Below are 57,671 nucleotides of genomic sequence, written 5' to 3'. Positions count from 1 at the left end.
GCCGAACGGGACTTGGACCATCCAGTGCTGTTGGCGGTAGTCCTCGATCTCGTCTCGGGTCATGCCCCGGTTGCGTCTGGCGATGGGTTCGTAGGTCGGAAGGGTGAGTTCGGCAACAGGCGTCGACATGACGCTCGACGTTAATCGACCACGCGCCGCGGTACCGCTCGACCAGATTGGCGACTAGATTGGCGTCTCCCCAGGAGGTCCATGGATGAAGGACGCCCGCCCTTCCATTCCCGGCATCGATCTCGGAGAGCTTTGCCGTACGGCGGGTCGCCTCGAGACCTATGACGCCAAGGTTCGTTCGACCGGCCAGCCGGTCGTCGTGTCGTTCATCGCGCCCGGCGACGACGACTATCTCGAACTCGTCATCGCCCACCAGCGGGCGATCCAGGACCTCGCACCCGCCGGGATCCAGCGTGTGCTCGACGCCGGGATCGAAGCCGGCGGCCAAGGCTATGTGGTCGCTGAAGTCGTCGAAGGGCAGCTGCTGTCCGAACTCGAGCACGGCGGTTCGATGGACCGCCTGAGCGGGATCGCCGACGCCGTCTCGGTGCTCCACGAGCATCAGCTGGCGCACGGCGCCCTGTCGCCCGACAACATCGTCGTGCAGCCTGATGGCACGCTGAAGCTGCTCAACGCCGGGCTTGCCGGTTATGTCGACGATTCGGCGTCGATCTTCCAGCCTGATGAGCAGGCTCAACGGCCTCGGCCGGTGGTGGCCGACGACGTCTTCTCACTCGGCGCCCTCGGCTGGTGGTTGCAGACCGGCCTCACCCCCGACAAGCCGGGTGCTCTCGGCGCGCCCGAGCACGTCGAGGCGGCGTTGCGCCGTGCCCTCGATCTGGATCCCGGTGAGCGGCAGTGGACGGTGCGGGAGTTCCTCTACGAGCTCGAACACACCGTTGATGCCGAGCGTTCGTTCATTCCGAGCGACGTCGGTTCCGAGCTCCCACCTGCCGGTCTCGGGCCCCGCAAGCTACCGATCCTCGTTGGCGCCGGCCTCGTGGCGCTGCTGTTCGCCGCGTTCACCGTCTTCCGACCCTCCGATCCCGACATCTCGACCGAGGTGCTCGGCATCAATACCGTGCCCACCACCGAGGAAACCACGACCACCACCGCCCCGACCGCTCCGACCACCACAATGGCGTCGTCGGAGGGCGACAACACCGATTCGAGTGCCGAAGCGGAGACTACCGGCAGCACCGCACCGGCGCCAGCGGTGACCAGCCCGCAGACCAACACGACCCGCCGACCGGCGACCACAGCGACCCGGCCGCCGGCCACCACTGCGACCACGGCAGCACCCACAACCACCACGACGCAGCCTCAGACCATCCCATCGCTCTCGCTGCCCAAGCCGGGGTCGCCGCTGAATCCCACGACGACCACCACCAGGCCAACCACCACGACCACGCGGGAGATCCCGACCACCACCGAGGAGCCGACCACCACCGCGGCCCCCACCACGACCGAAGCGCCGACGACCACGGCCAAGCCCACCACCACGACCACCAAGCCGACCACGACGACGCCGCCGACCACGAAGCCCACCGTCACGACGATCATCATCACCGTGCCCAATCCTGGCAGCCTCGTCACCCGCAATCCGGTCCTGCCCGACACGCCGGTCACCGGCACCAACGGCTCGGCCACCTCGGGCGGTTGATCCACCACTGAGCGCCCTTGGCCTGCCATCATCGCCGGTCATGGCGACGACGATCCGATGGCGGCGCACGGCCCGGCAGCCGAGTGAGAACCTTGGCGATGGGCCTTCTATCGCCGAACTCGCGGTCGACACTGCCGACGTGGACCAGAGCAACGCCGAAACGAACCGCCTTCGATCTGCGCTCTTCAGCGCCGCCGACGCAGCCTCTAACGGCGATCCTACCCCCACCGATCGGGTGCTCGTGCGTAGCGGTCGACCGATGCGCAAGCGCACCCCGAGCGACCTCGGCCATCCCAACGGGAAGCGTTCGCTCGGTTTCGGTCGCTGACCTCGCCACCCACGATCGACCTCGTTCGTTCGACATAGGCCATTCGACTCATCTCCATCGGTGCCGTGCCGATGGGACATCATGACGTCTGTGGACACCAACGAACGCGCCCCCGTTGCGTTCCGTACCCCCCAGGGCATCGAACAGATCGACGCCTATCTCGCCCTGATCGCCGAGCGCCCTGAGCTGGTCGAAGGTCGGGCCGCACTGCCGATCATCACCGATCGGGACCGTCTGATCGCCTATGCCGAGGACACCGGCGCCGCCGTCGGCATGGTGATGACCTCACCGTTCATGCACACCGTCGTCGACCTGCTCGATCTCGGGCATCGGGTGCACCCCTACAGTCGCATGATCCCGGCCGAGCGGGGCAACGACGACGCCGTCGTTGCCTTCGCTGTGACCGGCGATCGCGACGACCTGTCGGTGTTGCTCATCGAGCAGTTCCGGCATGCCACCGGGCGCTACCACCTCGAAGTGCCGCGTGGGGCAGCCCAGCCCGGCATGTCGCTGGCGCAAACCGCGGCCGCCGAGCTCAGCGAGGAGACCGGCTATCGAGCCAACCGTGTCCGCTTGCTCGGTACGACCTACACCGATACCGGCATCTTGACCCAGCGAATGGCGATCCACCTGCTCACCGACCTGACCTATGTCGGCGTCGTCCACGAGGAGCTCGAATTGATCCGCTCGGTTCGGGCCGTGCCGCTCGACGAAGTCATCCGCCTCGCCGCCCGAGGCGAGATCACCGACGGCTATCTCCTGCAGGCGCTCGCCATGTTCCGGGCCGGCAGCTACTGATCATCTGCACCGCTACCGTGCCCGCATGCGCTCGACTCTGTTCCGTTCTCGAGTTCGGCCCATCTGCGGCGTGCTGGCGATGGCCAGTGCTGCCGTCGCCTGCTCCTCGGGCAACGTTGACGAACTGTCGGCCGACCAGCTCAACCCACCGGCGTCATGGACCAGCGAGGAGCAGGTGATCCTCGACGTCTACTCGACGTTCCGAACCGAGCTCACCGACGCCACCGCCACCAAGGACGGCGATCTCGACCCGGTCTTCGACCTGGCGTCACCCCGCCTCGCCGAGGCGCTGGAAGAGGTCATCGTCGGTGACCGTTCGGTCGGCAACGTGGTCCGTGGCACCTACGATTTCACGCCGCTGTCGGTCACCATGGTCGCCGACGACGAGGCCGAGATCCTGATGTGTGCCTGGGACCAAACGTATGTCTACAACGAGGGCGAGCAGCTCAGCGAGGTCCCCGAAGCACCGGAAACGGCGAAGGTCGACATGAAGTTGATGGAGGGTGTGTGGCTCGTCAACGGCATCTTCGACGGTGCCGGACAAACCTGCGAACTTCAGTAGGCGCCGCGTCGACCCGGCGTGACCAGATGCCACGCCGTGCGCAGACAGATCACGACATCGCGTCGCAGCGTGCGGGTGGTGGCGTACTCGACGTCGAGCATGATCCGGTCGTTCAGGGTGAGGTCACTTCGTCCGCTGACCTGCCACAATCCGGTGAGTCCGGGCTTGACCCGCAACACGGTGCGAGTGGTGTGGCCGAACTTCTCGGCCTCCATCAGTAGCAGCGGGCGGGGACCCACCAGGCTCATGTCGCCCCGGACGATATTGAACAGCTGGGGGAGTTCGTCGAGGCTGGTCGCCCGCAGGACACGACCGACGCGGGTGACCCGGGGATCGTTCCGCAGCTTGTGGAAGCGGGTGTATTCGGCCTTGGCTTCGGGGTCGTCGGCCAGGTGCTTCTCGAGAAGTTCCTCGGCGTTCACCACCATCGATCGGAACTTGTAGGCGTTGAACGGCTCGCCGTCCTGGCCGACCCGTTTCGCCACGAAGATCGCCGGTCCGGGGGAGGTGAGGCGTACCAGCAACCACAGCACGGCGAGGACGGGAAGAAGGAGCACGATCAGCAGCAACCCGGCGAGCAGGTCGAACGAGCGCACCAGCGCCCGCTGGGCCCGACTGGGGGGTTCCTCGATCAGCGGCAGCTTCCGCTGCCGGTAGCTGACGATCGCAGGTTCGACCGTGAGGTCGATCACGATGTCGTCCGAGCTCAGGTCGATGTCGACGAGTTCTTCGAACGACGTCATGTCGGCCATGTTCAATTCCATCGAGTCGGTCATACGCACCCGCCGATGCGTAGACCCTCGTCTGTCGCCACTCTGCCCATCGCCAGGCAGGTCCTGGTTTCCATTCGAAGTCCTCTTCGTCCGTGGAGGACCACCGCCCGCCACAGCGATGGTGATCCGTCAGCTGAAGGTAGGCAGCGATTCGCCCGGATGACAGGGTAGAAGCCCCCGGTCATCGTGAGAACCTTTGCCCAATCTGACGGCCGAGTGTGGTGGCCATCTCGATGATTCGCCCGGCGTGCTCCAGGTGCCAGATCGGCCGCCCGGCAACGACGTTGCCTGCCAGCAGCGGTCCCATCACGTAGAGCCCAGCCGAGGCCTCGAGTCGGTCGTCGACAACGAGGCCGTTCCGGGCTGGGGTGAGCGAAGCGAGACCATGTCGCAGAAGGGAGGCAAGCGGTTCGGGGGGCGAGTCAGCATCGAGCGCCGTGGGTCCGGATGCATCGATGACGACGTCCCAGCGATCGACGACTGCGGTCGACGACGCAACTGACTCGAACGACGCCGCGACACCGACGAACCGACCAGCCTCCTTCAGCGCATCGACGATCCCGAGGTACTCGGCACCAGCGCGACGCTGCATGCGCCCAATCTCCGCCCCCGTTCGGTTGGCGAAGATCCGCCGCTCGTTCGGCGGCAACTGGGCGGCAAGGTCAGCGATCGTTCGGCTGATCGCCGGAATCATCCACCCACCGTCGTCGTGATCGCCATTGCGCTCTTTGACGGATGTCGGAGTGGCGCGGACGCGGTAGTGGGCTCGGTCGGCGTCGATCGCAGCGACGACGTCGCACGCTCGCACGTCGTGGCGGTGCTTCAGCGCCTCCAGGTGAGGAAGCTCGCGGACAGGGTCCGATGGTGACGCGTAGCGCGCCGGAAGCGTGCCGCTCTGCGACACTACGCAATACGTGGGCTCGAGCTTCGCAATGCGTTGGTCGTCCTCACACTGATAGACGAAGTCCAGCATCGTGGCGTTCGAGCCGACGATCACGAGCTTGGGAGGTATGGGCCTCGGTCCGGGTCGCTCCAGATGTGCAGCGATTCGGTCGATCGTTGCTTGCATGCCGAGTGCGTAGGGATCGGTTACCACGAGGACACCCGGCGCGGGCGTCAGCGTCTCGCTGACTCGCCGTCCCGATGGTGTGCCGATTCCGAGCACGACTCGTTCCGATTCGACCTGACCGTCGGGTCCGTCCGTGGCGACACGGAATCCGTCGGCCGTTCGATCGATGTCGGTCACGGACGCATGGATGAATCGAATCGTTGCGGCACCCGCAGCGGTTGCGTCGGCAATGATCCGTTCCATGGCTTCTCGCAGGTACCGGCCAAAGAGACTGCGAGGAATGAAGAGGTCGTCGCACAACCCGGTCTCGATCGCCCGTCGGTTCTCTGCAATCCACGTCGAGGTGTAGGCGCCGGTGAGATCGTCGAGGATCTCCGGGTGCTGCACCGATGTCTCGCTCAGCCATGCCACGAAGCGGGAGCGTTCGGCGTCGTTGAGGAACTCGCTGAGCGGGGAGATCACTCGACTCGTCGCCCCCGAGCGTGCGCCGTAGGCCACACCGCCGAACAGGTCTGGTCCCTGTTCGATCACACACACGTCGATGACAACACCGCGAGGCCGCTCGAGGAGATCCTCGAGGAACGACCGCAGGACGATGCTGGTGGAGAGACCACTACCGACGAACGCGAGGTCGAACATGTCAGCCGCTCGACTCATGCCGTGTCGCAATTCGATCGCCGAGCGGGCTGTACTTGATCACCCGTGCGGGTACGCCAACGACCGTCGCAAAGTCGGGTACGTCCTCTGTCACCACTGCGCCGGCGCCGACGGTCGCCCACTTGCCGACACGGATGCTGGGTAGCAGTGTTGCCCCGGCACCGACGTGGCTGCCCTCGCCCACCACGACATGTCCGCACAGCGTGGCGTTGGGGGAGATGTGAGCGAAGTCGCCGATGACATTGTCGTGGTCGACACTCGCTGAAGTGTTGATCAGGACGTGCTCGCCGAGCTTGGTGTTGTGCTGGATCACCGAACCCTGCAGAACGACGGTTCCGGTTCCGATGGTGACGCGCTTCGCAATGAGCGCACTGGGGTGAACGGCGGTGAGGAAGCGGCTGCCGATGAGTCCGGCAACGGTCTGTCGGACGGTGTTGTCGCCGACACCGAGCACCACCGGATGATCGAGCAGTACTCGCTCGCCCAGTTCGACGATGCCGGGCAGCATCTTGTCGCTGAGCGGGTGGCTGCGTTCGGGGTGATCCTCGAACATGCCGACGACCTCGATGCCGAGGTCTTCCAGAACGGTCGCCACCACGTGAGCATGGCCACCGGCTCCATAGATGTAGGCGTGCGGCCCGCCGGAGCGGTCGACGAGCGTGAGTTCAGCCATGGTGCACCACCTGGGGTCGCCGCCCGTGTGCGAATGTCGATCGCCGGTCCGCACCGATTGAAATGTGGCGCTGGCTGCGTTGTAGCGCTGCGACCAATGTCAATCGGTGGTGATAGCCGACGAGGAAGAAGAAGAGGAGCCCGGTCGGCCGACCGACCGTCAGCTGGCTGAAAGAGAGTACCGCCACCGCAATGGCAGGCGCAGCCATCGCCGGTCCCACGTTGCGCAAGTAAGTGCCAAGCACGACGAGACCTGCGGCCCAGAGCAGCAGCAGCAGTGGCCCGCCCTGAACCAGCACTCGCGTCCAGTCGTTGTCGATCGCCGTGCCGCTCAGCAACTGTGGCGGACTCCAGTAGCCGAGTGGGTAGGTGAGCATCCAGTCCCACAGATCGGCCAGTTGGTCGAAGCGGCCTGACACGCTGGAGTCGGCAGCGACGCCACCACGGAACTGGAGTCGTTCGATAAGTACGTCGGGGCCGAACGCCAAGAGGAGCGCAATGGCGACGCCGACCATGGCCGCGATCCGTCCGAGTCGGAGCAGTTGTCCCGTCGTTGAGAAGTAGCGCCTCCCGACCAGCCACGCCATGATCACTCCGACCGCGAGGAGTGCACCACGGCTGCCACTGGCGAGCACCAGGATCGAGGACAACGCGATCGTGGTCATTCGCTGACGCAGGTGCACCACCATCGAGTAGCAGAGGATGACGGCGGCGAACGAGCCGAGGTCGTTGGGGTTGAGGAAGAGCCCGGAAGGCCGAGCCACGATGAAATAGCCGGCCCCGAACTTCGAGTCGAGGTCGAAGGCGTTGAGCTGGTTCAGCACCGGGAAGCCATTGAAGGCTGCGATCTGGGAGAGGACGAACAGCAGATTGGCGCCGAGGATGACCAGCAATGAGGTCGAGATGTCGAACCGATCGGCAGCGAGGTACTGGCCCATCGCATAGGCGGCGACGAGCGACAGGCCGACGCCGAAGGCGGCGGCGCTACTCAGGCTGCCCCGTCCGGCGAGCACGCCGATGAGTGGGAGCACGGTGAAGGCGCCGACACCCAGACCGAGCGCCGGGTGACGGAAGACATCGAGGTCGACCGGGCGAGGGCGAAGAATCAGCAAGGTGATGATCAGCAGACACCAGGCGAACGCCAGCAGCGACAGGCTTGTGGTGAGTCCACCCCAGCGCCCGGCGGTCATCGTGATCGTGAGCACGATGGCAACAGCGGTCAGGCCAGATTGAGGCAGTGGACGAAGTCTCACACCAGCCTCCGGCACCGCTCGACGAATGCCACGATCGCCTGGTCATCGCCGAACAGGCGGTTGAGAGCGTCCCTGCCCAGCTCGTTTGGAGCCAGCCCACCATGGTCGTTCACGGCCGCCAGTTCGTCGAGCCACTCGATGGTCGACTCCGGGTGACTCCGATCGATGGCGAACACCCCGTCGAAGGGTTGGGAGAATCCGACGTAGCGGCTGAGCGCGAGCGCCTCACGGACCGTGCCGGCCAGCGCATCGTGTTTGGTCGGACGCAGGTGAACGTGGCTCTGTTCGATCACCGCTGCCCCGTTCGCGACCTCGCCCAGTAGCGCAACATTCCTGCCGGCCTGGAGCTTTTCGGATCCCTCACCGAAGATCTTGAACTGGATCGTCGGCAGCGCATCGGCCACTTTCTGGAGGAACCCCCATCCATAAAGATCGGCGTTGAACGCGGGGACATACGCCGAGACCGTGAACGGACCGGGCGGCATGAGTGACGACGACCGCTCGAGCACCGGTTGCTCGGTGGGGAACCAGATGTTCTCGGCGGCAACACCCAGCGGCTCGAGTTCGTCGGCGAACCACGGCGCACCAACCCAGTGGGGGCTGTCGAGCGCCCACTTCGGCACCCGGTCACCGTTGGTGACCGAATCGAACACGTCGGTCCCGATCCAGTAGTACGCGGCCGAGCGGCGACGCAGTGTCACCGCCGCCCGCCAGACCGCATCGAACAGTCGACCGTTGCGGTTCGACGCACCCGGGCGCAAGCCGACCCGCAGCACCGGACCCGACCCGAGCAGCAACTGTCTGGCCCAACCACGCTCACGGATGTTGATGGGCCGGGCGTCGATCCCGCCCCGGTTCCGCAGCAGGTTGGCCAAATGCTCGGGCCAGCGACCGGTGCCGATGATGGTGAGCGCGGTCATTCGTGCGCCGCCTTCTCGGCCGTCATGTCGGTGGCCAGCAGGTAGCGGGCGGTGAACAACGCCACGAGCACACTCGAGATCGACAGCCACGCGGCGGCGGTGGCCGCCGTCGGCTTCCACAGCAGGGGCAGGACGACCGCGGCCTTCGAGGCGAGGTCGATCGCCGACACGACGAACAGCACGTGGTGACGCTCGTAGCTCAGCACCAGCGAGGCCGGCACCTGCGAGGCGGCCCACGCCACTGCCCACGGCACCGCAAGCGTGAGCGGCAAGATCAGGCCCTGCCAGGTGGCGCTACCGACCAGGTCGAGCACCAGCCCACCGAACAGCACCAGTGTGAGCACACCGACAAGGGTGAGCGCCACAGCAACGAGCCCGGTGTTGCGCACCCACTCCCGCTTGCGCGAGATCGTGACGTCGCGAGCCATGCGAGGAAGCGTGCGCTGCACGGCACCGCCGACGAACGCCGCCGGCAGCGCAACGAAGCGGAACACCAGGGCGAACAGCCCCGACTCGGTGTCGTCGATCATCGCCGGAACCAGCAGGATCGGCAGATACAGCGCCAGCACGCTCATCAGCGCCGCCGCCGAGTTCGCCGTCAGCGCCTGGCGCATCTCGTTGGCGATCTGCTTGGCGAAACCCACCGAGGCCAGGCCACGCTGGGCGATCGGCACAGCGAGCGGCAGCACCGCAGCAGATCGACCGACCAGGTCGACGGCAAGCAGCGTCGTCAGCGATGAAGAGTTCTCGCCGTCCGCCAACAGCAGCGCGGCCAGCGCCACCGGCATCGACACGCCTTGGGCGATCCGGCTGGCCGAGATCCGACCGAACGCCAGATCGGCCGAGGCGATCCCGGTGCCGATCTGGGTCAACCCCAGCACCATAAGCGCCGCCGCGAGCAAGGCGATACCGGCCGGGTTCGCCAGCGAGCCGTCGACGACGAGCGAGCCATAGGCGAGCAACGCCGGCAGGGCGATCACCATCGAGCCGAGCTGGGCGGTACTCGCGGCCTTCGCCACCTCGTCGGGATTGGGACGCAGCGGGATCATGGCATCGAGGCGCAACGACAGGAACGTCGACACCGTCGACGCGGCCGCCAACACGCTGACGTATTGGCCGACGATGGCGGGCACCGCCACCCGAGCCATCACGATGATCGACACGATCGAGCCGACCGACAGCACGATGCTCGAAGCCATGAGCTTCGAGTTCTCCTTCACCACCCCCGGCGCCGACGGCGGTGTCGGAGCGGCGGCGTTCTCCCCGTTGATCCTGGCCTCGGTCATCGTCATCGGACCGCAAACGTCCGCTCGAGGAAGGCCGAGGTCGACTCGAAGGCCGATTGCCACGAGAAGTCGGGGCGGCTCTCGATCGCCGGGGCAGCCTCTCGAACCCGAAGTACGGCCTTCGCCAGACCGTGGACGTCGCCAGGTTGGCCGATCGCCTCGACACCGAACACATCGCGACAGCCCTTCACGTCATAGGAGACGGCGGGTAGACCGATGTAGGACGCCTCCATCAGCGTGCGGCAGTACCCCTCCCACTCGGCGGTGTGGACGAGGACGTCGGCGTCAGCCAGATAGGAGCGGGGATCAACCTGTCCAGGCATCGTGACCGCATCAGCGAGTCCAAGCTCATGGATCAGCTCGCGCACTTCATCGGCGAGCGGACCGGTTCCGAGCATGGTGAGCGTGGTCTCTGGCTCTGCTTCGTGACGGAGGGCAGCCAGGACGCGGACGGCGTCGGCAGGTCGCTTGCGGGCGGTGAACATCCCCATCCACACCAGCTTGGTGCCAGTGTCTCCACCCGAGCCGTTCTCGCTGCGGCGCGTGGACCGCGGAGTCCAAGCATCGGTGTCGAGACCGACACCCGCGTCCAACATGTGCACGAGTGACTTGTCGAGCGCGCCGGTGAAGAACTCTACGTCGGCAGAGTTCATGACGATGGCGCCATCGGTTCGGCCAAGCAGTGCTCGCTCGGCCAGCCAGAATGCCCGATCCACCGGGGTCTCGGGACGGTCACCGAAGTGGAGGCCGTGACAGAAGTACACGGTACGAGTGTTGCGCCGTGGCAGCAGCCGGTACAGCGCGGAGGCGGTGGCCGTATTCACCACCACCAGGTCGAGCTCGTGAGTGGCCCGCCAATCGGCGAGCGAGCGCAATGCCTTGATCGATCTGAGCGACGGATCCTGGGTCAGCCCGTCGATGTCGCTGTAGCTGGTCGCACACAATCCGTCGGGCTCGGGTCCTCCTGCGGCGGCGTGGACTTCCCAGCCGCGCTCGGTCCATTCCTTGATCCAGTCAAGGAAGAAGGACTCGATGGTGAGAGGTATCGACGTCAGGAACCCGATCTTCATGCGCGCCCTACCGACTACTCACAGAGCGGAGATAGCCGACCATGAAGTCGGCTCGCACGTCGAGGCTGTGCTTCTCGTCGACATGCCGCTGACCTGTCTGCCCCATTGCGATCGCGGCATCAGGATCAGCAGCCAGTGCCGCAACCGCCTCGGCAAGGGCGGCGCCACTCGACTCGATGAGCACCCCGCCTCCGGAGTCCTGAACGAACGAGAGCTGGTCCTCGATCTTCGTCGCGATCACGGGCGTGCCGACAGCGAGCGACTCGATCACCTTCACCGGCCACAGCCCGGTCTTCACCTCGGCATCGAGCTGATACGTCTTCGGGCTGAGCGAGGCCAACGACGAAGCAACGAGAGCAAGCGTGTCGCGGTGGGGGAGTCGCCCAACGGCGCGAACCCGCTCATGCTTGGCCAGTGTCTGCCCGGGTTCCGACTTCGACGCGTCGCCAATGACGACCAGCTCGACGTCGACCGGCCAGGCCGGATCGTTGACCGCATCGAGCAGGAGTTCGGCGCCCTGCCATGGTGCGAAGGTTCCGAAGTACACGACCTGTCGCAGGTTCTTCTCGATCGTGTGGACGTCGTCTGCGGGGACCTCGGGCGCGGCAGCCGGAGCGATGACCACCTGCGTCCGGGGCGCCACCGTCCGGGCATAGTCGGCCAGGCCAGTGGTCGCGGTCACGATGAGCGGTGCCTGACGTAGGAACAGGTCGTACGCCCGTCGGTACAGGCCGCCGAGCCACGCCAGCTGAGGATAGGCAGTGGTCGCGTCGGTGGGCGGGCCATTCAGCTCGATCACCATGTGCTTCGTCCCGCTCAGCAAACCGGCGATCGGCGAGAAGGGGAAGTTTCGGTGATACGCAATCCCTCCGTTGCGACGGCACTGCCATGCCAGTCGGAATGCCGAGAGGTACCGAGACAGACGACCGTCCGACAGGGGCGCCATCACCAGCTTGGCGCCATGCCGATCGGCGAGACGTTGCAGCTTCGCACAGGTGTTGCCGTAGGCAGCAGTTCCCGGGCGAAGGTCCTCGAAGGCGACCAGGTAGATGGGACGAAGCGCCGTGACGTCATCTGCAGTCGCGAACAGGTCGGGCAGCACTTGCAGGTCTGGCTTGGTCGGTGCCTCTGAGGTCGGCAACGCCGCCGCGGTGGTGATGGGTTCGATCGGAGCGTTGGTCATGCTGAGACCTCCGAGCGCCCGGGCGGTGTCTCGACGAGGTCGGTCGGGCGGGGAGCAGCGGGGTCGAGCAGGCGAGCCTTCATGATCTCGGCGATCCGCTCGCCGGCCTTGCCGTCCCACAGGGCAGGGCAACGCTTGGCAACGTCGCCGGCCAGCGCTCGATCGGCGGCCCCGATGATCGCCGTTGGATCGGTGCCGACGAGTGTGTTGGTGCCCTCGGTGATCGTGATCGGTCGTTCGGTGTTCTCTCGCAGCGTGAGGCACGGCACGCCGAGCGCCGTGGTCTCCTCCTGGATGCCACCCGAATCGGTGAGCACGAGCCGAGCACCGGCCTGCAGGGCAAGGAAGTCGAGGTAGCCCAGCGGTTCGATCACTCGGAACGTCTCGGGAAGTTCGAGCGCCGCCAGCTTGCCGGCGGTGCGAGGGTGCGCAGGGAAGACGACCGGGATCTTCGAGGAGACCTCACTGATCGCTCCCACCAGCCGAGCCAGCGACGCCTCGTCGTCGACGTTCGACGGTCGGTGGAGCGTCACCGCTGCGTAGCCACCCTCTTCGAGTCCGAGATCGGCGAGCGTCGAACGCTGCTTGGCCCGCTCCACATTCTTCAGCAGGGTGTCGATCATCACGTTGCCGACCAGGTGAATCTGGTCCTCTCGATAGCCCTCGGCCCGCAGGTTGTCGACACCGTCGGCCGACGGGGCGAACAGGAGATCGGCCAACCGATCGGCGACCACGCGATTGACTTCCTCGGGCATGGCCCAGTCGCGGCTCCGTAGACCGGCCTCGACATGGGCGACCACGGCCCCCGCCTTGGCGGCCACGATCGAACACGCCAGCGTTGAGTTCACGTCGCCGACCACGACCACGCCGTCAGGCTGTCGACCGTTCATGTATTCCTCGAACAGCACCATCACCCGAGCCGTCTGCTCGCCATGGCTGCCCGAACCAGCGCCGAGGTGCACGTCAGGAGCACGCAAGCCCAGATCCTCGAAGAACACGTCGGACATCGCAGCGTCGTAGTGCTGCCCGGTGTGGACGAGGTCGACCTCGATGCCGAGCTGCTCGAGCGCGTCGACGACGGGCTTGATCTTCATGAAGTTCGGTCGGGCGCCGGCGACGCAGGTGACGAGCATGCGAGATTCCTCGGGTCGGCTACAGGGCGCGTGCAGTGCTTGTGGCCCTCACCGAGTCTGCCACTCTCGGGCTGGGCTCCAGAAGGGCAATTGTGCATCTCAGGGGTGGTCGTCGAGCTCACAACCAACGAACAGTCGATGGGCACCGGCCGCTCGATGTTGCGAAGTACGAGGGCGGTGGAGCAGGTCGCGGACCATTCATCGCTCTGCTCCGAGCCAGGGGAGAGCACGATGAGTAACTGCGGCCGCTTGCGAGCCCCGCCGACCCCGTTCTGCGTGCCGGTGAATCACTGGTGTCGTTGCGAAGCTTGGACGTTGGACACGCGGAGCTACCCGAGGTGGCGGTTCCTCGGGTAGCTCGACCGGGTGCCGGGCCGGGCCGTTCAGTTGGTGGCGGGTTCTCGCTCGGGTGTTCGTCGCCGCCGGTGCACGTTGCTGGCTGGTCGTTGCCGGCGCTGCTTCTTGGCAGCGGTCCAGGCCTCGAGTCGTGTGGGCCGGCAGGTGGCCCGGACGGTGCCGCCGGGGTCGGTGAGGAACAGTTGCCCGGGTTGGGTGACCGAGTGCATGAGGTGCCAGCCGCCTTCGTGGACGAGGTGGTGGTGCCGCCAGCACAGGGGCACGAGGTTGGCGAGGTCGGTGGGCCCGCCGTGTTCCCATTCCAGGATGTGATGGACATGACATTGCTCGAACGGTGTGTCGCAGTCGCCGACAGCACAGGTGGAGTGCAGTGCCCGTAGGACGGCTCGTTGGGCGTCGGTGGCGACCCGGTGACGGCGTCCGACGTTGATCTGCCCGGTGAGCGGATCGATCGAGATGGCCTGCAGGACCGAGTCGCAGCACAGCCGGGCGAGGGTGGCGGGCGGGATCGGTGCCCCGTTGGCGGTTTCGGCCACGGTGTGGTCGTGGAACCCGTTGGCCAGGGTGTCGGCGTCGGCAACAGCGGTGATGTCAGCCCTGCCGGCGGCAGCGAGGGTGGCGGAGGCGAGCAGGGTGAGGGCTTGGGCTGCGTATTGCTCTCGGCGGATGGTTTCGCCGTCGAGTGGGGCGAACCCGAGCCCTGCCCCGTTCGGGTCGTCCTTGGCGGTGTTGATGAGCGAGTCGGTGAGGGTGTTGAGGCCGTTGAGGATGGTTTCACCGCGGATGGGGTCGATGGCGAAGCTTCCTCGGATCATCCCGGTGGATGGTTCGGTCCACGCTTTGACGTAGGACTCGCGTCGTTGTTGTTCGAGCCGTGATTCGCCCCGGTCGGCTTTGATGTCGTTGGCGACCTGTCGGCAGTGCTTGGCGAACGCTTCGGGTGACAGTTTTCCGGCGGCGTTGGCGAGTTCTGCGTCTCGGGCAGCGAACGCGGCGCGTTCTTGTTGGGTGAGGCCGTGTTGGGCGTTGTTGGCGGCGTCGAGGTGTTCACCGCTGGCGGTGCCGTCGGCGACCTTCTCGCCGAGGCCGGGGAGTTCGCCGAGGGTTTTGCCGCGTCGGGTGTTGCGGCGGGCAGTGCGCTTGCTGGTGCGGCCCTTGTTGCCCATGACATCGGCGGGATCGGGTGCGGACTTGTCGGCGTTCTTCAGGGTGTTGGCTCGTTGGGCGATGGAAGCGGTGACGTAGGAGACGTAGGCGTCGAGTTGGCGGCACGATTCCGACAGTGCGGCCAGCTGCGCTGCGGTGCAGGTGGCGAGGTCGGTGTTCTCCAAATGGTGGAGGTGGCGCTGTGCCGGAGTCATGGAGATCACTCTACGCAGGGGGTGTGACACGCCCCTGACCTGCGAAAACGCTGAAACTGAACGCAGGTGGTGCGACCTCCCCATGTTGCCGGCGGGCACCAGTGTCTACCGTCGACTCCGTGAAGCGAACCGTTGCGGCCCGAGCCACCCTGCACCGCCTCCTGCCGACCGTGGCCGCCGCCCTCGTTTGGGCATCGTGCACCTCCGGCTCGAGCGACGCCGCCCCGACCACACGGGCGCCATCAACCACGACGACTGCGGCCACCGTGCCCGAGCCGACAACAACGACCGCCCCGCCGGCCACGACCTCGACCACCGCTGCGCCCGTGTGGACCGAAGAGGAGCAGGCGATTATCGATGCGTACGAGCAGTTCCAGGTCGAGTTGGTGGCCGTCCTCGTCGATAGCGAGCGTGACCTGACCCGCTTGAGGTCCTTGGCATCCGAACCGGTTGGTGAGGCGATAGAGGCATCGATCGCGAGGCGCCGACTTGAGGGGATCGGCACGGACGGCACGCTCCACATTGAAGTCCTCGGGATCAGATTCTTTGGCCTGGACCTTGCCGAAATCGATGTGTGCAGCTGGGACACGACAGTTCGAGTCGAGGAGGGCATGGTGGTTTCAGAACCGGACCCCACGCCGTTGACCCGAACGGCGGAGATGGAGAAATCGAACGGGCGTTGGGTTGTCGGTGACGCCAAGGACAATGCAGCAAGCGGACTCGAGTGCGTGCTCGACTGATAGCAGCTGCGGGCTTGATGGCCGGAGCGAGCGTGGTTGGGTTATCGGCACCTGCCAGCGCAGGCGAGGCGAGCGACATCCACACGACCTCCTCAGCCACCAACGACAGTCGAGGAATCACGACCACCGTCTCCCAGTCCGGGTCGGTGTCGTCGGAGCATCTGGCGTCGTCGTCGCTCGACGAGTGCACGATCTACCTCGATCTGTCACCGACGGAGGTCCTCGTCCACCTCCAGTCCGAGGCCTTCGGTCCCGACAACGCCCACTCTGACGCCCAGCGCTGGACGATGATCGTCTGCCCGACCCCGGTGTTCGCCGGCAGTCGGTACGGCTTCTGGCCGGTCGGCGACCCGATCCCTCGCCCGGTCGTCGTCTTTCTCGGCCGCGAGGCCATGGCTCGAGCGGCGGTCACCCCGCCCACGCCACACGGGGCGCCCGACGGTGTGACCATTCCCTACGTCACCCAGATGCCGACCTGGTGGTGGCTCGACGACACCGACTGGCGCACGGCGACCGGTACAGCATCACTCGGCCAACCGACCCCGGCGTCGGTCACCGCTGTCCTCACGCCGATCGAGTCGACCTGGCAGGTCGGCGACCACTCCGTCACCTGCGCCCAAGGCCTGCCGTGGCAGGAGAGCCTGAGCGACGACGACCCGCAGCGCTGTGGCCTCACGCTCGAGACCATCTCCGGTCCCGAAGGTGTCGAGCAGATCGTGTCGATCAGCTACGAGGTCTCCTTCATCTGCTCACCAGCAGTGCTCTGCGATCAGCTCCCGACGTTCGAACCGATCGTGGTGTCGGCCACGTCGACGGTCGAGGTCATCCAGATCCGAGGAGTCCTGACTTCTTGATACACGCGTGAAGCCCACGTGGGCTTTCTCAGGTCGCCGCCTCAGCCCAGCAGCTTGAGGAGGTAGTCGCCGTAGCCGCTCTTGCGGAGTGGTTGGGCGAGTTCGGTGAGCCGTTGGTCGTTGATCCAGCCGCGGGACCAGGCGATTTCTTCGAGGCAGGCGATCTTCATGCCTTGGCGGTGTTCGAGGACTCGGACGAACTCAGCGGCTTCGACCATGGCGTCGAAGGTGCCGGTGTCGAGCCACGCGAATCCCCGGTTGAACTGGACGACATCGAGGGTGCCGTCTTCGAGGTAGGCGTTGTTGACCGAGGTGATCTCGAGCTCGCCCCGAGCCGAAGGCTTGACGGCTTTGGCGATGTCGACGATCCGGTGGTCGTAGAAGTAGAGGCCGGTGACGGCCCACGACGATCGTGGGTGTTCGGGTTTCTCCTCGATGGACAGGGCCCGGCCGGTGTCGTCGAACTCGACCACCCCGTAGTGCTGGGGTTCGGCGACCTGGTAGGCGAACACGGTGGCGCCGTTGTTGTTGGCGACGGCGTTGGTGAGCAACGTGGACATACCTTGGCCGTAGAACAGGTTGTCGCCGAGGATGAGGGCGCAGGCGTCGCCGGCGATGAAGTCCTCGCCGATGATGAACGCTTGGGCGAGGCCGTCGGGGGAGGGTTGGACGGCTTGGGTGATGTTGATGCCCCATTGGGAGCCGTCGCCGAGGAGTCGGCGGAAGGCGGCTTCGTCTTCGGGGGTGGTGATGACGAGGATGTCGTCGATGCCGGCGAGCATGAGGATCGACAGCGGGTAGTAGATCATCGGCTTGTCGTAGACGGGCAGGAGCTGTTTCGACGTGCCGATGGTGAGCGGATGGAGCCTCGAGCCGGTGCCGCCGGCCAGCACGATCCCCTTCATCGCTTGTCGTCTTTCATGCGGTGCCCTCCAGTTGGTCGAGTTGGGCCGACACCTCGGCGAGGGCCTCACGCCAGGGGCGCAGGGTGATGCGGTAGGTGTCGGTGAGCGTGGTGGTGTCGAGCCGGCTGTTCGCCGGTCGTGGCGCCGGGGTGGGATAGTCGGCGGTCGTGATACGGCGCACGGTGGTGCGGGTGTTGCCGGTCGCGTCGATGGTGGCGATGGCGAGGTCTGCCCAGGTGCCGGCATCGGGGGCGGCGCAGTGGTACACACCAGGAACCGACCAACCGTTGGCGACGATCGCCACGATCGCTCGGGCGATGTCGACTGCCGAGGTGGGGCAGCCGTGCTGGTCGTCGACCACGCCGAGGTCGTCGCGTTCGGCGGCGAGGCGGCGCATGGTCTTGACGAAGTTGTTCCCGACCGAGCTGTAGACCCACGACGTGCGGAGCACCACGGCGGCCGAGTTCGACAGGGCGGCGTACTCGCCGGCGAGTTTCGACCGGCCGTACACGCCGAGGGGACGGGGCGAATCGGTCGGCAGGTAGGGGTCAGCGCTGGTGCCGTCGAACACGTAGTCGGTCGACACATGGATCAAGCCGGCGTCGATGGCCCGGGTGGCAGCAGCCATCGCTTCCACCGCGACGGCGTTCACGGCGTAGGCGAGCACCGGTTCGGTCTCGGCCCGATCGACCGCGGTGTAGGCGGCAGCGTTGACGACCACGTCGGGTCGGTGCGCCTCGATCGCAGCTCCAACCGCAGCAGGGTCGGTGAGGTCGGCGTCGTCCCGTGAGAGCCTGACGAGTTCGGTGCCGTCGGGCCAGTCGGCCCGGCCGAGTTCGGTGGCGACCTGTCCGGTCGTTCCGAACACCAGAACCCCCGTCATGAAGCCGTGCCGAGGCGTTGGCCTTGGTAGTTGCCGTCGAGGATGGCTTGCCACCAGTCGCGGTTGGCGAGGAACCAGTCGATGGTGGTGGCGATCCCGGTCTCGAAGGTGACCGATGGGGTCCAGCCGAGGTCGGTTTCGATGTGGCTGGCGTCGATGGCGTAGCGGTGGTCGTGGCCGGGCCGGTCGGTGACGAAGGTGATCAGCTCACGGTGCGAGCGGCTGGTGTCGCCACCGATACCGCCGACCCGGTCGTCGAGCAGGTCACAGATGGTGTGGACGACGTCGAGGTTGGTGCGTTCGGACCGGCCACCGATGGTGTAGGTATCGCCCGGGGCGCCGGACTCGAGCACGGTGATCAGGGCTCGGGCGTGGTCGTCGACGAACAACCAGTCGCGGATGTTGTCACCCTTGCCGTAGACGGGAAGGGGTTCGCCGGCGAGGGCCTTGATGGTGACCAGCGGGATCAGCTTCTCGGGAAAGTGGAACGGCCCGTAGTTGTTCGAACAGTTCGTGACGATGGTGGGCAGGCCGTAGGTGTCGAACCAGGCCCGGGCCAGATGGTCCGACGCCGCTTTCGATGCCGAGTACGGCGAGCGAGGCGAGTACGGGGTGGTCTCGCAGAACGCCGGGTCGTCGAGGGTGAGCGAGCCGAACACCTCGTCGGTAGAGATGTGGACGAACCGGAATGCGTCGCGGGCCGGGCCGTCCAGCTGTTCGTAGTGGGTGCGGGCTGCCTCGAGCATGGTGAACGTGCCGACGACGTTGGTGTTGATGAAGGCTGCCGGGCCGTCGATCGACCGGTCGACATGGGACTCCGCCGCCAGGTGCAGCACGGCGTCGGGCTGGTACTCGGCGAACGCGGCGGCCACCGCGGCCGGGTCGCAGATGTCGACCTGAGCAAAGGCGTAGCGGGGGTCGTCCGCGACGGAGGCGACCGTGCGAGGATCGCCGGCGTAGGCGAGCTTGTCGAGGTTGAGCACCGAGTGGCCGGTCTGGGTGATGAGGCGGCGGACCACGGCGGAGCCGATGAACCCGCAGCCACCGGTGAGGAGTAGACGCATCAGAACAGGTCTCCTGCTTCGAGGACTTCGGCGAACGTGGGGGCGGCGGCGTCCTTGTCGGACAGGACCGGGGTGACCTCGTCGCCCCAATCGACACCGAGATTGGCGTCGTTCCAGATGATGGAGCGTTCCGACGCCGGGTCGTAGAGGGCGGTCACCTTGTAGGCGACCTTGGTGTCGGGTTCCAGGGTGACGAACCCGTGCCCGAACCCGACCGGGATCCACAACTGGTTCCCGGTCTCGGCGTCGAGGCGGACCCCGACCCACTGGCGGAAGGTGGGGGAGTCGACCCGCAGATCGACGGCCACATCGAGGATGGCGCCGGTCTCGACCCGCACCAGCTTGCCCTGAGCGAACGGGTGCTTCTGGAAGTGGATGCCACGCAGGGTGCCGGTCGGGACCGACATCGATTCGTTGTCCTGGCAGAACGGTTCGTCGAGCTGGCGGGTCGACCACGTCTCACGGAACCAGCCCCGGGCATCGGCGAACGTCCGAGGCCGGAACTCCACGACATCAGGCAGATCAGTCGGCTGTGCGGTCACTGCACCACCATACGCGGCGGTGTGCAACGATCGTGCGATCAGTGGTCGACGATGTCGTAGCTGTAGCCCTGCTCGGCCAGGAACCGTTGGCGGTTCAGCGCGTACGCCTGCTCGACGGTCTCGGCGGTGACGATCGTGTAGAAGTCGGCTTGGCCGCCGTCGAGCTTGGGCCGCATGATCCGGCCCAGCCGTTGGGCTTCCTCCTGGCGTGACCCGAACTGGCCCGACAGCTGGATGGCGACGTTGGCCTCGGGCAGATCGATCGAGAAGTTGGCGATCTTGGAGACGACCAGCACCGGGATCTCACCGGTGCGGAACGCCTCGAAGCGCTCGTCTCGCATCTTCTGCGAGCTCTTGCCGGTGATCAGCGGTGCCCCGAGTCGCTCGGCCACCGTCTCCAACTGCTCGAGGAACTGACCGATCACCAGGATCCGGTCGCCCCGATGGCGTTCGACCAGCTGGGCCAGGGCGTCGAGCTTGACCGCAGCGGTGGCGGCGATGCGGTGCCGGTCGGCCGGGTCGGCGAGGGCGTAGGTCATGCGCTGCTCGTCGTTGAGGTGGACCCGGATCTCGGTGCAGCGCGCCGGCGCGATCCAGCCCAGCCCCTCGAGTTCACGCCACGGAATGTCGAATCGCTTGGGGCCGATGAGGGAGAACACGTCGCCCTCGTTGCCGTCTTCACGAATGAGTGTGGCGGTGAGCCCCATGCGGCGCACGGCCTGGATGCGGGCCGCAGCTCGGAAGACCGGCGCCGGTAGCAGGTGGACCTCGTCGTAGATGATCAGGCCCCACTGCTGGGAGTCGAACAGCGACAGATGCGGGTGGCGGTCGAAGGGATCGGCGGTCTTCGGCGAGCCCTTCTTGGCCCAGGTGAGCACCTGGTAGGTGGCGATCGTGACCGGGCGGATCTCCTTGGCACTGCCGGAGTATTCGCCGATCTGGCCCTCGGTGAGCGTGGTCTTGTCGAGCAGTTCCCGCCGCCACTGACGGGCCGACGACACTGACGTGGCGACGATGAGACAGTGCTCGCCCGCGGTGACCAGCGCGGCCAGACCGACGATGGTCTTGCCAGCGCCGCAGGGCAGGACCAGCACGCCGGAACCACCGGAGGGGTCGCCGTCGCGCCACCACGCCGACACCGCATCGCCCTGATACGAGCGCAGCTCGGCGGTCAGTTCGACGTCGGCGAGGGGCGCACCTTCGTCGAATCCGGCCTCGTCGGCCGCGGGCCAGCCCAGCGTGATCAGCGCCTGCTTGAGCACGCCTCGGTCGCCTCGACGGACGGCGATCCGGTTCCCGTCGAGTCGATCACCGACCAAGGGCTCCACCGAGCGATGGCGGATCACCTCTTCGAGCAGGGCGATCTCGTCGGTCACCAGCGCCAGTCCGGCGGTGTCGTGATCGGCCACGATGCGGAGCCGACCGAACCGGCTCATCTGGTCATGCACTTCGGTCAGCACCGACGGTGCGACCGGATACTTCGCCAGCCGGGTCAGCGTGGCAGCCACGTCGCCCGCCGACTCGCCGGACGCTGCGGCGTTCCACAGCGACAGTGGCGAGATGCGGTAGGTGTGGATGTGCTCGGGTGAGGTCTCGAGTTCGGCGAACCGGGCAAGCGCTTCGCGTGCCTCTTCGTAGCGGGGTGAGGCGACCTCGACGAGCACCGACAGGTCGGCCTGGACGATGAGGGGATTGGTCGGGTCGGTCATGGGAACAGGAGAGGCGTCAGGGGCTGGGCAGGCTGGTCGGCGCCGACGTGGGGAATCTGCCACGCTGCTGCCGGCTTCGGAGCGGTCGCCCCGTCGAGGCGGGTGCCGGACAGCACCACACCCTTGCTTCGCAACACCTCGGCCACCTTCGATTCGGGAAGCGGCGAGATGGCGACACCCGGCGCCACCACGTCGAGCTTTGCTGCCTTGTGGCGGGCGGCGTCGCTGAGGGCGATGTGGTCGGCGCACGTGATGACGCAACCAACGGTGCGAATGGTGATGGTGGTGCCGCTCTCGCTCGCGTCGACCAGGAAGCGCTCGACCCCCGGAGGCAGCTCGGTCTTGGTGAGCGAACGCACGAACGCCAGCGGGGAGAAGTCGGGGTCGGTCGCCGAGCGGGTGACCCGATCGGCCGACAATCGCCACACCTGCACCACTCCCGAGCTGACCGGATCGGCGATGCGACGCAGCCCGATGATCGTGTCGAGTGACGCGCCCGCGGGCGTGATGATCGTGTGGTCGGCCTGCACGACCGATGGCTGACCACCCGACCCGAACAACGAGCCGAGGTCGCCGGTGCGGCGGCACACGGCCCGACCGGCCGCGGTCAGACCGACGGCCGTGCCCGACGAGACGACGCCGAGGCGCACCAGATCGGCCAGGTCGTCGTCGATCGGGTCGCCGAATGCAAAGCGGCTGTGACGGAGCCCGAGGTAGCGCTGCAGGCTCGACGCGGGCAGCCCGAGACCGTCGGGGAGATGGTCGAGCGCAGCGAGGAGCAGGACACGACGCTGGGTGGCCTCGGGATCCGGCGAGAGCACCGGCGTCATCCACCGTTCGACCACACGAGCCCACCGCTCGATCGCGGGTTGTACGCCGTACGCCTTGGCCCGGCTGGGCTCGGGCACCCAGAAGCAGTCCCGAGTGGCGCCGCGACCCCGGCCGGCGATGGGGCCGAGTTCGGGAACGAGGAGACCCAGCTCGATGGCGAGGTTGCCGCAGCGGACCGTGAGCTCGGCGTCGGTGCCTGCGGCCTTGGCCACACTTCGCCAGTACTTGACCGGCGGTCGTCGGCCGCCGGACTTGTTGCCCAGCGCCGGTGTGGCTGCGGCAGCGGCGAGGATTTCGTCGAGTGCGTGCAGGGTTTCGACGATGGCGTCGGGTCCATCAGGATCGAGCGTGACCACATCGGGCAGCGACGGCGGATCCCAATCGGCGGTGAGCCGCATGTCGAAGACGCTCGCCATCTCGGCCCAGATCCAGACATCGCGGTAGTTCCAGTCGGCACCGATCAGGAGCGAATCGGCCAGCTCGCGGATCGGGCTGTACGCATGCATCAGCCCCAGCCGGCGGAGTTCGTCGGGCAGGATCTCGTAGGCCGAGTGGGCGCCCGGGATGTCGGAGTGGCTCGGGAACCCTTCGAACGTTCGCTGCATGAGGAGAGCGAAAACCTGCCGAGCCTCGAGCGAGAGGCGCTCGAGCACCCGGGCGATGGCCTCGCCATCGGTGATGACGCTGGCCACGGCGGCTGCTCGCTCCTCCTTTCGTGTGCCCACGTCGTCCAGGCCCGCGAGTGCGGCAGCACGCCGGAGCTTCTCGGAGGTGATCGTCGGAAGGAAGTCCCGGAACGACGGGATCGGCAGGTCGATCCGCCCGGCGATGTCGTCGAAAAGCGTGAGTTCACCGGTGTCGAGGATGGTGCCGAGCCCGGTGACCACCAGATCCGCCACCGCTCGATCGAGCCAGTGCGGTTCGAGATCGCCGGCAGCGGCAATCGCCTGATCTCGGGTGAGGAGATTGTTGTTCAGCTTGATGACGAACAGCAGGTTGTAGGCGATCCGGTCGAGCGAGCTGGCCACCGAACCGAGCCCGACCCCCGAGCCGTCGAGGAACGGCACCCGCCGACGTTCCGGTCGCTCGGCGAACGCGGTCCGCACGATCGGCTGACGGGCCAACACGTCGTCGACCAGCGCTGCGTCGTCCAGATCGACATGGCTCCACGGTTGCCCCACGGCAACGAGCCTATTGCCCACCCTCTGACAGCGAGCAGCCAGCATCGATCCTCACACATGGTGGTGATGTCGGCGGCGATCGGGAGGGTTCGTCGATGTCATTGAGGCGACATCTATCAACAATCACGCAGCTGGATCAAGCTTGTGTCAAACCGTCGCCATGGGTTCGTTCTCCTACAACGTTTGAAGTCGACCACTGCTAGTGTTCGCCAACTGGTCCGTCTGACCTCGATGGTCGACCGCCAGGTCCGGTGTGCAGGGAGGCGGCAGATCGGTAGCGGGGTGAGGGGACAACGCAAGACTGCAGCGGTTGCCGAGTCGGTGCCGTTGGCGGATCGCGACCTGGTTGCGGTGCGACAGGTGGGTGCCGAGATCGATCTGTGCGGCGATCACGCCATCGTGCGCGTCGCTCGGCTGCCGATCTCGCATGTCCGTCGCAGACCGGTGCGCTACAAGCGACTGTTCGACGTCGTTGTCGCAAGCCTGGCCTTGGTCGCGCTGCTTCCGCTGATGACCCTGGTTGCGTTCCTCGTACTCACCACCTCCCGTGGCCCGGTTCTGTATCGGAGTGAACGGTGGGGCCATCGTGGCTCGACCTTCGGTGCGATCAAGTTTCGATCGATGTGCGCCGACGCCGACGCTGCGCTTGCCGCAGCGATGGCGAGTGATCCGGAGACGGCAGCGGAGTATCAGGAGTCGTTCAAGTTGCAGCGGGACCCCCGCGTCACGAGGGTCGGCAGGGTGCTTCGCCGGTACAGCCTCGACGAGATGCCGCAGCTGGTGAACGTGTTGCGAGGTGAGATGAGCATCGTTGGCCCGCGACCGAAGCTCATCGAGGAGGCGGCGCGATATGGGCCCGACCTGGAGGCCGTGCTCAGCGTTCGACCCGGACTCACCGGGCTGTGGCAGGTGAGCGGCCGCAACGAGGTCGACTATGCAGAACGGATCCAACTCGATCTGACCTACGTCGAGAAGGCATCACTGCGGCTCGATCTCGCCATCTGCGGTCGCACGATCGAGCAGGTGCTGGCCGGCACCGGGAGCTACTGAGACCGTGCGGATTGCTCTGACCGGGGGCACGGGATTCATCGGGAGTCACCAAGCCGTCACGCTGATCTCAGCCGGGCACGACGTTGTCATCGTCGACGATGGATCGAACAGCGACGCGTGCAAGGTCGGCGATCGGATCGGGCGGATCGCAGGGATCTGCCCGCCGATCGAGGTGTTCGACGTTCGTGACACGACGCGGCTCACCGATGTGCTCCGAGCATTCGGGGCAGAAGCCGTGATCCATCTGGCCGGATCGAAGCACGTCCGGGAGTCGGTCGAGCGTCCGTCGCACTACTTCCGCAACAACATCGACGGTTTGGCGAGCGTGGTGGAGGCGGCGGGAGCGGTCGGTGCCTTTCGCCTCGTCTTCAGTTCGTCAGGCTCGGTCTACGGACACGCCGATCGATGTCCGATTCCCGAATCTGCAGCCCACCGACCCACCAACCCTTATGCGCTGACGAAATCCGTCGGGGAACAGATGCTGCGAGACGTCACCCACAGCGATCCTCGATGGTCGATCACGGCGCTGCGCTACTTCAACCCTGCAGGTGGGCACCCGTCGGGCCTGCTCGGCGACGATCCTGTTGGTGCGGCCGCCAATCTCCTCCCGAGGGTGCTCCAGGTCGCCCTCGGGATGCAGAGCGAGGTCGAGATCCTCGGCGACGATTGGGCAACGAATGATGGCACGGCAGAACGAGACTACGTGCACGTGCTCGACGTCGCCGACGCACATGTGCGAGCGCTCACGCAGCGCGCCGCCTGCGGGTTCGAGGCCTTCAACATCGGGCGTGGCGTGGGCGTCTCCGTCCTCGAACTGGTCGAGATGTGCCGACGCATCACCGGCCATCCGATCCCCACGAGGGTCGTCCAACGTCGCCCCGGCGACGTCGCCACCCTCGTTGCGGACACCACTTCGGCTCGCAGCACGCTCGGGATCGACTGTGCCCGAGACCTCGAGCACATCTGCACCGACGCGTGGCGATCGGCGTTGTGCGCACGATCGGGAGTGGCAGTCTGATGGGCGTCGTCGTTGCGGAGCACCCGACGAGCGCCGACTACTGGGGAGGAGCGGAGGCGCCGGAACACTTCGGTATGTCGGTGGCACGTCGTCTCGGGGCAGACTACCCCGCACCGCTGGCCGACAACAAGGTCCTGCAACTCGTCGAACAGCGGGCCGGGTTCAAGTTCCGCGCTGCGTACCGTGCAGTCCGCACTCCTGGGGCGCAAGCGTTCGTATCGATGTCGGAGCAGGTCGGCGTTCCGCTCGCCGTACTCGACCGTCACCGCACGCCCCACGTCGTCGTTGCTCACAACGTGATCACCCCGTTCAAGCGACGGCTGCAGTCGACGACCCACTGGCTCGAGTGGTTCGACCGAATCGTCGTCTTCTCCCACGTGATGGGCCAGTTCCTCGTGAGCGAGGTCGGTCTGCCAGGCGAGCGAGTACACGTCGTTCCACATCCGACCGACCAACGCTTCTTCTCGCCCCAAGCCGACGCGGTCGTCGATCCGTCGCTGGTGGTGGCGGTCGGCCGGGAGCACCGTGACTACACGACGCTGGTCGAGTCCATGCGACGCCTCCCCGAGGCCAGGGCCGTCATCGTCGCCAACAGCCCGTGGGCAAAGCGCAGGGCACCAGGCGAGGCGCTACCGGCGCCCTCGAACGTGGAGTTCCGACCCTTCTTGCCCGCAGGGGAGTTGCGCTCGCTCATGGCTCGGGCCGCCGTCATTGCGGTACCGCTGCAGGCCGGGTTGACGTTCGGTGCCGGGTTGAACGGTCTCTGCGAGGCGCACGCCATGGGACGACCGGTGGTGGCAACGTCGACGCCGGGACTGCTGGAACACCTCGACAACGCCGCGACCTTGTCGGTTCCGCCATCGGATGCGGTGGCGATGGCCAGTGCGCTCAGACAGGTGATGCAGGACGGGGCGGGGGCTGACCGGATGGGAGCCCTCGGACGCCAGCTGATCGAGGCCGGTCACTCGAATGACAACTTTGCCGAACGGATTGCCACCCTGGTCGAGCAGGTGTGCTGATGTTCGAGCTCGCGACCGCTCGAAGTGCCGACTACGTCCGACTGATCCTCCGCTACTGGTTCGTCCCGGTGTCCTTGCTCGCCGTTGCCGTTGGGTTCGTGGCGACGGCTGATCCCAGTCCAGCGTTCCGCGCCACGGGCCGCATCGGCTTCGTTTCCGAGGTCTCCTACTTCGAACTGGAACCGGTGCGGAACGCGCTGGTGTCGCGGCTGCAAGCCGACGACTTCGTCGCCGAACTCCGACAACGCCAGCCCGGCTCCGATGCCGTCGAGCTGCTCGGCGATGAGGCCTACCGGCCACTCGGCTTCTTCGACCTGGAGGGTCGAGGCGACGATGCCGACCTCGTGGTCCGCACGACGCAGACCGCACTCGATCTGTTGCGTGAATGGATCAACGAGCAACGCCGAGCGACGTCGATGAGCGAGCCAGTCGAGGTGATCGAGCTGCGACCCGTCGGCGACGCAACACAACCCTGGCGTGGCAGTCGGCTGATGGGAGCTGCCGTCGCCGGTCTCCTGCTCGGCGTTGCGTTGGTACTGGTGGTGAAGGGCGACGACCTGCCGGTGAGGACCGGGCTCGGTCGGCCTGGAGCCGGCCTCTTCCTCGTGTGTGTCGCTGCCCCCTTCTCCAGCGACTCGCTCGACACCGTGCTACGCCCGAGCGTCGACGTTGCGCAGCTGTTGATCCTGGTCACAGGAAGCGGCATGGCGCTCGGCGCACTGGCCTTGTCGACGGCCGATGTCCTGGCGCCGGTCCGGCGAATGCCGAGCGCCGCCTACCTGGCGCTCCCCGCTGTCGGCCTCCTCATCGCACCGAGGGCGATCGATGCAGCCGCCGCACAGCAGAGCGCCCTCGGCTTCCTGGTGGTCGGCACGGTCGTCGTTGCCGTGATCGGTCGAGTTGGGCTGGAGCGAGCGACGTCTCCGCTGATCGCAGCACTCGTCGTGTCGCTGACACTCGGTGTCCTGATCGAGGCGTTCGGACCGCGCACGGAGCTGACGCAGTTCTTCGCCGCCGATGATGGCGCCTTCGGCTACGGACGGTTGCGCGGAGGCTTCGCCGATCCGAATGCTGCCGGACGCGCCGCCGCCGCGCTGGTGGTCCTGTGCGCTGGCGTCGCTCACCGATCGACGGTGTGGATCACTGGTTTGGGTGTGGCCGCTGCCGGTCTGTTGGTGGCCACGCAGTCCCGCACGGCCGCGATCGGTGGTGTGGTCGCGATCGTCGTGTTGATCGGCGCTCGACGAGACAGCCGTCGATTCGCCCGTCGGACCTCGAGTGCCGCTGCGGTCGTCCTGTTCGCCCTGTTCGTGGTGGTGGCCGCACTCGCTGCGTCACCGACCGCGCGCGACCTGTTCGAGCGTGACGACAACCCCGGCGAACTCGTGACGCTGACCGGACGAACACAGATCTGGGCAGCGTCGGCGGAGGCTTGGGCCCGACAACCGCTGGTCGGCTACGGCTTCGGCAACAGCGAGGACGTCCTCACCGAAGCCCGTCGCCTGGGGATGATCGACAATGCCGTCGCCCACGCGCACAACGCCGTCTTGCAGATCATGCTGACCTCCGGTGTCCTCGGGTTGGCATCGTTGGGGTCGATCGCCCTGTGGCTCCGGCGCCAGTCGTCCTCACGACACCTCCCGCCATCGACGCTGGCCCTGGGAGCGCTCGTTGCCGTGTTCTCGGTCACCGAGTCGGTCTTCGCCTCCCGAATCGATTGGACCGACCTCATCGTCTTCGCGTTGCTGGCCGAGCTCGGCCGAACCTCACGACTGGCGCTCGACTAGATGGAACGCTTGGGCGCGCATGCCGTCATGGTGAGTTCTCGTGACCCTCGAGCCGTCGTGGATCATGGGCGTATGGCGGTCCTGCGCACCGCACTCGGGGTCCTCGATGCGTCGTTCGACCGGGTGACGGTGTGCTTCCTCCGGCCGAGCACCGTGGATGGCGCTGCCGCTGTTCCCCATGTCGACTACGTCCAGCTTCCCGACAGCAGGCGCGCACGCGTCGGGCAACTCGTTGCGTCGGGGATCGTCGGGCACCGATCATTGAACGAGGCCGCCGGCATCGACCGAACGCAGCTGGCAGGCCTGGAAGCGGCGCTCTGCGGCGTCGGCGTGACCCCCGATCTCTTCGTCTTGGATGGGTTGCGTGTGGCCGCCACGCTGTCGCACATCGGCGCGCCGGCCCTGGTCGACCTCGACGATCTGCTCTCGGTTCGATATCGAGCCTGGGCATCGTTGCCGTTCGCCGAGCTGCCGTTCGACATCTTCGGCACCAACCCCTCCAGCCCCGTCAACGGGCTGGCGCGGCGTCTGCGACCGTTGCTGCCCCATGTGCTTCGCCACGAAGCACGAGCGGCCGAAAGGTTCGAGTTGGACGTGTGTGCCTCGGGTGCGCGTCTCTCGCTGGTCAATCCGGTCGAGGCTGCGGCGTTGTCGCAACGCATCGGGCGCATCGTCGACACGCTTCCGATGGCCTTGCCCTCGCTGCCTTCGGCAACCTGGTTGTATCGATGTGATCCCCGCTTCGATGCCGCCTTCGTCGGAAGGGTCACGCACCTCTCCAATCTCGCGTCACTCCATTGGTTCGCACAGGAGGTACTCCCCGAGCTGCGACGGTTGCTCGGGCGGGCACCGAGGATCGCCGTCGTCGGGAGGACGTCGGCAACAGTCGAGCGCTGGCTTCGCTCGATCGGTCTGGAGCCACTGGGATTCGTGCCGGACCTCGCGGATGTTCTCGCTGCGTCGGCCGTGGCGATCGCACCGCAGATCGTGGGAGGTGGCGTCAACACCAAGGTGCTGGACTACGCCGCCGCCGGGATACCGATCGTCGGGACCACGAACGCCTTCGCCGGCCTGCTCGCGTCCGAGGAGGCCGAGTGGAGCCCCGTCGATGAAGGTCAGTGCTTTGCCGAAGCGATGGCTGCGATCAGGTTCGACCCGAGGCGGGCTGCGAACTCGGTCGCTGCGGTTCGTGATCATGTCCGGGTCAACTACGATCTGGCCACAGTGCAGGCTCGCTGGCACGGGGCCATGGCTGCCGCAATCGATGAGCAGGGAACGTAGCGTGGCCGTCGGGCAGGCAAATGCGAGCCGGAAGCGGGGGAACACCGTGTGGAGCGACATCGCTCGCCTGTCCCGCTCTGCCTGGTTCGTCGCGATCCTGACGATCGCTGCAGTTCTTGCCTCGCTCGAGTTGCTTCCCGAGCCGACGGGCAGCGTTCGACTCCGTCAACCGATGACGGTGGAAGGCGCCAGTTGGTTGGATCTGGCAACGGCGCACGACCGAAACGAGGCGTGGGTCGAGTCGTCGCTTCCGACATCGCCGAGCGTGCGGCTCGAACGTCCGAGCAGCGAATCGACGTCGTTCCTTCTCGTCGTGACTGCTGCCGATCACACCGAGGCCGAGGCAGCGCTCGCCGAGGTGATCGACGGTCTCGGCCACGTGCAACCCGCGTGGAGTCAGCCGCTCGATACTCGAGAAGCACTGGTGACGACACAGCTCGACGACGCCAGGTCTGCGCTCGACGCCTCGGCGGGGCGGATTGCCGACATGCGGAGCGAACGTGAGGCAGCCCTCAGCGTCGGTGATCAGTTGCGAGCGGATGCATTGGCCGCCGATCAATGGGTCGAGGAGGACGAGCGCCGTCGACTGAACGCCGTCGTCGGTGACCTCGAGCGTGACCTCGACGCAATCGCGCTCGATCGGGCCGATCTTCCCCGGGCGGTGCCGGTCGGGTCCCCGTTCGTGGAGGACGAGACGCCTGCGCTCTCGAGCGAGAGCCGAGCGGCGGCGATCGGGTTCGCGGTCGCCATCGTGAGCGCAGCTGCAGCGATGGCCTTCGACCGCCGCCGGGGACGTGTCCGCGACATCGGTGCACTCGCGCGCGTGTTCCCCGATCGGCGCACCGCCGTGCTGAATTCGGAGGCGATCGCATCCGGTGGAGTTCCGGAGCTGGCAGCGGTGGCCCACCAGGTCGCCCAGGAAGGGCTGGCAACATTGACGGTGGTCGACGCAACTCGACAAGGTGCAGCCCCCGCCGTGTCGTCACTCCAACAGGAACTGGCCCTCGCCGGTCTCGGCTCACGGGTATTGGCGGGCGCTGGTCTCCTCGAGCGCTCGCACACGATCGGGCTCGGTCCTGATGAGCTCGCGCTGATCGTGGTGCCTGCCGCCGATCCTCTCGTCGCAGAACGAGTCGTCGCTCACTCGGCGCAGGCGATCGTCGTCATCGATGATCACGCGCGGTCGGCGTCGGCGCGCCGGATGGTCGACCGTCTCGAAGCCCTCGGTGCGCCCGTTCTCCTCGTACTGCTCGCTGAGCCTGCACCCGATCGACCCCGGCGGGCGGTCGTGACTCGATCCGCGGTCGGTCCCACCCTGCGATGAGCCTGCTCGCGGCCGCATCGATCGGCGTCATCGCCACCGTGGCGGCGCTTGGACTCGTCGGAGCCACGGCGAGACGAAGCGATCCGCTGATGGCGCTCGTCGTCCTCGTGATTGCCCTCGAGGTCGACGTCGAACCGCTCGCCGGTGCAGCAGCGGATCGGGGTCGTGATCTGGTCGTGGCGGCCATCGTGCTCGTCGCCGCCGTGCTCGGCTGGTGGTCCGCCCGTCGTGATCGTTCGTTCGTCTTCTGGACACCGCTGGTGTACTTGCTCGCTCTGCCGGTGCTGGGACTGGTGCTGGCTCCGACCTCGGTCGACCCTGTCGTCTCGGCTTCGAAGTCACTGGCGACGATCGCGGTCGTCGTCGTGGTGGCCGTGGCCGTGCTGCATCGAGGGTTCGACGATGTGTTGGAGGCCGCCGTTCTCGGGCTCGCACTGATCGTCCTCGCTTCGGTCCTCTCCACCTCTGCAGGTATCACGGGGCCGAGCATCGACTGGGCCGGGCAGCCCGATGTCGGCATCGGCGGCCTCCGCCGCTTCGGCGGTATCGCTGGTGACCCGAACGCCCTCGGTCGCGTCAGCGCACTCTGTTCCGTCGGCGGTGCGGCATTGTTGTACCGGGGGCGGGGGAGGGTGCCCATCCTGCTGGAGGTGATCGGCATCGGTGGTCTGGTCTTCGCACAGAGCCGCACGGCGATCGCTGCGGCAGTGATCGCCCTGGCGTTCGTGCATGTTCGCCATGGGCACAAGCGAGCGGTCGCCGCCCTGATCAGTCTCGGCATGGCAACGGTGATCCTGATCACCGTGTCGAGCCGATCGCTGGTCGATGCCGTCACCCGCGACGGAGGCGGAGTCGGCGAGCTCGCCACCGGGACGGGAAGGACGACCCTGTGGCGTGTCGTGTGGACGCTGGCGTGGGAGCGTCCCATCGTCGGCCACGGGGCCTTCGCCTCGAAGCCGGTGCTCGAAGCTGCCGTTGCGGCGCGATGGGTGCCGTTCGAGGCACCGGATGCCCACAACCTCCTCTTGAACCTGTTTCTCACCCAGGGGTTGCTCGCCGTTGCGATCGTCGCCGCACTGGTCGGGTCCATCTCTGGAGCGCGCGACCGCTTCCAACGCGGCGTCGATCCTCGGATCGTCACCCTCGGGATCTTCGTCCTCTTGTCGATCACCGAGAACACGCTGCGCAAGCCGGGTGCTGCCCTCGTCGTGTTGTCGGCAGCGGTCGCCTCGCTCACGTTCGCACCACGCCCAGCGGCCCCGTTGGCGACGCCGTCGCCGAGTCCAGCGCGAACCGCAGGATGAGAGCGATGCAGAATGCCCCGCCGCGTGCCGTCGTCGGGCGTACCGGGTGGATGGTCGCTGATCAGGCCGCCAACAGCATCTTCAGTCTGGTGGCCGGCCTTCTCGCCGCACAGCAACTCGACGTCGTCGGCTTCGGCGTGTTCTCGACGCTGTTCGCGGCCTATCTCGTGCTTCGAGACTCGCTGCGGGCACTCGTCCTGGACCCGATGATCATTCGGCGAGCGCACCACGGCGCCGATCAACGCTCGGTCGTCTTCGGCCTCTCGGTCGCCCTGGCCACTGCGGCAGGTCTCGCTGCCGTCGTGACGTCGATGTGGTGGACGAGGCTCGATGGTGCGACGGCAGTCGCCTTCACCGTCGCCGCGATCGCACTCTGTACGGTGGAAACGCTGCGTGCGTTCGCCGTGCTCGACGTGAGGCCCGATCGGGCAGCCGGTTTGAGCGTGTTGCTCATCGTCGGCACCGTCGGGTCGTTCCCGCTCGTCACCGGCGGACCCGATTCCTCGGCGACCTACGTGCTGATCGCACTCTCCCTGGGTGGGCTGCTGGCGGCAGCATCGAGCGCCCGAGGTCTCTCACGGCTGCGACCGCGCGTTCCGAACACGTGGTTGGCGGCCCATCGCTCGATCGGCCTGCCGCTCTTCGTCGACTACCTCGCCAGCGCAGGCGTCACCTCATTCGCATTGTTCGTGCTCGCTGGGATCGACATCGAGCAGGCAGCCGGTCTGCGCGGCGCACAGATGATCGCGGCACCGCTCACCTTGCTCTTCGTGGCGCTGCTCCAGGCTCTCACTGCAGAGGGAGCGCGGCTCCGGGCGACCGATCCCGAAGTCATCGAGCGCTTCGGCAGGATGGTCGTGGGCGTGATGGCCATCGCTGGCGTGGTCGCAACGGCCATGGTTGCCGTGCTGGGCGGACAGCTGGTGCGGGCGCTGGGCGAATCGGGAGCAGCAGCCCGACCGGTGCTCGTCCCGATGGTCGTACTCAGTGCCACGAGCGGAGCGAGTCTGGCTGCGTCCGGGGTGCTCCGAAGTCGAGACGAATCCCGGGCTGCCATGCACGCGCGCCTGCTCGCCAGCGGTCCGTTCGCCTTTGGTGTGATCGTCGGAGCGATCCTCGACGGTGCTCGGGGCTTGGCGATCGGCGGCTCGATTGCCAACGTGGTGACCGTGCCACTGTGGTGGCGGGCGGTCGTACAGACTCGACCGCGTCAGCTAACCCTCGAGTGAGCACGCTCGGTCGAGCGTGAACATCTGGCCCAGTGCCGCGAGCTCGCGGAACTTCACGCCGATGCCCTGGTCGTTGTCGGCGGCTGCTCGGTACACCTCACCGTCGAAGCAGCGTCCGAGCCATCGGCTGGCTCGGCTCAGGTGGTAGTCGTCGGTGACGGCCACCATCGAGGTCCACGCCCGCTCCTCGGCCACTCGGGCGAACGCGATGGCCTCGCCCTTGGTGTTGTCGGCGCTCACGCAGACCACGTCGTAGGGGAGCGAGGTGTCGTCGCACACCGCCACCTGGGCAGCGAACGCTTCGGCGTTCCACTGGTCGGTTCCGGTGTTCAGCACCAGCGTGTCGGCCATGCCATCGGCCATCAGTTGCTGCGCTCGTTCGAGCCGTTCGCCGTGTCCACCGGCGAAGACGACGACGCCGTTCGCCTGCCCGGGCAGATGTTCCGACGGTCGCGCGATCGACCAGACCATCCAACCGACGCACAACGTCAGCGCAACGGCCGCCACGCCTGCGAACTTCGTTCCGATCGACATCGTCGTTGACTCTACGGTCGGTTCTGGATCAGCCTGCTGCTGGTTGGTGCTGGATCACCACGACCTGACCATCTTCGACGGTGACGACCGCCTCGGCCAGCCCGTCGACCCAGCCGGTGATGGCGTAGTCGCCGGCGGTCACGGGGCCGATCGGGCCCTCGTCATTCGAGAAGGTGAAGATGTCGACATCGGATGCCAACGCCAGTGTGCGAGTCGCCTTGTTCGAGTTCTCGACGAACGGCCGCTCGGTCTCCTCGATGATCTCGATGCCGTAGTAGCACGCCAGATCGAAGTCGATGGTGCCGTCGCCGATGGCCGTGACGTACCCGAACCACACCCCGCTGGGAAGTGTGTCGGACGACCCGGGCACACAGCCCGAGTAGTACGCCTCGCCGTCGACCTCCGAACCGAACTCGTCGGGCCAGCGAACGACGGGCGCAGCTGCCGCCTCGGCGCCCGTCGACTCGACGGATTCGTCGACGAAGGGCAACGCCGCCGGCTGCGAGCTCTCGGTCTCGGTGCTCTCGCTGGAAGAGGAACGATCCCGCTGGGTCACATCGCCGTCGTCACCTCCGTTGGTCAGCGCGATGATCCCGGCGATCAGCAGCAGCACCACCAGCGCACCGGCGATCAAGTACGGGGTCCCCGAGGTGGGAGACGGCTCCGGGTCGACGCGCACCGGCAGCGGTGAGTCGTCGATCGGATACTCGTCCCACTCGGGGGACGGCTTGTCAGGTTTGATCGCCATCGCGGCCTTCTCGTCGCCTCAGGACTGGATTACCGATCCATCGGCAGCAGGGGCGAAGGAGTGAGGAGATGAACTTTCAGGCGACTCGAGTCTCGGCGGGCGCACGAACGATTGCGGTCAACGCATCGATCACACGATCCTGTTGATCATCGGTCATGCCGGATCCGGAAGGAAGACAGATGCCGTACCGGAACAAGTAGTCGGCCACGCCGCCGCCGATGGTCTCGACGCCGTTGAACACCGGCTGCTGGTGCATTGGTTTCCAGACCGGCCGAGCCTCGATCTTCTGGTCCTGCAGTCGGCGGCATACAGTCGTCGGTGAGAAACCTGCGGGCAACAGCGCCACGCTCAGCCAGCGGTTCGGCCGAGTGGTGACACCGTCGGGCATCCAATCTAGATCCGGGAACGACTCCTGGTACCTTCGGAAAATCGCTTCACGCCTTGCGATCTTCTCCTCGAGCCGACCGAACTGGGCGAGCCCGAGCCCCGCCAACAGGTTCGACATCCGGAAGTTGAATCCCACATCGAGATGTTCGTAGTGGATCTCGTTCTCCCGTGCCTGCGATGCGAGATGCCGCGCCCGGGCGATCTGCTCGGCAGGACCGATGAGCATGCCGCCACCCGAGGTGGTGATGATCTTGTTGCCGTTGAAGCTGAAGACGCCGAGATCCCCGAAGGTGCCGGCCTTGCGGCCATCTGGCCCGACCGACCCAAGCGACTCGGCCGAGTCCTCGACCACGGCGACGCCATACCGGGCGCACACTTCGAGCATACGCACGTAGTCAGGAAGATTTCCGTAGAGATCGACCGGCATCACGGCGGCTGGCAAACGATCGACAGCGGCACGCTCGGCAAGGAAGCCGTCGAGACGGTCGGGATCCAGGTTCCAGGTGTCGGGCCCGACGTCGCAGAACACCGGGTGTGCGCCGACGTGCAGCACAGCGAAGGCGCTTGCGGCAAACGTGGCGGTCTGCACGACGACCTCGTCACCGTGCTTCACACCGGCGAGGATCAGGCCGAGTTGCAGCGCAGCGGTGCCCGAGGAAAGCCCGACCGCGGCTTCGGCGCCGGTGTACTCACGTACCGACGCCTCGAAGGCATCGATCGAGGGCCCAGCGGGCGCAATCCAGCCACCGTCGAATGCTTGTAGCAGGCCTTCTCTGTCGGCATCCGTCACGTCCGGTGGCGAGAGGAAGACCCAGCCGTTGTCGGGGGCCGTCATCAATACTCCTCGTTCTCTGAGTCGCGCTGACAAGATCGGTCTTGTCTCAGGTGTTCCACGCTATTCGCCACCCAGCGTGGCGACAAGGGCGCGCAGTGAGCCGTGATGCCTACATTCACCTTGATCCCATGAACTCTTCGGCCCCGATGGCCATGCCCTCGGCGGCGACGCCGTGACCCTTCGTGACCGTGGTCACCGTTCTGGCCAAGATCGAGAGGTCCATGCGCAGCGAGTGGTGGTCGACGTAATAAACGTCGAGTTCGAACCGTTCGTCCCACGAGAGGTCGTTCCGGCCGCTCACTTGGGCCAAGCCGGTGAGGCCGGGACGGACATCGTGTCGGCGCATCTGTTCAGGTGAATAGCGGTCGAGATATCGCATGAGAAGCGGACGTGGGCCGACGAGGCTCATGTCGCCTCGAAGCACGTTCATGAGCTCCGGCAGCTCGTCCAAACTGGTGCGACGCAGCCGTTCGCCAAAGGGATGCGTCCGATCGCCATCGGGCAGCAGCACCCCATCAGGACCAGTGGCGGCGGTCATCGTCCGGAACTTGAGCAGCTCGAATGGCTCGCCATGGAGGCCTGGTCGAGCCTGGCGGAACAGCACCGGGGACCCCAAACGCATTCGCACCATTATGGCGACGACAACGAGCATCGGTGACAGCGCGATCAACGCCACGGTACTGACGGCGATGTCGATGCCACGCTTGAGCGGCGACAGCGTCGTGGATCGGGCCCGAATCATCAGCACCACGCTAGGTGGTCGAATGCCTGACGAGCTTGAGGAGAATTCTGCGGACGGATGGTGTCCGGTCCCGCTACCCGGTCAGCAATTCGAGTTCGGTTCCAGCCGCCAACGCTCGGGCGACATCACGGATGGTCGAATCGTCGACGTGGTCAGCGAGGCGAAGACGACACAGCACCCGCCAGTACCTCGCACCGAGTTGGTCAGCAAGAGACACCGAGCGCATGAGCGAGTCGGTGCGCTCTTCCGCATCGCCGGCAAGTTCGGCGATGAAGCGCGAGCAGGGGCCAAGCGCACCGATCCCGAACCCCATCACTATCGACGTCGACTCGAAGGGCGCAAGGAATCGGCGACATCGCCGTCGAAGTTTCTCGTCGCCCGCCTCGGCGACCACCGATGCCACGATGGCAATGGCTGGAAGGGCCATGCTTCCCGGCGAGTCGAGGGCATTGTTCGCAACACGTACTGCCATGGCGCGTCCACGTTCCTCGGTGCCCTGGGCGACGTCGACGACGGAGAGGGCGGCCTGCCCGATGAGTGACCGGCTGAGATTGTTTCGTGCCTGGTCGAACATCGGAGCGATCGAGTCGAGTGCGTTCCGATCGAGTGCATCGACGAACAGGTGGGCAACGCGTGCACTGGCCGCCTCTCGGAATCCGTGTTGGGTGCCGAACTCGTACGCACTCTCGGCGAGCTCGAGCGAGCGTGCGAGGTCGCCATCACCCATTGCCAGGACCGCAGAGAAACACCTGGCGTGCCAGATCCGCAAAGGATCGGCGAGTTGTTCGGCTCGTTCGACGAATTCGTGATGGCGTTCTCGTGACTCGCCGAGGTCGTTGGCCTCGAAAGCCGAGATTGCCTGCATCTGGCGAATGCGCGCCCCTGCGACCCCCGCCGTATTGAGCGTGTCAGGTGGGAACGGGTGGGCGCCCGGCAGATGGTGGTGGTGCGTTGTCCACGCGGTGATGTGGGCGGTGGCTCGCTCGGCTTCGTCATCCGCCAGCTCGAGAGCGACCGCTGACCAGTGATGTGCGGCGTTCGCATCGCCCTCGAGCGATGAGAGCCGGCTGAGCTGGCAAACGACCCGGAAGCGCAGACCGGGTGCCAGGGCATCGAGGCGGATCCGTTCGAGCTGAGATCGGCGAACTGGGTCGCCGCCGGTGTGTTCGGCACCGGGGAGGCCACTGAGCGCCGCGGCTGCGGCTCGCTCCCAGTCGGCGTTGGCGACACAACGGTCGAAGGCCCGGCTTCGGGCCTCCGCACCGTCGCGGCCCGAGAGATCGAGCGCTTCAGCCCATGTGATGAGCACCTCGACGCTCGTGTCGTTGCCGCGCAAACCATCGATGCGTTCGCACTGTCGAGCAGCCCTCCGCCACTCGGACTCGGCCAGGTAGGCCTCAGCCGAGGCCTGAAGCAGCTTCGCAGTCAACTCGACGGGCATGCGCGACGACGCCTGGAAGCAGTGCTCGGCCCGGCGATGCAGCTCGGTCTCGAGGTCGAACGCCTGCTCGTGGAGCGAGTGGATGCGGAACAATGGAGCGCTCGCCAGGCATGCATGCCAGAAGCTGGCGTCTCGGAAGCGATAGATGTCGGCCTCGTCGGTCTCGTCGATGAACTCGCGGTTCCAGAGGTCGTCGAGTGCTTGCTCGGCATCGGCGACGGGCAGTTCGGAGAGATGGATGGCCGTCCCCACTCGGAACTCACGTCCGAGAACGGCGGCGACGACGGCGATCGCTCGAGCGTGTGCTCCCAGGTCGGCAAGCGCGAACTCGGCCCTTCGCCCGATCTGGGGCGTGCGGTGCAACGCGAGCGACCCGGGATCGGTGGCTTCGAGGAGCGCAGCCACCATCCCAGGCACACCGGCGCTCAGCTCGAGGATCTCGTCGGCCAACAGCGAGCGAGCATCGTGGGTTGCGTACGGAAAGTGGCGTTGCGCAACGACGTATACATCGGACTGCGTGACGGCGCCGAGCATGATTTTGGGCACGTCCAACTCGTCGATCTGGCGCTGGAACGCCAGCCAGTTGGCGGTGGCCGTATTCGGGTCGCCCGCAACCTTCACGACCAGCGGTCCAGCGGTGAGTGAGTGCTGCATCAGCCGGCGAATCACTTCGAACGATGCGACGTCGAGTGCATGGGCGTCATCGACGATGTAGTGGAGCGGGTGTGTCGCCATCTCGGCGTTGTCGATGAGGAAACGGACGTGCGAGTGGATCTCCCTCGCCATGTTCTCTACGTCGGTGGCGGCAGGAAGATGGAGATGGGCAAGAGTCGGCAGAGCAACGTGGAGTGGGGCCAGGGGTGGTGCATCGTCGTCGAGCGCAGTGATGTAGATGTAGTCGGCCCCAGCGTGTCGGAGCTGGTATGTCGCCTCTGCGATCAGGCGCGTTCGGCCCAACCCTGTCTCGCCGAGGAGGAGGAGGAGTGTCCGAGGCGACACGAGGTGGGCGAGCTCGGACTGACGGCCGATCAAGGGTCCTGCCCGTGTGAGGTCGAGCGCAGGATGGAGTCGTGACTGCACGACCCGTTGGCCGATCGGTGCGGGCGGGTCGGGTCGGCGTTCGCTGTTGGCGTTCGAGTGCAGCTGCACCAATGCCGACGAAGCCTGCATCTCTTCGCTCTGGTAGCGATCGAGCACCAGGCTGAGCAGGCGCTCGGCCTCAGGCTCGCGATTGCAGTGCGTGAGTATGTGCACGATTCGCTGAACCACGGCGTCGTCGTGCCATTCGGCTACAGCAAATCGAACGAGAGCTGACGCGCATCCGTCAGGAAGATCGTCGGGAATGTCGGTCTCGAACCGACCGAGCAGGCTTCGCTGGTGGAACTCGGCGAGGCGACGTGCGTCGTCGACGAGTTGCCCACCGCCGATGTCGTCGAGCGGGCGTCCAGCAAGCGCACGCTCGAGATCGGACGGTGTCGGTGATGCACCCGATTCGACGAACGACTCGAGCCACCACAGATCGACGTTGGGCGTCGGCAGCTCGAGTCGATAGTGCCCGGCTTCACTCTTCACCTCGAGCCCAGAGGCTGCCCGTCGCAACCTCGAGACGTTCAGTCGTAGTGCCGACTGCCAGGCAGCGGGAAGGCCGGAGGGCCATACCGACTCGGCAAGTCGGATCTGACTCGCACCCTGCGGGCCGGCGGCGATCAGGCCCGCCAGGAGTCGTGTCTGCGATTGCGTGATTCGCGAAGGAACGCCACCCGGCAAGGGCGACTGCACGGAAACAGCACCGAGTGCCGCAAGGCGGGGCTGGGATGTCGCGGAGGAGGGCATTCGACACAAGCACTGAAGGGCGAGGGGTGAGCTGAGACTAGTCGGGACGCGCGAGTACCCCGGCCTGGGCCGGGGTAGCTGCGAGTTTGGATTCGACCGGCACTGGGGTCAGGGTGCGGGTGGCCAGAGGCCGAGCATCTCGAGCCGCGATTTGTGCCGGTGGCAGGGGCCGCAGAGCGGCGCACCATTGGTGGTTTCGGTGAGGCCGCCGTCTTCGTAGCGGACGGTGTGATCGGCCTGGCATCGCCAGGCTCGTGTGTCTCAGCCGGCGCCTTGACAGTGCCGGTCTCGGATCATGATGCCGGTGCGGATGGCACCCTTGAACAACCGGGTCTTGGCCGAAGCAGTGAAGTCGCGGGTCTCGGTGTCCATGCGGAACAGCCGGATGTGGGCGGCGATGGCGTAGTCGAGCGCATCGGCGGGGGAGAGCGACAGGCCTGACTCGGTCTCGCACCGCCGAGTGGCGGCCCGGGCGACCGCTTCGCCCGGCTGGTAGCGGCGTGCGGGTGGCTCTTCACCGCGTGCGATCGAGTCTCGGCGCGCCGCTTCTTCCTCGAGGGTTTCGTCGTCGGCGACGATGTTGGCGACCACCTTGGCCAGGGCCGGGTCGGCAGCGATGCCTTGGCGCATGATGATCACGAAGGCGTCGTGTCGGCGTTGGCTGTCGTTGCGTCCAAGATCGGCCATGGTGGCTTCGTCGCCGAGCCGAGCTTGGGCGTTGGCCCAGTCGGCTTCGAAGAGTTCGTCGACCTTGGCGTTGAGTCCCGGCTCGATCTGGGCCCAGGCGGCGGTGGTGGACAGGATCTCGATGAGGACCTGCTGGCTGACCGGCTCGGTGAAGTCGAAACCACGGTCGGCGTGGGCCCGTTCGGCGTATTCGTTGGGGTCGATCGGGTCGACGAGGGTTTCCCAGGAGTTGAACAGGTGCTTGCAGGTGGCCCAGTCGTTTCGGGCGAACCCGATGAGGGCGTTGAGATCGGCGTTGAAGGCGGCTCGGAGTTCGGGCCGGCTCCACAGGCGAAGCAAGAGCGAGACGTGTTCTTCGTTGATGATGCCGTCGGCGAAGGCTTGCCCGACGGTGGGCTGTTCGGTGAACAGGAAGCGGCCGCGGCGGCACTGCTTGCCGGCGGCGGCTTTGGCCACGCGGAGTGAGTCGGCCAGCCAGAGTGCTTCGTTGCGATGGCGAGTCAATGATGGACCGGCCTGCTCCTGCGCTTTGGCCAGGAGTGCCCAGTACTCGGCCCTCGCTTCACGGGCCCGGGCCTCGGCCTCGAGGATCTGGTCGTGCAGCGACAGTTCGGGGCCGGTGGCCAGTTGGTCGTCGACGGGGCCTTCGCTTGCCCTGCTTGTGATCCCGCCAAGGAACATGGGTGAATGATATCGAACATATGTTGCTAAGACAAACGCTAAGTATGAGAATTACTGAAGATATTTGAGATGTAGATCAGGGGACGCGTCAATGAGCGAGCATGAGCTAGCTGTCAGACGATCTGGTTTCGTGTCTGAGCTCACTGCGACGGAAACCCTGGGGCGTCAACGTCATCGCTTTCTGCGATCAGCAGATGCCGAGCCACCGCGAGGTAGAGACACTTCCCCGGAGTGACCGGAGCGTCGGTCTAGATCCGGGCCGACGACGGACAGGTCGGCACGGTCGCCGGAGGCGTGATGACCATGGGGGCCCAGGCCAACGAATCACACTTCAGCGTGCTCGCCGGTCACTACGACGTGAGCATCGTGAAGAGTGGAGTGGAGACCATCCACGATGCGATCGATTGCTCGAGCGGCACCTGCCAGGCCGGAGCACCGATCGCAACAGCTGCGCTCCACCAGGTAGGTCCCGGCGGCATCGGCTGCCAGGGTGGCAACACGGCGGAGAGCATCGTCGGGCAGGTGTCGGTGCATGTCGCCAACGGCCAAATGGTGGTCGACATCGTCTACAGCGGTGCACCGAACCTGACGCTCACCGTCGAGCTCTTCGAAGCGACGGAATCGTTCAACTGCGTGCCCGACAACTTGGGAGTGGTGGCCGGGGTGTTGCTCACGACCGACGCAACCGGCAACGGGAGTGTCTTGTTCTCGGTGCCGTATCCCTATGTCGGCTACAACGGCACCATCGGCGACGGGACCGGAAGCGACGACCTCGTGGTCGTACTCGATGGGTCGTTGGGCCAGCTCGAGTGACTACGCCAGATCGGTCGGTCGAGGAGCGCTTGGGTCCTTGAGGCGAGTCTTGAGCACAGCGGCGATGCGGTCGCCAGCGTGTCCGTCCCACAACTCCGGGCACCGAGGTTCAACCTTGCCGGCGAGCGCCCGACCCGCGGCCGCGATGATTGCGGCGGGATCCGTGCCGACGAGCGTGTTCGTGCCTTCGGTGATCGTGATCGGTCGCTCGGTGTTCTCACGAAGGGTGAGGCACGGCACGCCGAGGGCGGTGGTCTCCTCCTGGATGCCCCCAGAGTCGGTGAGCACCAACCGTGCGCTGGCTTGAAGAGCGAGGAAGTCGAGGTAGCCGAGCGGTTCGATGACTCGAAACGACGGCGGCAGGTCGAGCGACGAAAGTTTGCCGGCCGTGCGCGGGTGCGCCGGGAACACGACCGGGAGCTTGGAAGACACTTCGCTGATCGCCCCAACCAAACGGGCCAGCGACGCGTCATCATCCACATTCGACGGACGGTGCAGCGTGACGGCGGCGTAGCCGCCGGCTGTCAGGCCGAGGTCGGACAGCGTGGATCGCTGCTTGGCTCGCTCGACGTTCTTCAACAACGTGTCGATCATGACGTTGCCGACGAGATGAATCTGGTCCTCGCGGTAGCCCTCTGCGCGAAGGTTCTCGACGCCGTCGGGCGATGGAGCGAAGAGCAGATCGGCCAGACGGTCGGCGACCACGCGATTGACTTCCTCGGGCATAGCCCAATCGCGGCTGCGCAGGCCCGCTTCCACATGGGCGACCACGGCACCGGCCTTGGCCGCAACGATCGAACAGGCCAGGGTCGAGTTGACGTCGCCAACCACCACCACGCCATCGGGTCGGCGCTCATTCATGTACTGCTCGAAGAGCACCATCACCCGGGCCGTCTGCTCACCGTGGCTGCCGGAGCCGGCACCGAGGTGAACGTCGGGGGAGCGAAGCCCGAGATCGTCGAAGAACACATCCGACATCGCCTGGTCGTAGTGCTGTCCGGTGTGGAGCAGATCCACCTCGATGCCGACGGCTTCGAGCGCATCGACGACCGGCTTGATCTTCATGAAGTTGGGCCGCGCTCCCGCAACGCAGGTGACGAGCATGAGAAGTCCTTCGTGGCGGAGAGACGGGTCAGAGAATCTCGACGGTGTCGCCGCTCAGCTTGTTTCGAGTGTCGAACACATAGCTGGCGTGGGCGACGACCATTTCGTAGTCGACGTTCGAATGATCGGTGACGAGCACGACCGCGTCGGCGGCCTTCACCTCTTCGACAGTCAGATCGACTCGTGTGATCAGGTGATCATGGTCGTAGCTGGCGATGTGAGGATCGTGCACTCGCACGTTGGCGCCGAGTTCACACAGCTGCCGGATGATCGGCGACGCCGGAGTCTCGCGTGCGTCGTTCGAGTCGCGCTTGTAGGCAACGCCCAGGATCAGAACACGGGATTTCTTCGCCGGCTTCCCCCGGTCGTTGAGCCCCAGCATGATGCGCTTCACCACATAGTCGGGCATGTGATCGTTGACATCGTTTGCGATCTTCACGAAACGGCTGGGCTGACCCAATTGGCGCTCGAACTTCCACGACAGGTACGACGGATCGATCGGCAAGCAGTGCCCGCCAACACCGGGCCCGGGGTAGAACGGCATGAAGCCGAACGGCTTCGACGCGGCGGCACCAATGACCTCCCAGATGTCGATGCCGAGCGCCCGTGACTGCGATGCCAGCTCGTTGACGAGCGCGATGTTCACGTGACGGAACGTGTTCTCGAGCAGCTTGGCCATTTCGGCTTCGCGTGTGCCGGCAACCGGAACGGTCGTGTCGACGAGCGCGTCATAGAACGTCTTCACGGCGTCGAGCGACGCAGGGTCGACGCCCGCCACGATCTTCGCCGTTTTCTGGAACGTCCACGTCGTGTTGCCGGGGTCGATCCGCTCGGGACTGAATCCGAGATGGAAGTCTCGTCCGGCGATCAGGCCCGAGAGCTCCTCGAGAATCGGGGCGACGAATTCTTCGGTGGTGCCCGGATACGTCGTCGACTCCAAGATCACGAGGCACCCCGGGCTGACATGCGCAGCGACCAGTTCGGACGCCGATTTCACGTAGCTCATGTCTGGCGCACCATCGTGCAGCGGCGTTGGCACCGTGATGACGGCAACGTCGAAACCGGCAAGCGATGCCGGGTCAGCGCTCGCCGAGTAGCGGCCAGTGGCGAGTGCTTCGGCGATGTCATCGCTCGTGATGTCGTCGATGTAGCTGACACCGTCGTTGAGCGAGTCGACCTTTTCAGTCGAGGTGTCGAAGCCAAGTACGTCGAAGCCGACCTCGACCGCCCTTACGGCGACCGGAAGCCCGACGTAGCCCTGGCCGACAACGGCCACCTTCTGCGTGTTCATGTTCTTTCGCCGCCTTGTGTCTGAGAGTGCTGCCGTTCGGGTTGGAGTATGGCGGACGGACTGACCTTCTGGCGGGATCCACCTCGGAAGCCCCGTCATCCGCAGACGTCATGCCGCTGCTAGCACCATCCTTCGAGTTCGCCGACCACCTCGAGGTCGCCCGAAAGGAGCAAGTCCTGCGGGGTCCACAGTGAGGTCAGACCCGCTGCTGCGAGTTTGGCGATTGCGTAGAGACGATCGATGAGCTTTTGCAGTATGGGATTGGTCGCAAGGTCCGCAAGCAGGTCGTTGAGCGGCTCCAGTAACTGTTCGAGCCCGCCATCGCCACGAACGAACGTGGCGAGTTCGACGGCTTGTTCCGGTGTCAGTTGTGCCGCAGCGCCCAGCTTGATGAACGCCTGCTCGGTGGGACCGTCGCACGCGTCGCGAGGTTCGAAGACGACGTGCTGACGGGTCGCAGGCTTCGTCGTTTCACAGCCGACTGCTGCCAGTACCTCGGCGGCCAGCGACCCGCAGGTGTCGCCGAGGTCCTCGGCGACGAGCGCCGCCAGCGCTTCCAGTACTTCTTCGGCACGGCCCTCGTCGCCTTCGACCATCGCTCGCAGGCGAAGCACGAGCGCCTGGTAGACCATCGCCTCGGAGCCGTAGGGGGCATCGGCTCCGTCGAGCGCTCGCTCCGCTGCAGCTGCCGCTGCGCCAGCTCGCTTGTTTGGGTCCCTGAGCTGGAGGACCAGTGCGGGTTGACCCCCATAGGGGACGCACCGTTCGTTCAATGGCCGGGCTTTGATGTGCGGCATCGATTGCTCGACGATCTCGACCTCACCGGCACCGTCGACGCTCGAGACGATCGCGGCGTGGACAAAACCCGATCCGTCGAGACCGGCAATCAATTCGTTGAGGCACACCGCCTCGTCGATCGTGAATCCACGGAGCTCGCCGTAGTAGCTGGTCATCTCGGTGAGCGAACCGATGGTCGGGGCTCGGAAGAGCAGGAACTGCCCCTCTTCGAGTTCGTGTGGTTGCAGTGCCATGGTCAACCTTTCATCTTCTGTTTGTCGTCAACGGGGTGAGGAGCAGCGATCGATCCACGGTTTGGCTTCCATGGCTCGAGCCTGGTCGATGGCGGCGCCACGATGGTCGGCAGCCACGTCGCCGAGCCCGCATCGAGCTGCGAGGAGCGCCAAGATACGATCGACCGGGCCCAGATGGCCGCCGGCCTGGCCGAATCGTGGGGTGGTACCCCGATAGGGCAGCAGGGTCGAATAGAGGAGTTCGGCATCCCCCTGCGACACACCGACCTCGGTGGCAACGGTCGCAACTGCCATCAGCGCACCGCCATTGACATTGGAGCGAAGCGCGGTGGAAGCGAGATCGAGCCCGATCGCCAAGCATGCGCCCGCCCGATCGTGTCGACCATTGATCACATGCACCATCCCCTCGAGGCCGGCGAGCAAGAGCGAGGTTGCAGGTCCGGATGACTGGTGAGTGAGTGCGGCTAGCAGGGTGCTGAAGTTCTCTTGATTGGTGCTCGCGTTTGTGGCGGGTGTCGAAAAGAATGGGGTTCATGCGTGGGACCCCTGAGCGTCAGTTGTCGATGTTGTCGTCGTTGTCGACCGAGGATCTGATCCCGGCCGATCATCCGATCCGCCGGATCCGGGTCGTGGTCGATGAGGTGTTGGCGGGCCTGGACGACGAGTTCGACGCGATGTACGCGACCTCGGGTCGTCGGTCGGTACCACCGGAGACATTGTTGAAGGCGACGGTGTTGATGGCGATGTACTCGATCCGCTCCGAGCGGGCGTTCTGCGAGCGGCTGAACTACGACATGTTGTTCAAATGGTTCCTCGACATGGCGATCGACGACCGGGCCTTCGATCCGACGACGTTCACCAAGAACCGTCGCCGCCTCCTCGAACACGAGATCGCGGATCGGTTCTTTGCTGCGGTGGTGACCCAGGCGAAGTTGCGCCGCTACATGTCGTCGGATCACTTCTCCGTGGACGGGACGTTGTTGCAGGCGTGGGCGTCGAACAAGAGCTTCAAACCCAACGAGCCCGGCGGCGACGATGATGGGGGCGGGTTCAAAGGCCGTAACGCCGAAGTCGATTTCAAGGGGCAGAAACGGTCGAACAAGACCCATACGTCGACGACTGATCCGGAAGCGTTGCTGTTCCGCAAGTCCAACGCCGCCGCCGCAGAGCTGTCCTACATAGGGCACCTGTTGATCGAGAATCGTCACGGATTGATCGTGGATGCCGACCTCACCCAAGCCACGGGCTACGCCGAACGAGACTGCGCGACCGAGATGCTGAAGCGTTTGCCGGCGTCAGGGCGGCGCCGGACCATCGCTGGGGACAAGAGCTACGACACGAAGGACTTCGTCGCCGACGTCCGCGAGTTGGGGTTCACCCCGCACGTCGCGCAGAACACATCGAACCGGCGCTCCGCTATTGATGCGCGTACCACCCGCCATGGCGGCTACGAGACGTCGCAGCGGATCCGCAAACGCGTCGAGGAACCCTTCGGCTGGATCAAGACTGTCGGCGCCAGCCGCAAGCTCCGCTACATCGGCCAGGCCAGGAACCGGGCCTGGTTCAAGATCGAAGCCGCCGTCTACAACCTCCTCAGGATCTGCGCTCTCGACGCCGCGATGGCCTGACCGGCTCGGGCCCGGGACCGCCAGATCAGCAGGCCGAGTCCGCCAGAGCATCCCGGGCAACCCGACACCCTCACCAGACCCGGCCTTTCAATCCCGGCCCAGCCGCACGGCCCTACGGGCCGAATTTCCGCACCCTGCTAGTCGGGGATCGGTGGTGCCGAGCACGAACGAGCTACTGAGGACCAGACCGAGATGGATGGGCACGGCGTCGGGAATCTCCCATTCCTGCCCTTCGATCAGCAGCTCGTCCAGAAGAAGGCGGAAGCCATCGAAGTCGCCGACGGTCAGTGCGATGTCAGCCTCGATGACCGACGCCATCCAGCGCAGCACTGGCAGCGAACGAGCGGCGGTCGAAGCCGCCATCACGGCGGCCCGCTCCGAAGCCTCACCAAGTCGACCGAGCATCAACAACGAGCTGATCTCGGTCTGGTAGCCGACTCGCTCGATCAGATGCTGGTCCCACCACTCGTCGGGCGTAGCGGAGAGGAGTCGGCGAGCTGCGTCGAGTGTCGACGCGGCGTCGGGTCCACCGAGAAGACGGAAGAGGGCGACGAGTCGGTGCGGGATCTCGAACTGCTCCGGTGGAGCGGCTTCGACGATGAGTGCCGACCGCTCTGCATGCTCGGTCCAGCCGTTCATGACGAACTCGGCGAGCATGTGCTCCGTTGCAGCGTGAACGCGAGTGGTGGTGTCGGATGGCAGACGAGCGGTGAGACGGGCCAGCACATCCGTCGGCGCCGGGTCGCCTCGCAGAAAGCGAGCGAACACCCGCGCCGATCGCATCAGCTGCTCATCGAGCGAAGGATCGTCGTGCGCTGTCACACTCCTCTCGGCATCGAGAAGAGCGGCCACGGCGGCAGGGCCGCGGCCCCCGAGGGTCATGCAACGGGCAAGACCGAGCAGTGCGACCGGTCGGAATGAGTCAGGTCCACGGCTTTCGATCACCGAGAGGGACTCGGCGTAGAGGGCACCGGCGGTGTCGAACGAATATTGGTGTTCGGCCTGCCCCGCTCCGGCAAGGGCCAGTTCGACGGCGTGATCGGCGGTGGTGAGCGGCACGCTTCGGCAGGCGTGCCAGGCCGCTCGGGTGGTGGACGCACCACCGATGGCGGCGAGCGCGCGGGCCGCTGCTCCGTGGATTCGGGCACGCCGTACCGACGGGGTGTCGGCGTAGATTCGTTCACGGAGCAGATCGTGCGAGAACGCGATGGTTCCCCGGTCGACTTCGCGGACGATGCCTTGGCGTTCGGCGGGGCTCAGTGCCTCGAGGGTGGCGTGGTCCAACTCGTCCAACATGGCGGCCAAGAGATCCGTGGAGACGTGCGGACCGAGCACTGCCACCACCTCGAGTGCCTTGCTGGTCGACTCGTCACAACGTCCGAAGGTCTCGGCGAAGTGTGTTGTCAGATCGACGGGAACTTCGATCGTGTCGATGTCGTCTGCTTCACGACCACGCCAACTGTCGAGCAGCGAGGTCACGAACAGGGGTGTCCACCGGTCCGCTCGAGCAACCGTTGGCTGATTCGGCGAGCCCGGCCGGGGTTGACATCGAGCCGAGCGATGACGAGTTCGGCGATCGCGTCGCTGTCGAGCGGGCCGAGTTGGAGCACCAGCGGCGTCGTGCCGAGCGCAGCAAGATGGTCGAGGTCGGAAGACCGGGATCGGCTGGTGACCACGAGCGACAGTCGGTCGCACTCGCGAACGAGACGCCGGCCGAGTGCGAGCGAAGCCGAATCGGCCGCGTGCGCATCTTCGATAACAACGAGCGCCGGCTGCTCACCGGTCGCAGCGTTCACGAGCTCGAGCGCTGCGTCGTAGAGATCGGCTTGGTGCGAGAGGTTCGTCGACTGACTCGCGCTGAGCCGAAGGAATCGCTCGGCCGAGTCTCGGCACGCACGCAGTCCGGACCACTGACGAGCGAGCTGCCGCCACGCCTGGTAGCTCTCGCCGTCGGGATCGGCCCACACCAGCGCGACCTCGTGCGTCGTCAGGAACCGATGCAAGACCTCCGTCACGACATGGGACTTGCCGATGCCGGCATCGCCGGAAACGATCACACACCGTCTGCGTTGGTCGGCGACTGCTGCCACGATGGTCTCGATCTCGGAGCGACGCCCTACACTCACGTCGTTCGACGGGAGCTTCGGCGTCGAGGGTGACGATGGAGCAGGCGTCGTCTCGAGCGTTTCGCCGCTGACAATCTTCGATTCGAGCAGTCGGAGCTCGTTCGACGGTTCGATCCCCAGGTCATCGATGAGGCGCCGACGATGATCCTGATAGGCCCGTAGCGCATCGATGGTTCGACCTGACCGATGCAGCGCCATCAGGTAGTGGCCGGCGATCCTGTCGTTGTAGGGCTGTCGGTCGACCTCATCGATGAGCAGCGGCAATACCGACGTGGTCTCGCCGAGCGATACCCGAAGCTCGATCTCGAGTTCCCGAGCATCTGCGAGCAACTGAGCGATTCGTCGCTCCAGCCGGTCGAGATCGGCGCAGCCTCGCACGCCGCCCAGCGGCTCACTCGAGCTGAATCGGGCCACCGACCGCACGTGATCGAGTGCCTGCCTGGGATCGCGGGCCTGGACCTCGCGTGCCGCGTCGACCGCCGACTGCACCAGGTCGATGTCGATTGGCAGCGAGCCACCTGGCATTTCGTAGCCGACACCTTCACGCGAGGTTGCGGGCTCGACGCCGTGTTGGCGGAGCAGCTTGTTGAGTCGGCTGATGTGGTTTCGGAGCGAGGCACGGGCGCTAGCGGGAGCGGGGTCGCCCCAGAGCTTGTCGACGAGGGCATCGGCGTCGATCGGGACGGTGCTGGTGGCCAGCAGCGCAAGACACGTCGATGCGAACGGGCCGGGTGCGACGTGCAACAACTGATGAGTCTCGACACCTACCGGCCCGATCAGCCGGATGATCGGTCGTGTGCCACCGTCGTTCTGCGACTCCACTCGTCCCCCACGTTGGATCGGCTCGTAGCCGGCGCTGCCGGTGGTGAAGCTAGCCGATGACAGAACGGCCGTCCCGAGCTGAACTGAGTCTGACCTGGGACACCGAGCGGCGAGTCCGCTCAGATCGAGCGCGACAGGCAGTCAGCGGGAGGAACCCGAGTCGGCCGATTCGAGCACGATCGGCTCGGGGCCACCGGAACCAATCGGTCGCACCGCATCGGCGAAGCGGAGGATCTCGGCGGTGTTCTCCGCTCGGGAGAGGGCAAGAGCGTCAAGCGCTCGAACCGGCACCTCGGATCGAGTGTGAGTGATGCGGGGGTGCTCCCGGTGCTCGCCTCGTTCGGCGGCGGCGACGAGGATCTCGTGCATCTTCTCGCCCGGGCGGAGGCCGGTGTACACGATTTCCACCTTGGCCCCAGCGTGGTCGATCAGCTGTTTCGCCAGGTCGGCAATTCGCACCGGCTCACCCATGTCGAGGATGAGCACCTCGCCGGGCCGCCCGATGGCGCCGGCTTGCAGCACGAGGCGGACGGCTTCAGGGATGGTCATGAAGTAGCGGGTCACGTCCGGGTGAGTGACGGTGACGGGACCGCCACGCTCGATCTGTCGTCGGAACGTCGGCAGCACCGAGCCCTCGAACCGAGCACGTTGCCGAACCGAACCGACACGAACTTGCGTCCCGTTGCGGCGGCGTACCTCGCGGTCTCACGTTCAGCGAGGAGCTTGGTGGCACCGAGCACGCTCGTGGGGTCTGCTGCCTTGTCGGTCGACACGTTGACGAAGTGGATCGTGCCGTACTCCGTCGCTGCCTGCAGGAGGTGGCGGGTGCCCAACGTATTGGTCTTCACGCCCTCCGACGGATGAAGTTCGAGCAGCGTGAGGTGCTTCAGTGCAGCGGCGTGGAACACCACCTGTGGCTTCCATCGAGCGAAGATCTCGTTGACCCGATCGACATCGCGGATGTCAGCGACCACGAGGTGTGGATCGTCAAGCAGCGCTTTGCCCTCGATCGACAGCTGCACACTGTGGAGCGCCGTTTCGTCACGGTCGAGCATGATCAGGTCGGCCGGCTGGAGCTGGTGGAGCTGGCGGGCAAGCTCAGAGCCGATCGAACCGCCCGCACCGGTGACGAGTACCCGACGACCCTTCACGTACGAAAGAATCGAGGCCATGTCGACCGTCACCTCGGCTCGGCCGAGCAAGTCGGCTTCGGTGAGCTGACGGATGTCCTTCACCGTGAGGCGGCCCATCATCTCGGCCGTCGACGGCACTACTCGGATGTCGAGCCCGGCAAGTCGTCCGAGTTCGTCGATGGCGCCGATGAGTTCGGCATCGGCCGTGCGAACGGCGATCACGAGGAGTTCGGCGTCGAGATGGCGGGCGGCGGCCTCGATAGCGAGCCGATTGCCGACGACCGCCACCCCCGTGAGGCGTCGCTTCGACTTGTAGGGGTCGTCGTCGATGATCCCAACGGGGAGATACGGCGACGCCGGGTCGGTGAGCATCGCCCGGACCATTTCGGCACCGGTATCGCCAGCGCCGAAGACGAGCACCCGATGGCGCTGGTCGGTGGCGTGACGGCGGACGTAGTGTTCCGACACCATCCACCATGATTGGCGGATGCTGAGCATCAGCACGGCAGCGATCGGGGCCCCAAGCAGGAGCGCAGCCGCTGCCCCCGGCCGAGTGACGATGAGCGCCACCTCGAGCGCGAGGAACGCAAGCAGCCATGAGCTGAGGAGCAAGGTCTGCTCATCGCGACTGCCGATGCGGTGGCGGCCCAGGTAAAGGTCACGACCCATGCCGAACATCAACTGCATTGCCGCTGCGCCACCGGCAATGGCGGCGACGTAGCTCACCGAAGCCGCTGGAGAAAGGACGAGTGCCGAGATCGTCACCCCGATGGCCCACACCGCGCAGTCGAGCGCTGCCAGGAGCGCCCGGCGGAATCGGACGAGCGTGTCGGGAATCGGCACGTGCGTTTGCCGAAACTGTGCGGGAATCTCTGATGCCACCATCTGGCCCTCCTGGGCGTCAACTGCTGCTGAGCCTTTCGGCCCATGTCGCACGGTGTTGAGTAGTTCCACTCGTCGTCGCCATCTCCACCACTTATCACCACAGGTTCAACCAACCATCACTCGCATCTCGCCGAGCACCGCCTACCCTTCCGTCGAGACGTTGGCACGAAGCGGCAGGTCGATGATCCGAGGCGACATCGCTGCGCTACTCAGGCCGTTGCGGGGGTGTTGCATGGAGAACCCAAGATGAGCCGATGCTTGGTCTCGTGGGCGGCACCCACAGCATCGACGTCGATTTCGGACTCCAGTTTTCTCACCTCCCGCCGATGGAAGCGCTCGTTCTCGATTCCGCCCTCGATTGGATCTCGTCTGTGAGAGCCTCCGACGCTCTGGTCGCCTTCGTTCTCGGTCTCGTCGTCACGCTGGCCGTGACGCCCATCGTGGTGCTGTACCTGTGTCGTGCTGACTTGTTCGACAGCGAGAACGAGCGCAGCTCGCACTCCGGTCGGATTCCCCGTGGTGGCGGGCTCGCCATCGTCATCGCTGCGGCCGCCGCCGTTGTGTACTCGCTGGTCGCCGCCTCGGACTCGAACGGACTTGCAGCGTCTGCTGGCTGCGCGCTGGTCTTTGCTCTCCTCGGCTTCGTCGATGATCACCACTCGCTGAGCGCACCAATCCGTTTGGCGTGCCAGATCGCTCTCGCTGCCGCCTTCGTTGCGTTGTTCCAGCCACTCGCCGTGGACGCACCTGCGCCGCTGGTCTGCGCGGGAGAGATTCTTTGGATTGTCGGATTCGTCAACGTCTTCAACTTCATGGACGGCATCAACGGCATCTCGTCGATGACGTCGGCGATCGTCGGAGGAACGATCGCGGTCGCATCGTTGGCGTGGGGGAGCGGTGGCGCCGCGCTGCTCGCCGCTGCGATCACGGGAGCTTCGATCGGCTTTCTGCCGTCGAACTTTCCCAACGCCAAGGTCTTCCTGGGCGACGTTGGCAGCTACGGCATCGGCGCTGCACTGGCGGTCACCGCCTTGATGTCGGCCGATGGGGGCCCCGATCATGGCAGTCCTCCCGGTCTTCGGCCTCTACGTGGCCGATGTCGCCTGGACCCTGTTCGATCGGGCCCGTCGCCGTCAGCCCTCCTCTCCGCTCACCGCGATCACGTCTACCAACGCCTCGCCAACGGCGGGTGGGGGCACGAGCGAACGACGCTGACGGTCGGTGCGCTGACGGCGCTATTGTCCGTCGTTGGACTTGCCATCGGTCAGCGATCGCTCCTCGCCCAGCTCGTCGGCGTTGTGATCGGGCTGGCCGTTGTCGTCACCTACCTCGTCCTTCCCGCCCGCGCATGAAGATTCTCCTGGTTTGCCACTACTTCGCTCCAGAGATCGGGGCTCCACAGGCGCGCCTGTCCGAGATGGCCAAGGTCTGGGCCGGTGACGGCCACGACGTCGAAGTCCTCACCGGCATGCCCAATCACCCGACCGGTGTGATCCACGACGGCTATCGCAACCGGCGCTTCATGCGAGAAGCCAAGGATGGGTATCGCATCATCCGGACATGGCTGTACGCCACACCCAATGAGGGCATTGCTCGCAAGACACTCGGGCACCTCTCCTTCATGGTGACTGGCGTGCTGCAGGCGTGGCGTGCCGTCATAAAGCCTGATGTCGTCGTGGTCTCCTCGCCGACGTTCTTCTCGATCCTGACGGCATGGATCCACTCCCGTCGCTTCCGAGCGCCACTCGTGGTCGAGGTAAGAGATCTCTGGCCCGGCATCTTCGTCGAACTCGGGGTACTGACCAACAAGCAGATCATCTGGCTGCTCGAGCGCCTCGAGCTTGCCGCCTACCGAGCAGCAAGCGCAGTCGTCGTCGTCACCGAGGGCTTCAAGGAGGACCTCGTTCGGCGCGGAGTCCCAGCCAATAAGGTCCACGTGATCACCAATGGTGTCGATACCGATCGATTCACTCCAGGCCCGGCCGTGCCGGAGGTTCGGGCCCGGCTTGGCGCAGCCGAAGACGACACGCTTGCTCTCTACATCGGTGCTCACGGGATTTCGCAAGGGCTGCACTCCGTGATCGAAGCAGCCGGACTCGTCGATGAGAAGGTCAAGATCGCCTTTGTTGGCGAAGGTGCCGACAAGAAGCGTCTGCAGCAGCTCGCGGCCCAATCGGGGAGCGGCAACCTCTCGTTTCATGACGGAGTGGATCGTGATGAAGTCCCCGACCTGATTCGATCCGCCGACATCCTGTTGGTGCCATTGCGAGATATCCCGCTGTTCGAGACCTTCATCCCTTCGAAGATGTTCGAGTTCCTGGCTGCGGAGAAGGCAGTGATCGGGTCGGTCGCCGGTGAAGCAGCAGCGATTCTCGAACGGGCCGGAGCGATGGTGATCCAGCCCGAGGACGCCTCGGCACTCACAAGCGCGCTCAACGACCTCGCCGCTGCGCCAGAGCGCCGTGCGGCCATGGCCGCTGCCGGACGTGAGTTCGTTCACGAGAACTACGACCGCACAGAGCTGGCTCGGCGTTATGAGGGCGTGCTGGCAGGAACGATGGAGGAACGATGACGGCGCAGCGTGCGCTCGTCATCGGCGCCAGCGGCTTCACCGGATCGCGTGTGCTTCGACAGGCGCCCGAGGGCTGGACAGTCTACGGGATGGTCCGCTCGGCGGCCGCAGCAACGGCGGTGTCGAACGCTGAGGGAACGCCCGTCGAGGGCGACCTCGACCAGCCCGAGTCGGTGGCCGCCGCACTCCAGTCGGTGAAGCCAGCGATCGTGATCGTGACGGCGTCTCTCGGTTTCGGTCATGCCCCTTCGCTCGTGGAGACGCTCGAGTCCTACGGTCCCGACCGTGTGGTCTTCACGTCCACGACCGGGATCTTCACCAAGCTCAACCCGGCGTCGAAGGCCGTGAGGCTCGCCGCTGAGGAGACGATCGAGGAATCAAACCTGAGCTGGATAACGCTTCGCCCGACCATGATCTACGGGCGGCCGGGAGATCGGAACATGGAACGACTCCTCCGATACCTTGCCAGGGTGCCCGTCTTGCCCGCGCCCAACGGCGGCAACAATCTGCAGCAGCCGGTCCATGTCGATGACCTGGCCGACGCACTCTGGTCGGCAGGCGTGTCGACCCATCTTGCGTCTCAGGCAGTCAACGTCCCTGGTCCCGACGCTCTCCATTTTCGTGAGATCGTCGAGGGCGCTGCACACGCCGTCGGCCGCCGGGGCCAAGTCGTTCCGGTCCCGGTTGGGCCGGTCCGCCAGATCATGCGATTGCGCGAGAGGGTCGACATCGGCCCGAACATCAAGGTCGAGCAGATCGATCGACTCGTGGAAGACAAGGCCTTCGACGTGCAGCCTGCATCCGAGCTTCTTGATCACCGTCCGCGCTCGTTCGTTGCGGGGATCGAAGACGAAGCCGCACTCTTGGGACTTGTGGCATGAAGATCAGCGAGATCCCCGTCTTCCTGCGGACGGTTCGACACATTCCACCGAAGCAGATCTACCACCGCGTTCGCCTCCGCACGAAGCGTGCCTACTACCTGCGCTTCCCGAATGGTCTCGAGGAGCGGTGGGCCAAGGATGTTCCGGAGACCGGGAGCTGGCCCGAGGACTTCGTGCCGATCGACTGGAACGTCGAGCACGAGGCACCGCGCCACACCGAGTTCGGACGCGGCGAGATCCACATGGTGGGCGAGGTCCACGACGTCTTCGCCGGAGGCTGGCGGCCGCAGGAGCGAAGCCAACTCTTTCGCTACCATCTCCACTACTTCGAGTGGGCATGGCCGATGGCGAAGGAGGGCGGCCAACAGAACCGTGACGACTTCGGGACACTGTGGAAATCATGGAGAGCCAACACCCAAGTCGGACGCTGGGATGAATGGTCACCCTACGTGGTCTCACTCAGGGCATGGGTGTTGTGTGGCGTATTCGACTCGTTGGTACGTGGCAGCGAGATCGAACCGGACGTCCTGAAAGTACTGCAGCTGAGCGCACAGCTCCTCAAGAACAACCTTGAGAAGGATGTTGGGGGGAACCACCTACTCAAGAACCTGAAGGCACTTGTTGGCCTGGCCGATTTTCTAAAGCGAAATGATTTCGTTAAGAACAGCCAGATGTTTGACGCCGAGGTCGCGCGTCAAGTCCTTCAAGACGGCGGGCACTACGAGCTCTCACCCAGCTATCACGCGCAGGTGCTGGCCGACACGTGTGACGTGAGGGATCTAGTCGAAGCTAGCGGCCACAAGATCCATTCGATGGATGCCATAGTAGAATCAATGGTCCATTGGCTAGACTGCATTACCTACCCCGATGCCACCCTCCCAAGGTTTGGCGACTGTGTTCAGCCTCCCGCTGGTCTCGTTGAGGTGCTACTGGCTCGCTCAAACCGAGAGGCTGGTCGGCTTCCGAGGCTGCGGGTTCTAGCTGCTTCGGGGTATGTCATCTGGGCACCCTCGGCAACTTGGATGGTGGTGGCGGACCTAGGTCAGGCAGGGCCACCCGAACTGCCAGCGCACATTCAGTCGGATTGGGGCAGCTTTGAACTATGGGACAGCGGACAGCTTCTTATTGCCGACCCGGGCACAACATCGTACGTAGGAGAGAGGCGAGCGTGGGAGCGATCGTCAAATTCCCACAACGTGCCAACACCAGTTGATGGCGACTGGGCGGAAGTGTGGTCAAGCTTCCGAGTAGGCGGCCTCTTTTCAGCTTCGCCAATTGAAGTGGAGGGCACACCATCAGCGCCGACTGCCAAGGCCCGAATCCGAAGCTGGTCGGCGAGGGGCGCAGCCTGGCAGCTTCAACGTGAGTTCACTTTCGACCAGTCGGGGTTCACGGTTTGCGACCTTAATCTCGGTCGCAAGGGCTATCTTTGTTCAGTGACATGTCCAGCGTCGGCGGCAATAGCCTGGTCCGACTGTGCCGACAACTTGCCAATTATGAATGATGTTGTATCAGTTGCGCGTAGCTTCGGGGAACTGGAGGAAGCTGCTCGTTTCGTCTGGGCGCTGCCAGCGTTCGGCTGTACAACGATGACCGCCTCGCTCGCAGGTCAGCTGAGTCGGATTGATCGTAGGCAGTGGGTGTTGTCTGTGGCCGGCATCGCGGGAGCACACCAGAACGAG

General features: G+C 65.7%; 51 protein-coding genes (1 of these 51 running past the window's edge). 20 read left to right on the top strand and 31 right to left on the bottom strand.

The window, feature by feature from the left end; translation table 11 throughout:
• Nucleotides 1-129, bottom strand: the start of a protein-coding gene (locus tag R2733_00390) for a cytochrome P450 (GenBank protein ID MEZ5374935.1). It extends 1,089 nt beyond the left edge of the window; the window shows 129 of its 1,218 coding nt (coding positions 1-129); its start codon is at nt 127-129; the stop codon falls past the left edge of the window.
• 85 nt (nt 130-214) lie between these two features.
• Between R2733_00390 and R2733_00385 the strand changes: the two genes are divergently transcribed.
• From R2733_00385 to R2733_00370, 4 genes are all read left to right on the top strand, one after another.
• Nucleotides 215-1,672: a hypothetical protein gene (locus tag R2733_00385; protein MEZ5374934.1), complete on the top strand. Its 1,458-nt coding sequence runs from the start codon at nt 215-217 to the stop codon at nt 1,670-1,672.
• 139 nt (nt 1,673-1,811) lie between these two features.
• Nucleotides 1,812-2,000 carry a hypothetical protein gene (locus R2733_00380; protein MEZ5374933.1) on the top strand — a complete coding sequence of 63 codons (189 nt, stop codon included), beginning with the start codon at nt 1,812-1,814 and terminating at the stop codon, nt 1,998-2,000.
• An 81-nt stretch (nt 2,001-2,081) separates the two neighbouring features.
• Nucleotides 2,082-2,798, top strand: a complete 717-nt coding sequence (locus tag R2733_00375; protein MEZ5374932.1) for an NUDIX hydrolase — start codon at nt 2,082-2,084, stop codon at nt 2,796-2,798.
• 25 nt (nt 2,799-2,823) lie between these two features.
• A complete protein-coding gene (locus R2733_00370) occupies nt 2,824-3,360 on the top strand; it encodes a hypothetical protein (GenBank protein MEZ5374931.1) in 537 nt (178 codons plus the stop codon).
• On the opposite strand, the gene R2733_00365 is transcribed toward R2733_00370, so the two are convergent.
• The 10 genes from R2733_00365 to R2733_00320 form a co-directional block, all read right to left on the bottom strand.
• Nucleotides 3,354-4,136 (bottom strand): sugar transferase, encoded by a 783-nt coding sequence (locus R2733_00365; protein MEZ5374930.1) that lies wholly within the window; start codon nt 4,134-4,136, stop codon nt 3,354-3,356. The genes R2733_00370 and R2733_00365 overlap by 7 nt on opposite strands.
• A gap of 178 nt (nt 4,137-4,314) precedes the next feature.
• Entirely contained in the window at nt 4,315-5,841 is a 1,527-nt protein-coding gene (locus tag R2733_00360) for an FAD/NAD(P)-binding protein (GenBank protein MEZ5374929.1), read from the bottom strand.
• A 1-nt stretch (nt 5,842) separates the two neighbouring features.
• Complete coding sequence (locus R2733_00355) at nt 5,843-6,532, bottom strand: acetyltransferase (protein ID MEZ5374928.1); 690 nt, start codon at nt 6,530-6,532, stop codon at nt 5,843-5,845.
• On the bottom strand, nt 6,525-7,784 hold the full coding sequence (locus R2733_00350; GenBank protein MEZ5374927.1) for an O-antigen ligase family protein: 1,260 nt from the start codon (nt 7,782-7,784) through the stop codon (nt 6,525-6,527). Before R2733_00350 ends, R2733_00355 begins: the two co-directional genes overlap by 8 nt.
• Nucleotides 7,781-8,704, bottom strand: coding sequence for a hypothetical protein (locus R2733_00345; GenBank protein MEZ5374926.1), 924 nt, complete (start codon nt 8,702-8,704; stop codon nt 7,781-7,783). The genes R2733_00350 and R2733_00345 overlap by 4 nt, the downstream gene beginning before the upstream one ends.
• Nucleotides 8,701-9,996 (bottom strand): hypothetical protein, encoded by a 1,296-nt coding sequence (locus R2733_00340; protein ID MEZ5374925.1) that lies wholly within the window; start codon nt 9,994-9,996, stop codon nt 8,701-8,703. Before R2733_00340 ends, R2733_00345 begins: the two co-directional genes overlap by 4 nt.
• Nucleotides 9,993-11,060: a glycosyltransferase gene (locus R2733_00335; GenBank protein MEZ5374924.1), complete on the bottom strand. Its 1,068-nt coding sequence runs from the start codon at nt 11,058-11,060 to the stop codon at nt 9,993-9,995. The genes R2733_00340 and R2733_00335 overlap by 4 nt, the downstream gene beginning before the upstream one ends.
• 7 nt (nt 11,061-11,067) lie before the next feature.
• Nucleotides 11,068-12,243, bottom strand: coding sequence for a glycosyltransferase (locus tag R2733_00330; GenBank protein ID MEZ5374923.1), 1,176 nt, complete (start codon nt 12,241-12,243; stop codon nt 11,068-11,070).
• Nucleotides 12,240-13,376, bottom strand: a complete 1,137-nt coding sequence (gene wecB, locus R2733_00325; GenBank protein MEZ5374922.1) for a UDP-N-acetylglucosamine 2-epimerase (non-hydrolyzing) — start codon at nt 13,374-13,376, stop codon at nt 12,240-12,242. The genes R2733_00330 and wecB (R2733_00325) overlap by 4 nt, the downstream gene beginning before the upstream one ends.
• Before the next feature lie 383 nt (nt 13,377-13,759).
• The gene (locus R2733_00320; protein ID MEZ5374921.1) at nt 13,760-15,094 is read right to left on the bottom strand and encodes an HNH endonuclease; all 1,335 of its coding nucleotides are present in this window, start codon (nt 15,092-15,094) and stop codon (nt 13,760-13,762) included.
• A gap of 326 nt (nt 15,095-15,420) precedes the next feature.
• Here R2733_00320 and R2733_00315 point away from each other — a divergent pair, with 326 nt between their 5' ends.
• Both R2733_00315 and R2733_00310 read left to right on the top strand, forming a co-directional pair.
• Nucleotides 15,421-15,834 carry a hypothetical protein gene (locus tag R2733_00315; protein MEZ5374920.1) on the top strand — a complete coding sequence of 138 codons (414 nt, stop codon included), beginning with the start codon at nt 15,421-15,423 and terminating at the stop codon, nt 15,832-15,834.
• Entirely contained in the window at nt 15,819-16,688 is an 870-nt protein-coding gene (locus R2733_00310) for a hypothetical protein (GenBank protein ID MEZ5374919.1), read from the top strand. The genes R2733_00315 and R2733_00310 overlap by 16 nt, the downstream gene beginning before the upstream one ends.
• Before the next feature lie 41 nt (nt 16,689-16,729).
• Here R2733_00310 and rfbA read toward each other — a convergent pair whose 3' ends face one another.
• The 6 genes from rfbA to R2733_00280 are packed head-to-tail and all read right to left on the bottom strand — an operon-like array spanning nt 16,730 to nt 23,803.
• A complete protein-coding gene (gene rfbA, locus R2733_00305; protein MEZ5374918.1) occupies nt 16,730-17,593 on the bottom strand; it encodes a glucose-1-phosphate thymidylyltransferase RfbA in 864 nt (287 codons plus the stop codon).
• Between the two features lie 13 nt (nt 17,594-17,606).
• A complete protein-coding gene (rfbD, locus tag R2733_00300; GenBank protein ID MEZ5374917.1) occupies nt 17,607-18,476 on the bottom strand; it encodes a dTDP-4-dehydrorhamnose reductase in 870 nt (289 codons plus the stop codon).
• A complete protein-coding gene (gene rfbB / locus R2733_00295; GenBank protein ID MEZ5374916.1) occupies nt 18,473-19,540 on the bottom strand; it encodes a dTDP-glucose 4,6-dehydratase in 1,068 nt (355 codons plus the stop codon). The genes rfbD and rfbB overlap by 4 nt, the downstream gene beginning before the upstream one ends.
• A complete protein-coding gene (rfbC, locus tag R2733_00290; protein MEZ5374915.1) occupies nt 19,540-20,082 on the bottom strand; it encodes a dTDP-4-dehydrorhamnose 3,5-epimerase in 543 nt (180 codons plus the stop codon). Before rfbC ends, rfbB begins: the two co-directional genes overlap by 1 nt.
• Nucleotides 20,083-20,120: 38 nt before the next feature.
• Nucleotides 20,121-21,791, bottom strand: coding sequence for a DEAD/DEAH box helicase (locus R2733_00285; GenBank protein ID MEZ5374914.1), 1,671 nt, complete (start codon nt 21,789-21,791; stop codon nt 20,121-20,123).
• Entirely contained in the window at nt 21,788-23,803 is a 2,016-nt protein-coding gene (locus R2733_00280; protein MEZ5374913.1) for a hypothetical protein, read from the bottom strand. Before R2733_00280 ends, R2733_00285 begins: the two co-directional genes overlap by 4 nt.
• A 282-nt stretch (nt 23,804-24,085) precedes the next feature.
• On the opposite strand from R2733_00280, the gene R2733_00275 reads away from it, so the two are divergent.
• From R2733_00275 to R2733_00240, 8 genes are all read left to right on the top strand, one after another.
• Complete coding sequence (locus tag R2733_00275; GenBank protein MEZ5374912.1) at nt 24,086-24,853, top strand: sugar transferase; 768 nt, start codon at nt 24,086-24,088, stop codon at nt 24,851-24,853.
• Nucleotides 24,854-24,857: 4 nt separating this feature from the next.
• Nucleotides 24,858-25,871, top strand: a complete 1,014-nt coding sequence (gene galE / locus R2733_00270; GenBank protein ID MEZ5374911.1) for a UDP-glucose 4-epimerase GalE — start codon at nt 24,858-24,860, stop codon at nt 25,869-25,871.
• Nucleotides 25,871-26,890: a glycosyltransferase family 4 protein gene (locus R2733_00265; GenBank protein ID MEZ5374910.1), complete on the top strand. Its 1,020-nt coding sequence runs from the start codon at nt 25,871-25,873 to the stop codon at nt 26,888-26,890. The genes galE and R2733_00265 overlap by 1 nt, the downstream gene beginning before the upstream one ends.
• The gene (locus tag R2733_00260; GenBank protein ID MEZ5374909.1) at nt 26,890-28,677 is read left to right on the top strand and encodes an O-antigen ligase family protein; all 1,788 of its coding nucleotides are present in this window, start codon (nt 26,890-26,892) and stop codon (nt 28,675-28,677) included. Before R2733_00265 ends, R2733_00260 begins: the two co-directional genes overlap by 1 nt.
• A gap of 72 nt (nt 28,678-28,749) precedes the next feature.
• Nucleotides 28,750-29,958 (top strand): glycosyltransferase family 4 protein, encoded by a 1,209-nt coding sequence (locus tag R2733_00255; protein MEZ5374908.1) that lies wholly within the window; start codon nt 28,750-28,752, stop codon nt 29,956-29,958.
• Nucleotide 29,959: 1 nt separating this feature from the next.
• On the top strand, nt 29,960-31,282 hold the full coding sequence (locus tag R2733_00250) for a hypothetical protein (GenBank protein MEZ5374907.1): 1,323 nt from the start codon (nt 29,960-29,962) through the stop codon (nt 31,280-31,282).
• Nucleotides 31,279-32,586: an O-antigen ligase family protein gene (locus R2733_00245; GenBank protein ID MEZ5374906.1), complete on the top strand. Its 1,308-nt coding sequence runs from the start codon at nt 31,279-31,281 to the stop codon at nt 32,584-32,586. The genes R2733_00250 and R2733_00245 overlap by 4 nt, the downstream gene beginning before the upstream one ends.
• A gap of 5 nt (nt 32,587-32,591) precedes the next feature.
• Complete coding sequence (locus tag R2733_00240) at nt 32,592-33,815, top strand: hypothetical protein (GenBank protein MEZ5374905.1); 1,224 nt, start codon at nt 32,592-32,594, stop codon at nt 33,813-33,815.
• On the opposite strand, the gene R2733_00235 is transcribed toward R2733_00240, so the two are convergent.
• From R2733_00235 to R2733_00210, 6 genes are all read right to left on the bottom strand, one after another.
• Nucleotides 33,801-34,349 carry an ElyC/SanA/YdcF family protein gene (locus tag R2733_00235; GenBank protein MEZ5374904.1) on the bottom strand — a complete coding sequence of 183 codons (549 nt, stop codon included), beginning with the start codon at nt 34,347-34,349 and terminating at the stop codon, nt 33,801-33,803. The genes R2733_00240 and R2733_00235 overlap by 15 nt on opposite strands.
• Before the next feature lie 28 nt (nt 34,350-34,377).
• Nucleotides 34,378-35,097, bottom strand: a complete 720-nt coding sequence (locus R2733_00230) for a hypothetical protein (GenBank protein MEZ5374903.1) — start codon at nt 35,095-35,097, stop codon at nt 34,378-34,380.
• Nucleotides 35,098-35,173: 76 nt separating this feature from the next.
• Nucleotides 35,174-36,319, bottom strand: coding sequence for an aminotransferase class I/II-fold pyridoxal phosphate-dependent enzyme (locus R2733_00225; GenBank protein ID MEZ5374902.1), 1,146 nt, complete (start codon nt 36,317-36,319; stop codon nt 35,174-35,176).
• A 115-nt stretch (nt 36,320-36,434) separates the two neighbouring features.
• Nucleotides 36,435-37,061, bottom strand: a complete 627-nt coding sequence (locus R2733_00220) for a sugar transferase (GenBank protein ID MEZ5374901.1) — start codon at nt 37,059-37,061, stop codon at nt 36,435-36,437.
• Nucleotides 37,062-37,134: 73 nt separating this feature from the next.
• Nucleotides 37,135-40,074 (bottom strand): hypothetical protein, encoded by a 2,940-nt coding sequence (locus R2733_00215; protein ID MEZ5374900.1) that lies wholly within the window; start codon nt 40,072-40,074, stop codon nt 37,135-37,137.
• Between the two features lie 522 nt (nt 40,075-40,596).
• Nucleotides 40,597-41,703 (bottom strand): DUF222 domain-containing protein, encoded by a 1,107-nt coding sequence (locus R2733_00210; GenBank protein ID MEZ5374899.1) that lies wholly within the window; start codon nt 41,701-41,703, stop codon nt 40,597-40,599.
• A gap of 297 nt (nt 41,704-42,000) precedes the next feature.
• Here R2733_00210 and R2733_00205 point away from each other — a divergent pair, with 297 nt between their 5' ends.
• On the top strand, nt 42,001-42,516 hold the full coding sequence (locus R2733_00205; protein ID MEZ5374898.1) for a hypothetical protein: 516 nt from the start codon (nt 42,001-42,003) through the stop codon (nt 42,514-42,516).
• Here R2733_00205 and wecB (R2733_00200) read toward each other — a convergent pair whose 3' ends face one another.
• From wecB (R2733_00200) to R2733_00185, 4 genes are all read right to left on the bottom strand, one after another.
• Nucleotides 42,517-43,620 carry a UDP-N-acetylglucosamine 2-epimerase (non-hydrolyzing) gene (gene wecB / locus R2733_00200; protein MEZ5374897.1) on the bottom strand — a complete coding sequence of 368 codons (1,104 nt, stop codon included), beginning with the start codon at nt 43,618-43,620 and terminating at the stop codon, nt 42,517-42,519.
• 28 nt (nt 43,621-43,648) lie between these two features.
• Nucleotides 43,649-44,911: a nucleotide sugar dehydrogenase gene (locus tag R2733_00195; protein ID MEZ5374896.1), complete on the bottom strand. Its 1,263-nt coding sequence runs from the start codon at nt 44,909-44,911 to the stop codon at nt 43,649-43,651.
• A 119-nt stretch (nt 44,912-45,030) separates the two neighbouring features.
• Complete coding sequence (locus R2733_00190; GenBank protein MEZ5374895.1) at nt 45,031-45,942, bottom strand: hypothetical protein; 912 nt, start codon at nt 45,940-45,942, stop codon at nt 45,031-45,033.
• Nucleotides 45,943-45,969: 27 nt separating this feature from the next.
• Nucleotides 45,970-46,236, bottom strand: a complete 267-nt coding sequence (locus R2733_00185; protein ID MEZ5374894.1) for a hypothetical protein — start codon at nt 46,234-46,236, stop codon at nt 45,970-45,972.
• Between the two features lie 239 nt (nt 46,237-46,475).
• Here R2733_00185 and R2733_00180 point away from each other — a divergent pair, with 239 nt between their 5' ends.
• On the top strand, nt 46,476-47,570 hold the full coding sequence (locus R2733_00180; protein ID MEZ5374893.1) for an IS5 family transposase: 1,095 nt from the start codon (nt 46,476-46,478) through the stop codon (nt 47,568-47,570).
• Between the two features lie 87 nt (nt 47,571-47,657).
• Here the strand turns inward: R2733_00180 and R2733_00175 are convergent, their stop codons facing one another.
• From R2733_00175 to R2733_00160, 4 genes are all read right to left on the bottom strand, one after another.
• Nucleotides 47,658-49,049, bottom strand: coding sequence for a hypothetical protein (locus R2733_00175; protein ID MEZ5374892.1), 1,392 nt, complete (start codon nt 49,047-49,049; stop codon nt 47,658-47,660).
• A complete protein-coding gene (locus R2733_00170) occupies nt 49,046-50,518 on the bottom strand; it encodes a BTAD domain-containing putative transcriptional regulator (protein MEZ5374891.1) in 1,473 nt (490 codons plus the stop codon). Before R2733_00170 ends, R2733_00175 begins: the two co-directional genes overlap by 4 nt.
• Before the next feature lie 141 nt (nt 50,519-50,659).
• Nucleotides 50,660-51,067 carry a polysaccharide biosynthesis protein gene (locus R2733_00165; protein MEZ5374890.1) on the bottom strand — a complete coding sequence of 136 codons (408 nt, stop codon included), beginning with the start codon at nt 51,065-51,067 and terminating at the stop codon, nt 50,660-50,662.
• Nucleotides 51,068-51,078: 11 nt separating this feature from the next.
• Nucleotides 51,079-52,536: a polysaccharide biosynthesis protein gene (locus R2733_00160; GenBank protein ID MEZ5374889.1), complete on the bottom strand. Its 1,458-nt coding sequence runs from the start codon at nt 52,534-52,536 to the stop codon at nt 51,079-51,081.
• Between the two features lie 254 nt (nt 52,537-52,790).
• Here R2733_00160 and R2733_00155 point away from each other — a divergent pair, with 254 nt between their 5' ends.
• From R2733_00155 to R2733_00140, 4 genes are all read left to right on the top strand, one after another.
• The gene (locus R2733_00155; protein MEZ5374888.1) at nt 52,791-53,888 is read left to right on the top strand and encodes a hypothetical protein; all 1,098 of its coding nucleotides are present in this window, start codon (nt 52,791-52,793) and stop codon (nt 53,886-53,888) included.
• Complete coding sequence (locus R2733_00150) at nt 53,885-55,108, top strand: glycosyltransferase family 4 protein (GenBank protein ID MEZ5374887.1); 1,224 nt, start codon at nt 53,885-53,887, stop codon at nt 55,106-55,108. The genes R2733_00155 and R2733_00150 overlap by 4 nt, the downstream gene beginning before the upstream one ends.
• Nucleotides 55,105-55,989: an NAD(P)-dependent oxidoreductase gene (locus tag R2733_00145; GenBank protein ID MEZ5374886.1), complete on the top strand. Its 885-nt coding sequence runs from the start codon at nt 55,105-55,107 to the stop codon at nt 55,987-55,989. The genes R2733_00150 and R2733_00145 overlap by 4 nt, the downstream gene beginning before the upstream one ends.
• Nucleotides 55,986-57,671, top strand: a 1,686-nt coding sequence (locus tag R2733_00140; GenBank protein MEZ5374885.1) for a heparinase II/III family protein, incomplete at its 3' end; no start/stop codon positions are given. The genes R2733_00145 and R2733_00140, both read left to right, overlap by 4 nt.

It is taken from the genome of Acidimicrobiales bacterium (genome assembly GCA_041394265.1).
Lineage (GTDB): Bacteria > Actinomycetota > Acidimicrobiia > Acidimicrobiales > SZUA-35 > JBBQUN01.
The sequence above is the reverse complement of the archived record's forward strand: the minus strand, read 5'-3'. Positions and strand labels throughout refer to the sequence as shown.

What these genes read in the sequence shown, in the direction of transcription:
- R2733_00385 (MEZ5374934.1), top strand. Translation starts at nt 215, where the DNA reads ATGAAGGACGCCCGCCCTTCCATTCCCGGCATCGATCTCGGAGAGCTT.
- R2733_00375 (MEZ5374932.1), top strand. Translation starts at nt 2,082, where the DNA reads ATGACGTCTGTGGACACCAACGAACGCGCCCCCGTTGCGTTCCGTACC.
- R2733_00370 (MEZ5374931.1), top strand. Translation starts at nt 2,824, where the DNA reads ATGCGCTCGACTCTGTTCCGTTCTCGAGTTCGGCCCATCTGCGGCGTG.
- R2733_00365 (MEZ5374930.1), bottom strand. Translation starts at nt 4,136, where the DNA reads ATGACCGACTCGATGGAATTGAACATGGCCGACATGACGTCGTTCGAA.
- R2733_00360 (MEZ5374929.1), bottom strand. Translation starts at nt 5,841, where the DNA reads ATGTTCGACCTCGCGTTCGTCGGTAGTGGTCTCTCCACCAGCATCGTC.
- R2733_00355 (MEZ5374928.1), bottom strand. Translation starts at nt 6,532, where the DNA reads ATGGCTGAACTCACGCTCGTCGACCGCTCCGGCGGGCCGCACGCCTAC.
- R2733_00345 (MEZ5374926.1), bottom strand. Translation starts at nt 8,704, where the DNA reads ATGACCGCGCTCACCATCATCGGCACCGGTCGCTGGCCCGAGCATTTG.
- R2733_00340 (MEZ5374925.1), bottom strand. Translation starts at nt 9,996, where the DNA reads ATGACGATGACCGAGGCCAGGATCAACGGGGAGAACGCCGCCGCTCCG.
- R2733_00335 (MEZ5374924.1), bottom strand. Translation starts at nt 11,060, where the DNA reads ATGAAGATCGGGTTCCTGACGTCGATACCTCTCACCATCGAGTCCTTC.
- R2733_00330 (MEZ5374923.1), bottom strand. Translation starts at nt 12,243, where the DNA reads ATGACCAACGCTCCGATCGAACCCATCACCACCGCGGCGGCGTTGCCG.
- wecB (MEZ5374922.1), bottom strand. Translation starts at nt 13,376, where the DNA reads ATGCTCGTCACCTGCGTCGCCGGCGCCCGACCGAACTTCATGAAGATC.
- R2733_00320 (MEZ5374921.1), bottom strand. Translation starts at nt 15,094, where the DNA reads ATGACTCCGGCACAGCGCCACCTCCACCATTTGGAGAACACCGACCTC.
- rfbA (MEZ5374918.1), bottom strand. Translation starts at nt 17,593, where the DNA reads ATGAAGGGGATCGTGCTGGCCGGCGGCACCGGCTCGAGGCTCCATCCG.
- rfbD (MEZ5374917.1), bottom strand. Translation starts at nt 18,476, where the DNA reads ATGACGGGGGTTCTGGTGTTCGGAACGACCGGACAGGTCGCCACCGAA.
- rfbB (MEZ5374916.1), bottom strand. Translation starts at nt 19,540, where the DNA reads ATGCGTCTACTCCTCACCGGTGGCTGCGGGTTCATCGGCTCCGCCGTG.
- R2733_00285 (MEZ5374914.1), bottom strand. Translation starts at nt 21,791, where the DNA reads ATGACCGACCCGACCAATCCCCTCATCGTCCAGGCCGACCTGTCGGTG.
- R2733_00265 (MEZ5374910.1), top strand. Translation starts at nt 25,871, where the DNA reads ATGGGCGTCGTCGTTGCGGAGCACCCGACGAGCGCCGACTACTGGGGA.
- R2733_00260 (MEZ5374909.1), top strand. Translation starts at nt 26,890, where the DNA reads ATGTTCGAGCTCGCGACCGCTCGAAGTGCCGACTACGTCCGACTGATC.
- R2733_00255 (MEZ5374908.1), top strand. Translation starts at nt 28,750, where the DNA reads ATGGCGGTCCTGCGCACCGCACTCGGGGTCCTCGATGCGTCGTTCGAC.
- R2733_00245 (MEZ5374906.1), top strand. Translation starts at nt 31,279, where the DNA reads ATGAGCCTGCTCGCGGCCGCATCGATCGGCGTCATCGCCACCGTGGCG.
- R2733_00240 (MEZ5374905.1), top strand. Translation starts at nt 32,592, where the DNA reads ATGCAGAATGCCCCGCCGCGTGCCGTCGTCGGGCGTACCGGGTGGATG.
- R2733_00235 (MEZ5374904.1), bottom strand. Translation starts at nt 34,349, where the DNA reads ATGTCGATCGGAACGAAGTTCGCAGGCGTGGCGGCCGTTGCGCTGACG.
- R2733_00230 (MEZ5374903.1), bottom strand. Translation starts at nt 35,097, where the DNA reads ATGGCGATCAAACCTGACAAGCCGTCCCCCGAGTGGGACGAGTATCCG.
- R2733_00225 (MEZ5374902.1), bottom strand. Translation starts at nt 36,319, where the DNA reads ATGACGGCCCCCGACAACGGCTGGGTCTTCCTCTCGCCACCGGACGTG.
- R2733_00220 (MEZ5374901.1), bottom strand. Translation starts at nt 37,061, where the DNA reads ATGATTCGGGCCCGATCCACGACGCTGTCGCCGCTCAAGCGTGGCATC.
- R2733_00210 (MEZ5374899.1), bottom strand. Translation starts at nt 41,703, where the DNA reads ATGTTCCTTGGCGGGATCACAAGCAGGGCAAGCGAAGGCCCCGTCGAC.
- R2733_00205 (MEZ5374898.1), top strand. Translation starts at nt 42,001, where the DNA reads ATGACCATGGGGGCCCAGGCCAACGAATCACACTTCAGCGTGCTCGCC.
- wecB (MEZ5374897.1), bottom strand. Translation starts at nt 43,620, where the DNA reads ATGCTCGTCACCTGCGTTGCGGGAGCGCGGCCCAACTTCATGAAGATC.
- R2733_00195 (MEZ5374896.1), bottom strand. Translation starts at nt 44,911, where the DNA reads ATGAACACGCAGAAGGTGGCCGTTGTCGGCCAGGGCTACGTCGGGCTT.
- R2733_00190 (MEZ5374895.1), bottom strand. Translation starts at nt 45,942, where the DNA reads ATGGCACTGCAACCACACGAACTCGAAGAGGGGCAGTTCCTGCTCTTC.
- R2733_00185 (MEZ5374894.1), bottom strand. Translation starts at nt 46,236, where the DNA reads ATGGCAGTTGCGACCGTTGCCACCGAGGTCGGTGTGTCGCAGGGGGAT.
- R2733_00180 (MEZ5374893.1), top strand. Translation starts at nt 46,476, where the DNA reads ATGCGTGGGACCCCTGAGCGTCAGTTGTCGATGTTGTCGTCGTTGTCG.
- R2733_00165 (MEZ5374890.1), bottom strand. Translation starts at nt 51,067, where the DNA reads ATGACCATCCCTGAAGCCGTCCGCCTCGTGCTGCAAGCCGGCGCCATC.
- R2733_00160 (MEZ5374889.1), bottom strand. Translation starts at nt 52,536, where the DNA reads ATGGTGGCATCAGAGATTCCCGCACAGTTTCGGCAAACGCACGTGCCG.
- R2733_00155 (MEZ5374888.1), top strand. Translation starts at nt 52,791, where the DNA reads ATGCTTGGTCTCGTGGGCGGCACCCACAGCATCGACGTCGATTTCGGA.
- R2733_00150 (MEZ5374887.1), top strand. Translation starts at nt 53,885, where the DNA reads ATGAAGATTCTCCTGGTTTGCCACTACTTCGCTCCAGAGATCGGGGCT.
- R2733_00145 (MEZ5374886.1), top strand. Translation starts at nt 55,105, where the DNA reads ATGACGGCGCAGCGTGCGCTCGTCATCGGCGCCAGCGGCTTCACCGGA.